General features: G+C 70.0%; 52 protein-coding genes (2 of these 52 only partly in view). 20 read left to right on the top strand and 32 right to left on the bottom strand.

All coding sequences use genetic code 11. From position 1 onward, the window contains the following. The 6 genes from tyrS to ABZ803_RS23690 all read right to left on the bottom strand — a co-directional run. Positions 1-1,241 carry the 5' portion of a tyrosine--tRNA ligase gene (tyrS, locus tag ABZ803_RS23715; protein WP_357041962.1) on the bottom strand. The gene continues 49 nt to the left of window position 1, outside the view, so the window shows 1,241 of its 1,290 coding nt (coding positions 1-1,241); the start codon lies at positions 1,239-1,241; its stop codon lies beyond the left edge, outside the window. Positions 1,242-1,404: 163 nt separating this feature from the next. Further along, positions 1,405-1,830 carry a DoxX family protein gene (locus ABZ803_RS23710; protein WP_357041959.1) on the bottom strand — a complete coding sequence of 142 codons (426 nt, stop codon included), beginning with the start codon at positions 1,828-1,830 and terminating at the stop codon, positions 1,405-1,407. Between the two features lie 106 nt (positions 1,831-1,936). Beyond that, positions 1,937-2,578 carry a DNA-3-methyladenine glycosylase gene (locus tag ABZ803_RS23705; RefSeq protein WP_357041956.1) on the bottom strand — a complete coding sequence of 214 codons (642 nt, stop codon included), beginning with the start codon at positions 2,576-2,578 and terminating at the stop codon, positions 1,937-1,939. A gap of 291 nt (positions 2,579-2,869) precedes the next feature. After that, complete coding sequence (locus ABZ803_RS23700; protein ID WP_357041953.1) at positions 2,870-4,015, bottom strand: low temperature requirement protein A; 1,146 nt, start codon at positions 4,013-4,015, stop codon at positions 2,870-2,872. Positions 4,016-4,039: 24 nt separating this feature from the next. After that, entirely contained in the window at positions 4,040-4,930 is an 891-nt protein-coding gene (locus tag ABZ803_RS23695) for an RNA polymerase sigma-70 factor (RefSeq protein WP_357041950.1), read from the bottom strand. A 2-nt stretch (positions 4,931-4,932) separates the two neighbouring features. Continuing rightward, positions 4,933-6,105: an FAD-dependent oxidoreductase gene (locus ABZ803_RS23690; RefSeq protein WP_357041947.1), complete on the bottom strand. Its 1,173-nt coding sequence runs from the start codon at positions 6,103-6,105 to the stop codon at positions 4,933-4,935. 244 nt (positions 6,106-6,349) lie between these two features. On the opposite strand from ABZ803_RS23690, the gene ABZ803_RS23685 reads away from it, so the two are divergent. The 4 genes from ABZ803_RS23685 to ABZ803_RS23670 all read left to right on the top strand — a co-directional run bounded on the left by ABZ803_RS23685 (position 6,350) and on the right by ABZ803_RS23670 (position 10,115). Continuing rightward, complete coding sequence (locus ABZ803_RS23685; protein ID WP_357041944.1) at positions 6,350-7,864, top strand: multicopper oxidase domain-containing protein; 1,515 nt, start codon at positions 6,350-6,352, stop codon at positions 7,862-7,864. Between the two features lie 87 nt (positions 7,865-7,951). Beyond that, the gene (locus ABZ803_RS23680) at positions 7,952-8,683 is read left to right on the top strand and encodes an ABC transporter ATP-binding protein (protein ID WP_357041941.1); all 732 of its coding nucleotides are present in this window, start codon (positions 7,952-7,954) and stop codon (positions 8,681-8,683) included. Beyond that, positions 8,680-9,474, top strand: coding sequence for an ABC transporter permease (locus ABZ803_RS23675; protein ID WP_357041938.1), 795 nt, complete (start codon positions 8,680-8,682; stop codon positions 9,472-9,474). Before ABZ803_RS23680 ends, ABZ803_RS23675 begins: the two co-directional genes overlap by 4 nt. After that, entirely contained in the window at positions 9,471-10,115 is a 645-nt protein-coding gene (locus ABZ803_RS23670; RefSeq protein ID WP_357041935.1) for a TetR family transcriptional regulator, read from the top strand. Before ABZ803_RS23675 ends, ABZ803_RS23670 begins: the two co-directional genes overlap by 4 nt. A gap of 31 nt (positions 10,116-10,146) precedes the next feature. Here ABZ803_RS23670 and ABZ803_RS23665 read toward each other — a convergent pair whose 3' ends face one another. The 6 genes from ABZ803_RS23665 to ABZ803_RS23640 form a co-directional block, all read right to left on the bottom strand. Beyond that, entirely contained in the window at positions 10,147-10,656 is a 510-nt protein-coding gene (locus ABZ803_RS23665; RefSeq protein ID WP_062970708.1) for a L,D-transpeptidase, read from the bottom strand. Positions 10,657-10,856: 200 nt separating this feature from the next. Beyond that, on the bottom strand, positions 10,857-11,087 hold the full coding sequence (locus ABZ803_RS23660; protein ID WP_357041931.1) for a Trm112 family protein: 231 nt from the start codon (positions 11,085-11,087) through the stop codon (positions 10,857-10,859). 9 nt (positions 11,088-11,096) lie between these two features. After that, positions 11,097-11,633, bottom strand: coding sequence for a GtrA family protein (locus tag ABZ803_RS23655; protein ID WP_357041928.1), 537 nt, complete (start codon positions 11,631-11,633; stop codon positions 11,097-11,099). Between the two features lie 38 nt (positions 11,634-11,671). After that, a complete protein-coding gene (locus ABZ803_RS23650; protein ID WP_357041925.1) occupies positions 11,672-13,924 on the bottom strand; it encodes a hypothetical protein in 2,253 nt (750 codons plus the stop codon). Positions 13,925-13,995: 71 nt separating this feature from the next. Next, the gene (locus ABZ803_RS23645; RefSeq protein WP_357041922.1) at positions 13,996-14,487 is read right to left on the bottom strand and encodes a GtrA family protein; all 492 of its coding nucleotides are present in this window, start codon (positions 14,485-14,487) and stop codon (positions 13,996-13,998) included. Then, positions 14,484-16,655, bottom strand: coding sequence for a hypothetical protein (locus ABZ803_RS23640; RefSeq protein ID WP_357042039.1), 2,172 nt, complete (start codon positions 16,653-16,655; stop codon positions 14,484-14,486). Before ABZ803_RS23640 ends, ABZ803_RS23645 begins: the two co-directional genes overlap by 4 nt. Positions 16,656-16,924: 269 nt before the next feature. Here ABZ803_RS23640 and ABZ803_RS23635 point away from each other — a divergent pair, with 269 nt between their 5' ends. Together ABZ803_RS23635 and rffA are read left to right on the top strand one after the other, a co-directional pair. Further along, positions 16,925-18,025: a glycosyltransferase gene (locus ABZ803_RS23635; protein WP_083863363.1), complete on the top strand. Its 1,101-nt coding sequence runs from the start codon at positions 16,925-16,927 to the stop codon at positions 18,023-18,025. Further along, on the top strand, positions 18,015-19,154 hold the full coding sequence (gene rffA, locus ABZ803_RS23630) for a dTDP-4-amino-4,6-dideoxygalactose transaminase (protein WP_357041919.1): 1,140 nt from the start codon (positions 18,015-18,017) through the stop codon (positions 19,152-19,154). The genes ABZ803_RS23635 and rffA overlap by 11 nt, the downstream gene beginning before the upstream one ends. Positions 19,155-19,184: 30 nt before the next feature. On the opposite strand, the gene ABZ803_RS23625 is transcribed toward rffA, so the two are convergent. After that, positions 19,185-19,784, bottom strand: a complete 600-nt coding sequence (locus ABZ803_RS23625; protein ID WP_357041917.1) for a methionine biosynthesis protein MetW — start codon at positions 19,782-19,784, stop codon at positions 19,185-19,187. Positions 19,785-19,840: 56 nt separating this feature from the next. Next, positions 19,841-22,792, bottom strand: a complete 2,952-nt coding sequence (locus ABZ803_RS23620; protein ID WP_357041914.1) for an acyl-CoA synthetase — start codon at positions 22,790-22,792, stop codon at positions 19,841-19,843. Positions 22,793-23,630: 838 nt separating this feature from the next. Here ABZ803_RS23620 and ABZ803_RS23615 point away from each other — a divergent pair. From ABZ803_RS23615 to ilvA, 6 genes are all read left to right on the top strand, one after another. Beyond that, positions 23,631-25,001, top strand: a complete 1,371-nt coding sequence (locus ABZ803_RS23615) for a family 2B encapsulin nanocompartment shell protein (RefSeq protein ID WP_357041911.1) — start codon at positions 23,631-23,633, stop codon at positions 24,999-25,001. 176 nt (positions 25,002-25,177) lie between these two features. Next, on the top strand, positions 25,178-26,548 hold the full coding sequence (locus ABZ803_RS23610) for a family 2 encapsulin nanocompartment cargo protein terpene cyclase (RefSeq protein ID WP_357041908.1): 1,371 nt from the start codon (positions 25,178-25,180) through the stop codon (positions 26,546-26,548). Positions 26,549-26,589: 41 nt separating this feature from the next. Next, positions 26,590-27,462 (top strand): geranyl diphosphate 2-C-methyltransferase, encoded by an 873-nt coding sequence (locus tag ABZ803_RS23605; RefSeq protein ID WP_357041905.1) that lies wholly within the window; start codon positions 26,590-26,592, stop codon positions 27,460-27,462. Continuing rightward, positions 27,459-28,034, top strand: a complete 576-nt coding sequence (gene idi / locus ABZ803_RS23600; RefSeq protein ID WP_357041902.1) for an isopentenyl-diphosphate Delta-isomerase — start codon at positions 27,459-27,461, stop codon at positions 28,032-28,034. The genes ABZ803_RS23605 and idi overlap by 4 nt, the downstream gene beginning before the upstream one ends. A 293-nt stretch (positions 28,035-28,327) precedes the next feature. Beyond that, the gene (locus tag ABZ803_RS23595; RefSeq protein WP_357041899.1) at positions 28,328-28,678 is read left to right on the top strand and encodes a hypothetical protein; all 351 of its coding nucleotides are present in this window, start codon (positions 28,328-28,330) and stop codon (positions 28,676-28,678) included. 187 nt (positions 28,679-28,865) lie between these two features. Continuing rightward, a complete protein-coding gene (ilvA, locus tag ABZ803_RS23590) occupies positions 28,866-30,086 on the top strand; it encodes a threonine ammonia-lyase (protein ID WP_357041896.1) in 1,221 nt (406 codons plus the stop codon). A gap of 280 nt (positions 30,087-30,366) precedes the next feature. On the opposite strand, the gene ABZ803_RS23585 is transcribed toward ilvA, so the two are convergent. Next, the gene (locus tag ABZ803_RS23585; RefSeq protein ID WP_040866129.1) at positions 30,367-30,690 is read right to left on the bottom strand and encodes a multidrug efflux SMR transporter; all 324 of its coding nucleotides are present in this window, start codon (positions 30,688-30,690) and stop codon (positions 30,367-30,369) included. A 123-nt stretch (positions 30,691-30,813) separates the two neighbouring features. Here ABZ803_RS23585 and ABZ803_RS23580 point away from each other — a divergent pair, with 123 nt between their 5' ends. Beyond that, the gene (locus ABZ803_RS23580) at positions 30,814-32,076 is read left to right on the top strand and encodes a hypothetical protein (protein WP_357041893.1); all 1,263 of its coding nucleotides are present in this window, start codon (positions 30,814-30,816) and stop codon (positions 32,074-32,076) included. Between the two features lie 132 nt (positions 32,077-32,208). Here the strand turns inward: ABZ803_RS23580 and argH are convergent, their stop codons facing one another. From argH to ABZ803_RS23535, 9 genes are all read right to left on the bottom strand, one after another. Continuing rightward, positions 32,209-33,624 carry an argininosuccinate lyase gene (gene argH / locus ABZ803_RS23575; RefSeq protein ID WP_357041890.1) on the bottom strand — a complete coding sequence of 472 codons (1,416 nt, stop codon included), beginning with the start codon at positions 33,622-33,624 and terminating at the stop codon, positions 32,209-32,211. A gap of 508 nt (positions 33,625-34,132) precedes the next feature. Further along, positions 34,133-35,335 carry an argininosuccinate synthase gene (locus ABZ803_RS23570; protein WP_040866126.1) on the bottom strand — a complete coding sequence of 401 codons (1,203 nt, stop codon included), beginning with the start codon at positions 35,333-35,335 and terminating at the stop codon, positions 34,133-34,135. A 338-nt stretch (positions 35,336-35,673) separates the two neighbouring features. Continuing rightward, complete coding sequence (locus tag ABZ803_RS23565; protein ID WP_040866125.1) at positions 35,674-36,174, bottom strand: arginine repressor; 501 nt, start codon at positions 36,172-36,174, stop codon at positions 35,674-35,676. Further along, on the bottom strand, positions 36,171-37,115 hold the full coding sequence (argF, locus tag ABZ803_RS23560; RefSeq protein WP_357041886.1) for an ornithine carbamoyltransferase: 945 nt from the start codon (positions 37,113-37,115) through the stop codon (positions 36,171-36,173). The genes ABZ803_RS23565 and argF overlap by 4 nt, the downstream gene beginning before the upstream one ends. Next, a complete protein-coding gene (locus tag ABZ803_RS23555; RefSeq protein WP_357041884.1) occupies positions 37,112-38,314 on the bottom strand; it encodes an acetylornithine transaminase in 1,203 nt (400 codons plus the stop codon). Before ABZ803_RS23555 ends, argF begins: the two co-directional genes overlap by 4 nt. After that, positions 38,311-39,246, bottom strand: coding sequence for an acetylglutamate kinase (gene argB / locus ABZ803_RS23550; RefSeq protein ID WP_357041881.1), 936 nt, complete (start codon positions 39,244-39,246; stop codon positions 38,311-38,313). Before argB ends, ABZ803_RS23555 begins: the two co-directional genes overlap by 4 nt. After that, complete coding sequence (gene argJ, locus ABZ803_RS23545) at positions 39,243-40,460, bottom strand: bifunctional glutamate N-acetyltransferase/amino-acid acetyltransferase ArgJ (RefSeq protein ID WP_357041878.1); 1,218 nt, start codon at positions 40,458-40,460, stop codon at positions 39,243-39,245. The genes argB and argJ overlap by 4 nt, the downstream gene beginning before the upstream one ends. Further along, positions 40,457-41,515, bottom strand: coding sequence for an N-acetyl-gamma-glutamyl-phosphate reductase (gene argC, locus ABZ803_RS23540; protein WP_357041875.1), 1,059 nt, complete (start codon positions 41,513-41,515; stop codon positions 40,457-40,459). The genes argJ and argC overlap by 4 nt, the downstream gene beginning before the upstream one ends. Before the next feature lie 136 nt (positions 41,516-41,651). Further along, the gene (locus ABZ803_RS23535; protein WP_357041872.1) at positions 41,652-42,359 is read right to left on the bottom strand and encodes a winged helix-turn-helix domain-containing protein; all 708 of its coding nucleotides are present in this window, start codon (positions 42,357-42,359) and stop codon (positions 41,652-41,654) included. 64 nt (positions 42,360-42,423) lie between these two features. Between ABZ803_RS23535 and ABZ803_RS23530 the strand changes: the two genes are divergently transcribed. The 4 genes from ABZ803_RS23530 (at position 42,424) to ABZ803_RS23515 (ending at position 45,533) form a co-directional block, all read left to right on the top strand. After that, positions 42,424-43,260, top strand: coding sequence for an isocitrate lyase/phosphoenolpyruvate mutase family protein (locus ABZ803_RS23530; protein ID WP_357041869.1), 837 nt, complete (start codon positions 42,424-42,426; stop codon positions 43,258-43,260). Positions 43,261-43,354: 94 nt separating this feature from the next. Continuing rightward, on the top strand, positions 43,355-43,939 hold the full coding sequence (locus ABZ803_RS23525; RefSeq protein ID WP_357041866.1) for a dihydrofolate reductase family protein: 585 nt from the start codon (positions 43,355-43,357) through the stop codon (positions 43,937-43,939). A 13-nt stretch (positions 43,940-43,952) separates the two neighbouring features. Next, positions 43,953-44,288, top strand: a complete 336-nt coding sequence (locus ABZ803_RS23520) for a YciI family protein (protein WP_357041863.1) — start codon at positions 43,953-43,955, stop codon at positions 44,286-44,288. A gap of 3 nt (positions 44,289-44,291) precedes the next feature. After that, on the top strand, positions 44,292-45,533 hold the full coding sequence (locus tag ABZ803_RS23515; RefSeq protein WP_357041860.1) for an RNA polymerase sigma factor: 1,242 nt from the start codon (positions 44,292-44,294) through the stop codon (positions 45,531-45,533). A 15-nt stretch (positions 45,534-45,548) separates the two neighbouring features. Here ABZ803_RS23515 and ABZ803_RS23510 read toward each other — a convergent pair whose 3' ends face one another. Beyond that, positions 45,549-46,289 carry an SDR family oxidoreductase gene (locus tag ABZ803_RS23510; RefSeq protein WP_357041857.1) on the bottom strand — a complete coding sequence of 247 codons (741 nt, stop codon included), beginning with the start codon at positions 46,287-46,289 and terminating at the stop codon, positions 45,549-45,551. A 111-nt stretch (positions 46,290-46,400) separates the two neighbouring features. Here ABZ803_RS23510 and ABZ803_RS23505 point away from each other — a divergent pair, with 111 nt between their 5' ends. Next, on the top strand, positions 46,401-47,309 hold the full coding sequence (locus ABZ803_RS23505; protein WP_357041855.1) for a LysR family transcriptional regulator: 909 nt from the start codon (positions 46,401-46,403) through the stop codon (positions 47,307-47,309). A 23-nt stretch (positions 47,310-47,332) separates the two neighbouring features. Here ABZ803_RS23505 and ABZ803_RS23500 read toward each other — a convergent pair whose 3' ends face one another. Beyond that, complete coding sequence (locus tag ABZ803_RS23500; RefSeq protein WP_357041852.1) at positions 47,333-47,824, bottom strand: pyridoxamine 5'-phosphate oxidase family protein; 492 nt, start codon at positions 47,822-47,824, stop codon at positions 47,333-47,335. A gap of 63 nt (positions 47,825-47,887) precedes the next feature. On the opposite strand from ABZ803_RS23500, the gene ABZ803_RS23495 reads away from it, so the two are divergent. After that, positions 47,888-48,898, top strand: a complete 1,011-nt coding sequence (locus tag ABZ803_RS23495; protein ID WP_357041849.1) for a WYL domain-containing protein — start codon at positions 47,888-47,890, stop codon at positions 48,896-48,898. Positions 48,899-48,908: 10 nt separating this feature from the next. Here the strand turns inward: ABZ803_RS23495 and ABZ803_RS23490 are convergent, their stop codons facing one another. Continuing rightward, entirely contained in the window at positions 48,909-50,168 is a 1,260-nt protein-coding gene (locus ABZ803_RS23490) for an epoxide hydrolase (RefSeq protein WP_357041846.1), read from the bottom strand. A gap of 62 nt (positions 50,169-50,230) precedes the next feature. Here ABZ803_RS23490 and ABZ803_RS23485 point away from each other — a divergent pair, with 62 nt between their 5' ends. Next, positions 50,231-51,208 (top strand): YafY family protein, encoded by a 978-nt coding sequence (locus tag ABZ803_RS23485; RefSeq protein WP_357041843.1) that lies wholly within the window; start codon positions 50,231-50,233, stop codon positions 51,206-51,208. On the opposite strand, the gene ABZ803_RS23480 is transcribed toward ABZ803_RS23485, so the two are convergent. From ABZ803_RS23480 to ABZ803_RS23460, 5 genes are all read right to left on the bottom strand, one after another. After that, the gene (locus tag ABZ803_RS23480; RefSeq protein WP_357041840.1) at positions 51,205-52,305 is read right to left on the bottom strand and encodes an FAD-dependent monooxygenase; all 1,101 of its coding nucleotides are present in this window, start codon (positions 52,303-52,305) and stop codon (positions 51,205-51,207) included. The genes ABZ803_RS23485 and ABZ803_RS23480 overlap by 4 nt on opposite strands. Before the next feature lie 271 nt (positions 52,306-52,576). Further along, positions 52,577-53,869 (bottom strand): amino acid deaminase, encoded by a 1,293-nt coding sequence (locus ABZ803_RS23475; protein ID WP_357041837.1) that lies wholly within the window; start codon positions 53,867-53,869, stop codon positions 52,577-52,579. Between the two features lie 33 nt (positions 53,870-53,902). Continuing rightward, positions 53,903-56,662 carry a phosphoenolpyruvate carboxylase gene (gene ppc / locus ABZ803_RS23470; protein WP_357042036.1) on the bottom strand — a complete coding sequence of 920 codons (2,760 nt, stop codon included), beginning with the start codon at positions 56,660-56,662 and terminating at the stop codon, positions 53,903-53,905. Between the two features lie 78 nt (positions 56,663-56,740). Next, a complete protein-coding gene (locus ABZ803_RS23465; RefSeq protein WP_357041834.1) occupies positions 56,741-57,160 on the bottom strand; it encodes a VOC family protein in 420 nt (139 codons plus the stop codon). A 114-nt stretch (positions 57,161-57,274) separates the two neighbouring features. After that, positions 57,275-57,307: the 3' portion of an ATP/GTP-binding protein gene (locus ABZ803_RS23460; protein ID WP_040866111.1), read on the bottom strand. The gene runs 537 nt beyond the window's last position; only the last 33 of its 570 coding nucleotides appear in the window; its start codon lies off the right edge, out of view; the stop codon is at positions 57,275-57,277.

Below are 57,307 nucleotides of genomic sequence, written 5' to 3'. Positions count from 1 at the left end.
AGGACGAGCCAGTGTCCGTGCAGGTAGTCGGCATCCGCCGGGGTCCACTCGATATCGGCGATCTTCACGTTGTTCACCGAGGCGCCGCCTTCGTTCACCGCGCGGCGCGCGGCGCCGCGGCTTTCGCAGAGGCCGGTGGCGACGAGCAGATCCACGATGGTGCTCGGCTCGCCCGCTTTGATCTGCGCGACCTCACCGTCCACCGCCGCTTCGCGCAGGGCCGCGCCGAGCGTCGCCTCGTCGAGTTCGCGGAGTTCACCGCGACCGAACAACGCTTGGCTGGCCAGCTGCACCGCACGGGTATGGGCCTCCCCGTGTACCAGGGTCGTCATCTCGGCGGCGAGCCTGCGCTGCGCTTCTCTGGCATGCGGTCGCTCTGCGGTGGCCCGCTCGAGTTCGTCGAGTTCCTCGCGGGACAGGAAGGTGAACCAGCGCAGGTACCGCACCACGTCGGCGTCGGCCGTGTTCACGAAGTACTGGTACCAGGCGTAGGGGCTGGTCATCTCGGGATCGAGCCACAGGCTGCCGCCGCCGGTGGACTTGCCGAACTTCTTGCCGTCCGCGGAGGTCACCAGCGGAACGGTCAGGGCGTGCACGGACGCGCCGTCCACCCGGCGGTTGAGTTCGACGCCCGCGATGATGTTGCCCCACTGGTCGGAGCCGCCTACCTGTAGCGTGCAGCCGTAGGCGCGGCGTAACTGCAAGTAGTCGTTGGCTTGCAGGAGCATGTAGCTGAACTCGGTGTAGGAGATGCCCTCGCCATCCAGCCGCCGCTTGATGGTGTCGCGCGCCAGCATGACGTTCACCGAGAAGTGCTTGCCGATGTCGCGCAGGAAGTCGACCGCGGACAGCCGCCCGGTCCACTCCATATTGTCGACGACAACCGCACCGGTCGGCGAGTCGTCCAGGTCGACGAAGCGCTCCAGCTGGGAGCGGATTCGCTCGGCCCAGCCCGCGACAGTGTCGGTGGAGTTCATGCTCCGCTCGCCGACGTCGCGCGGGTCACCGATCAGCCCCGTGGCGCCACCGGCCAGCACGATGGGGCGATGTCCGGCGCGCTGGAAACGCTTCAGGGCGAGCAACGGCACCAGATGTCCCGCGTGCAAGCTGGCTGCGGTGGGATCGAAGCCTGCATACAGGGTCAGCGGCCCGGCGGCCGCCGCCGCGCGCAGGGCATCCAGATCGGTGGACTGCGCGATCAGTCCGCGCCAGGTCAGTTCGTCGATGATGTCGCCGCTCACGTTGTCCTATCTTTCCGCACCGGATCCGGGGCTTCGTGCGCACCTCGGTGTCGCGGCGCGGCGCGGCGCGAGTCGAACGAATTTGCTGTGCACCGACCACCCTGCCGCGCGGCACGACGGCCGGTGGACCGAAGTCCACCGGCCGTGCGCGTGGCGCGAGCGCTCACCGCGCCAGGGCTTCGCGCACCGCGACGATGCTGTCGCGGCGCTGGTAGGCGATCCAGGCGAACACCGCGGCCAGTACCAGCGGGAACGGCGCCAAAGCTGGGGCGCCGAGGAGGAAGGCCTGGGTGGCGGCGGCCAGCACCATGGTGATCGACAGTCCGGACGCGGCCGGGCCGCTGAGCCGCGGCACCAGCAGACCGGCGCCGCCTGCGACCTCGACCAGGCCGGTGAGGTAGCGGAACCAGTCGCCGAAGCCGATCTCGTGGAAGATGCGCACGGCATCGGACTGACCGGCCAGTTTCGGCAGGCCCGAGGCGATGACCAGGAACAGGCCGAGCAGGATCTGCACCGTCCACAGGGTGCGATCGAGAACCTTGCCCGGCTGGGCGGCGGCGGGCGCGGTGCTGGTGGCGACGGCGGTCATGTTTCTGTCCTTCAGGTCGGTCGCGCCGGGGTTGGAGGCGCGTTCACCTGATAGGACGAGGAGCTTTGCGAGAAGTCATCGCCGCGGCGAAACTTCCGCGGAGCGCTCAGGCCGACTTCTCGGTGGGCAGTGGAGCACGCGGACTGCGCCGGTAGACCGACACCGCCCGCGAACCCGGAAGCCAGAAACGCCATGGCAGGTCCGCCGCGCTGCTGACCCCGACCCGCGGACCACTGGCGATCTCGGCGTCCGCGATCGGATCGTGCAACTCGAGCCGAATCGCTGACGCCGGATCGAACAGCGGAGTTCCGTAGTCGCTCAACGTGATTCCCAGCGCGCTGCCGAGGTTGCCCGGGCCGCGGGCCAAGCCGAGGTCGCTTCGAGCTCCGGGGCGCCGTTCGCGCACCTTCTCCAGCCCCTCGACGACCTCGCCGGAGCGGATCAGCGCGGCGCTGGCGACCCCATCCGGGCCGCTCGTCACGTTGATGCAGGTGTGCATGCCGTAGCTGAGGTAGACGTACAGCACACCGGCGGGACCGAACATCACGTCGTTGCGCTTGGTCCGGCCGCGCCCGGAATGCGATGCCGGATCCGGCCATGGCCCGGCCGGGTCTCCCCCGTAGGCCTCGACTTCGACTATCCGGACACCGACCGGGCCCGACCACAAGGTCGCCCCGAGCAGACGCCGGGCGGCAGCGGGTGGTTCGACCGCGAGTTCCTCGACAGGCTGGGCACACACAGCCGCCATTGTCCTCGACCGCGAAACGGGCGAGTGGCAAGGCTGTAGGTCAGGGCCGTTCCTCGCCTCAGCGCAGGCTGCGGCCTGGCCCCGCAGGCGCACCGGGTGGTCCGGCGCCGGCCGCGACGAGCGCGCTCCACAGCCGCTCGGCGACCGAACCGCCCTCGGCGCGGGCGATCGCGCGGGCAGAAGCAACGCCGAGTGCGCGGCACGCGTTCGCGCGCGCAGGCCGGGACACCCGGCTGAGAGCCGAAAACGCAAATCCGCCCGAAGAAGCCGGGCGGACGGCGACCGCGGCACTCAGAAGTACGTACTGTGCTCGCCGGACCGCAGCGTGAGCAGGTCGTCGGCGATGACCGCGGCGTAGCCCACGACGACGATCGCGACCAGTTGGGCCCACGACACCCAGAAGATGCCGATCGGCGTTGTCGCCGCCACCGCGAGCGCCGCGAGCAAACGAGCCCATGGGCGCGGCAGCCGCAGAGTCAGGCGGAAGAAGAACTGGCCGAGGAAGTACAGCGCGACGCCGCCGGAGAGCGCGGCGGCCACGGCGACGGAGGTCGCTTCGTCGCCGTGGGCAACGCTCATCTGAATGCCCGCCGCGGCCACGATGACGCCGATCAGCAGCGGGTACAGGGAGTAGCCGTAGGCCAGCAGGGCGGGCCGGGAACGTTCCCGGTCAGGCACCGCGGCCAGCGCGTGCTCGCCACGTTCGTCGTCGACGCCGAAATACGCCCACCACAGGACGTAGGCCAGGCACAGGCCGAGGCCTACGGTGGCGATCAGCTGCGGGGTGATCTTCTCTCCGGCCAGCCCGGCGCCGACGGCGACGATGGATTCGCCGATCGCGACGATCACGACCAGCCCGTGCCGCTCGCAGAAGTGGCGCGCTCGGATCACGAAGTCACGGGTGTCGACCAGATAGGGGCTGATCACCTGCACCGTGAACGCCACGGTCCAGCAGGCGTACTGCATCCAGCCGTGCACGAACCCGCCTGCCAGTACGAGCGCGGCGGCCAGGGCGTTGAGCGGCGCGATTCTGCGGATCGCGATCGCCGCCGATTCCCCGCCCGCCGAGGCGAACAGCGCGGTGTGAACGGCGGTGACCAGGACGTACCCGAAGCCGAACGCGATGCCGGTGCCGTGGAACGCATCCGGGATCGCCAGGGCGAGAACGAAGAACGCGAACATGCCAACCAGCAACCAGGTCCGCCTGCTGGAACTGTTCGGGGCCACCTCGTTGGTGAGCCAGACGTAGCCGGAATACATCCACCAGACCAGTCCGAACAGCAGCGCGACCTGAACGAGCGCCTGGAAGCCCGGATGATGCGTGTAGACGTGCGAGAGCTGGGTGATGGTGAGGACGAAGACGAGATCGAAGAACAGTTCGAGCGTCGAGGCCCGCAGCTGCCCGCCGTCGGCGGACAGGGCGCTCTGGTTGGTCACGGCTGGAGCCTAGAACGACCGCCGTCACGCCAGCGTGTCGGTGCCCATGGAGAGGCCCTTCAGCTTGTACGGGTTGACCTGGAACCGGAGGTTCTGGATCCGTCCGTCGGCGATGTCGTAGGTGAACACGGCCACCGGATTCCCGTCGATGAGCGCCAGCGCGCCGAGTTCACCGTTGATGTGCGCGGGTTCGAGCACGAATCCGGCGACGATCGGCTTGGCCAGCACGCCGAGTATCCAGCGCGCCACGTGGTCGGGTCCGTACAACGGCCTGCGCGCCGCGGTGACCACGCCGCCGCCGTCCGACCACGAGGTGACATCCGGGGCGAGCAGATCCATCAGCGCGTTGAGGTCGCCGCCCGAACACGCGGCCATGAACCGGGCGGTGACATGGTCGCGCTCGGCCTTGTCGGTGTCGAAACGCGGTCGGCGGGATTGCACGTGCCGCTTGGCGCGATGCGCGATCTGCCGGATCGCGGGCTCCGGCCGGTCCAGGGTCTCGGCGATCTCGGCGTGCGTGTAGCCGAAGACCTCGCGCAGCAGGAAGACCGCGCGTTCGACGGGACCGAGTGTTTCCAGGACCACCAGCATCGCCGTGGAGACGGTGTCGGCCAATTCGGTCTCCTCGGCGACGTTCGGTGAGGTGAGCAACGGCTCGGGAAGCCAGGGCCCGACATAGCTCTCGCGAGTGGCCCTGGCCGAGGTGAGCCGGTTGAGCGACAGGTTGGTGACCGCCCGCACCAGGTAGGACTTGGGCTGACGCACCGTGGAGCGGTCGGTCTCGTTCCACTTCAGCCAGGCGTCTTGAAGAACGTCCTCCGCGTCGGTGACGGTGCCCAGCATCCGGTACGCGGTGGCGAACAACAGACGCCGGTGCTCGAGAAAAGGATCCTGCTCGGATGTCGGGTCGGCCATGGCTAGATTCTCTTGGTTGCCCGGCCACCTTTGGACAGCGTGACCGACACCGTCATCCGCTTGCTCAGCGCGAAGACCGGCACCGGGCTGCCGCTGACGGCCTCCTTGTAGCGGACGGCGGCGCGTCCGGTCAGGTAGCCGCGGCGCGGACGGTCGTCGGCCTCGGTGAACTGGATGACCGCGTCCTTGCGCCCGAGGCTGACCGGCTGGTGGAAATAACCGAAGCGGAACGGCCGCACGCGCTTGCCGCGCAGCTGCCGCGCGATGACGTCCGCGGTGTAGGCGGCGGTCGGCATCCCGCTCTGGCAGGTGCCGTGGATCCGCCCCCACGCCTGGCGGACCGCGGCGGCGTCGCCGATGGCGTGAATCGTAGGGTGCGACACCGACTTCAGGGTCGGGTCGACCACGATCAACCCGTGCGGGTCGGTCTCTATCCCGGCCTGCGCGGCCAATGGGGAGACACGGACACCGGCCGTCCACAGCGTCAGGTCGGTGTGCACGAGTTCCCCACCGGCCAGTTCGACCGCGTCGGGCAGCACCTTCACCACGGCCCGGCCGGTCTGCCGGGTGACACCGAGCCGATCGAGTGCCCGATGCAGGTAGGCGCGGGCCTTCGTGCCCATCATGGCGCCGGGCTCCCCGCTGCTGATCAGGGTGACGCGCGCGCCGGGATGGCTTTCGGCGATCTCGGCCGCCGCCTCGATGCCGGTCAAGCCGCCGCCGCAGACCGCGACCGTGCCGCCGCGCGCCGCGACCTCGGCGAGGCGCAGGCCGAATCGGTGTGCGGTGGCGGGGTTGTCCAGGGTCCACGCATGGTCGGCGGCGCCGGGCACGATGCTCGTGTCGGCGGTGCTGCCCAGCGCGTAGATCAACTCGTCATAGGGAAGGCGAGAGGCGCCGTCGACGGTGACCTCTCGAGCCAGCGGGTCGATGGCCGTGGCCCAGCCCTGGACGAAGGCGACGCCGGTGCCTTCCAGCAGCGCGGGGATTTGGTGGTCGGCCAGCTCTTGGCCCGCGGCCACCTGGTGCATGCGCAGGCGCTCGGTGAATCGCGCCGAGGGGTTGACCAGCGTGATCCGGACGTCCAGCGCACGGGTGCGCCGGGCCAGCCGCACGGCGGCCAGCATGCCGGTGTAGCCGCCGCCGAGGATGACGATCCGATGTGCGGTGTTCATGACAGTGCTCCAATGGTCGGGTCACCGAGGCAGTGTTGGCGGATGGTGACGACCATGGGACAGCTGAGCGGTCCGGAACGTGACACCCGGCGGTGTGTTCCGGGTCACATTCGACGGGCGCGGCAGGCCGAGCGAATCCCGCGCGCACCCTGAGGCCGCGGCACGGGTATCAGGGGCGGGATCGGGGAGGAAATCGGGACGCTTCCGGATGTGTTGTGGCGCCGCGGATTTCTACCGTCGGTCCATGTCTTCGGATTCCCGGCCGCGCAGGCGGTTGCTCCTCGTTCTCGGCTGCCTCGCGGCATTGCCGGTCCTGGTCCTCGGTGGTGTCGCGTGGGTGTACGCCGGGGCGGCCGTATCCACCGTTGGCAAGACGGAATTCCGCAACGAACTGGTCGTACCCGCGCTGGCTCCGTCGCGGGTAGGCGCCGACGGCACGCGCACGTTCGAACTCGACATGCGTGCCGGGCAACGGGAGTTCCTTCCCGGCCGGGCCACGCCGACCTGGGGGTTCAACGGCGACTATCTCGGTCCGACACTGCGGGCGCGGCGCGGGGAGAAGGTGGCGGTGACCGTGCGCAACACCCTGCCGGAGGCCTCCACCGTGCATTGGCACGGCATGCACCTACCGGCCGCGATGGATGGCGGCCCGCACCAGACGGTGGCGCCCGGCGCCGCTTGGACGCCGCAGTGGACCGTCGATCAACCCGCGGCGACGCTGTGGTACCACCCGCATCCGCACGGCGCGACCGAAACCCACGTGCGCCGCGGGTTGGCGGGCATGTTCCTGCTCGACGACGACGTGTCCACCTCGCTGGCGCTCCCCTCCACCTACGGCGTGGACGATCTGCCGGTGATCGTGCAGGACGTGAAGTTCAACGGCGCCGCGCTCGACTCCTCGCACGGAATGTTCCGCGATGTCGGTTTCCTCGGCGACCGGACGATGGTCAACGGCACGCTCGCGCCCTACCGGAACATCGGCGACGAACTGGTCCGGCTGCGCCTGCTCAACGCCTCCACGGCGCGGATCTACACCTTCGAATTCTCCGACGGGCGACCGTTCGCGCTCGTCGCCACCGACGGCGGATTCACCGAACGACCGAGCACCCAGGATCGGCTGCGGCTGTCGCCGGGTGAGCGCGCCGAGATCGTGGTGCGGATGCGACCCGGCGAGCGCACCGTATTGCGCTCCGGCGAACTCGACGCCGGACTCGATTTCTGGACACAGCGTTTCGCCGGGGGTGACGACACCTTCGACATCCTGGAACTGCGCGCGGCCGAGACGCTGCGGCCGTCACCGGAGCTGCCCGCGACCCTGGCTCCTCCCAGCACACCGGACGGCGGCGATTCGGTCCGGGAACGGAATTTCGACCTGAACCTCGCCGGGATCAACGGCACCCCGATGGTCATGGACCGGATCGATTTCGCGGTGACGCGTGGCACCGCGGAGACGTGGGTGGTGCGCAACGGCGACGGCATGCCGCACAACTTCCACATCCACGATGTGCGATTCCGCGTGCTCGCGGTGGACGACGGCCCGCCACCGGCGGCGCTGACCGGCCCGAAGGACACCGTCTTCCTGCCACCGGGCAGCACCGTGCGATTGGCCATGCGCTTCGACGGCCCGGCCGATCCGGACGCGCCCTACATGTACCACTGCCACCTGCTCTGGCACGAAGACCTCGGAATGATGGGCCAGTTCGTGGTCGTGAACCCGGGCCAGGCACCGGGGACCCCGCCGGCGCATCACGGCCACTGACTCCCCGACCGACGCTCTTGCCTGTTCAGCGCGGGCGCGCTAAATTCATCACATAGTGAATTCAACACTCGATGAATTGAGGCGACCGTGTCGCAAGCCATCCCATCCCCCGCCGTCGAGGTACGGAACCTGCGGGTCCGTCGCGGCGGCCGCGAAGTACTGCACGACGTCTCGCTGACCATCCCGCGCGGCTCGATCACCGGGCTGCTCGGCCCGTCGGGATGCGGCAAGACCACGCTGATGCGCAGCATCGTCGGCACGCAGATCATCGAATCGGGCGACGTCAGCGCGCTCGGACGCCCGGCGGGCTCCGCGGCGCTGCGCCACCTGATCGGCTACGTCACCCAGGCGCCGAGCATCTACAACGACATCAGCGTCCGCGAGAACGTCGCGTACTTCGCCGCGCTCTACGGCCGCGACCGCGCCGACGTCGACGACGCGATCACGGCGGTCGGTCTGACCGATCACGCCCACCAGCGCGGCGACGAGCTCTCCGGCGGGCAGAAGACGCGCGCGTCCCTGGCGTGCGCGCTGGTCGCCCAGCCCGATCTGCTGGTTCTGGACGAACCGACCGTCGGCCTCGATCCCGTGCTGCGCGTCGAGCTGTGGAAGCAGTTCCACGAACTGGCCTCGAACGGGACGACGCTACTGGTGTCCAGCCACGTCATGGACGAGGCCGAGCACTGCGACCGGCTGTTGCTGATGCGCGAGGGGCAGTTGCTCGCCCAGCTCAGCCCCGACGAACTGCGCGCGCAGACCGGCGAGCAGAACCTGGAGACCGCTTTCCTCACCCTGATCACGATGGGACAGAACGCATGACCGCCACCATGGAAGCCGCGCCCCGGCGGACGCCGACGCTGCGCCCCTACGCCGCTACCACCGGCCGCATCCTGCGTCAGCTGCGCAACGACCACCGCACCGTCGCCATGATCCTGGTGGTCCCCGCGCTGCTGATGGCGCTGCTGTATTTCATCTACAAGGACACCCCGACCAACCCGCTGAATCCCGTCTCGCTGTTCGACCGGGTCGGCATCAGCATGCTCGGCATCCTGCCGTTCATCGTGATGTTCCTGATCACCGCGATCGCCATGCAGCGCGAACGCACCTCGGGCACGCTGGAGCGGCTGCTGTCGACGCCGCTGTCGAAACTCGACCTGCTCGCCGGTTACGGCACCGCGTTCTCGCTGGCCGCGGCCGCGCAGGCCGTCGTCGCCTGCCTGGTCTCCTTCGGGCTGCTCGGGCTCGACGCGGCGGGCAGTCCGAGCTGGGTGGTGCTGATCGCGGTGGTCGACGCGGTGTGCGGGGTGGCGCTGGGTCTGCTGGCAAGCGCGTTCGCGCGCACCGAATTCCAGGCCGTACAGTTCATGCCGGTCGTGGTCGCGCCGCAGATCTTCCTGTGCGGTCTGCTCGTTCCCCGCGGCCAGCTGCCCGATTGGCTGGAGGTGATCAGCAACGTGATGCCGTTGAGCTACGCGGTCGACGCGCTGCAGCAGGTTTCGACGCATCCGGAGGTCACCGGCCAGATGTGGCGTGATCTGGCTATTGTCGCCGGGTTCGCGATCGTCGCGCTGTGCCTGGGCGCTGCCACGCTACGACGGCGGACCACGTGACGGCAGGCAACGGCTCCGGCGGCGGCGAGCGGCCTCCCCGCACGGGCCGCCGACCGGGGCAATCGGGCGCCCGCGAGGCCATCCTCGCGGCCGCCCGCGCGCGTTTCGCCGACGCGGGCTTCGACAAGACCTCGGTGCGCGCGGTCGCCACCGACGCTGGGGTGGATCCGGCCCTCGTGCATCACTACTTCGGCACCAAGCAGCAACTTTTCGCCGCGGTGGTGGAATTCCCGGTGAATCCCGAGACGACACTGCGCATCATCGATGCCGCGCCGCTGGATCGCTTGGGCGAGACCATCATTCGCGCGGTGGTCGGGGTGTGGGACTCCCCCGCGGGGCCCGGCATCGTCGCCGTGGTGCGCAGCATCCTGTCCGGCAGCGACGACCCGTCCCTGGCCAGGAGATTCCTGTTGGAGGTGGTGTTGGAGCGCGTCCGCCTGCGCATCGCCACCCCGGAGGACGACGGCCGGGTCCGGATCGGCCTGGTCGCGTCGCAGATGCTCGGTGTGCTGGTGGGCCGCAAGATCGTCGGGGTGGAACCGCTGGCCTCGATGCCCGTGGACGACCTGGTCACCGCGGTGGGCCCGACGTTGCAGCGCTATCTCACCGGAGATATCGGCCGGGGACCTGCGTCCCGATGACCGCGGCGATCACCGGGGCACGCCGGAGCCGTCACTCCACGACTTCGACGACGTCACCGGGCCAGAGGTATTCGTAGAACGCCTTGGCTCCCTCGTGGGTCATCCGGACGCAGCCGTGCGACTTCTTCTCGATCGGGCCGACGTGGAAGGCGATGTCGCCGTTGAAGAAGGTCGCGTACGGCATCGGAGCGTTGTGCATGGTGCTCCAGTGGAATTCCTTCTTGAACGACACGTGGAAGACTCCGGGCGGCGTCTCGTACCCCGGCATCCCGTGCGAGATCGGCGTGGGGCCGTAGACCACCTTGCCCTCGTCCATCAGCCAGGCTTCGTCGGTGGACAGCCGCATGCACGCGCGGGCCGCTGTGGAGCACGGCGCGACGGGCGGCGGTGGCGGAATCAGCGCGGGCATACCGGGAATGTCCGGGCCACCCGGCCAGAGCGGCTCGGCCTGGGCGGGCACCGCCGTGGCGAATGCCGCCGCCGCGACTCCGCAGGCGATCGCGCATCGAGCCGTCCAGTTACGTAAACGCGAAGCGCTCATTACGTTCCCGACCTCTCTCCCATACGCCACCTGTGCCGCTCATCAGGTCGGCCGCAGCGCCCCTTCGCTGGAGCGCGTGGACCGTCGCGAAGTGCAAATGATCATGGCGGACCCGGCTCCAAACGGTCAATGGCCGCAAAACGACCGTGACGCATCCGTTGCCCGGCGGCGGGCGAGTCGTGAGAAGAGAGGTCGGCGGGTCAGGCGTCGGGCTGGGCGGTGAACGCCTCGTGCTCGGCGTCGGTGACGTCCCTTGCCTCGTCGACGAGCAGGACCGGGATGCCGTTCTCGATCGGGTAGGCCCGGCGCAGGCGCGGGTTGTAGAGCAGCGCGCTGCCGTCGGCGGCGCGGACCAGCCGCAGCGGGCCCTTGTCCTGCGGGCAGGCCAGCAGGCTCAGCAGTGTGGCGTCCAAAGTGGTGTGCTCAGGCATACGAGGAACCTACCTGCCTGCCGTGCCGGACCGGGAACCGTCCGCGTCGAGTGCGGGAGCGCGGCGGAACGAGATGTGGCGATGCCCGAAGAAGCTGGCGCCCGCCACCAGCGCCATCACGGCGACCGCCGACGGAATGCTCGGCAGGTGCAGCAGCGACACCCCCAGCTGGAGCAGAACCATGTTCAGCACCAGCCCGCCGGAGTTCACCGCGACGAACGCGGCGAAATCCCGCATCAGCCGCCCGCGCACCCGGAACACCAAGGTGCGGTGCAGGACGAAGGCGACGACCACGCTGATGCTGTAGGCCAGGGCGGGCGCGAGCGCGGCGGGCGCCCGGTTGCCGAGCACCGCCAGCCACATCACCGTCAGCGCCATGCCCAGACCCGTGTTCACCACGCCGACGACGGCGAAAGCGATCTCCTGGCGACGCACCAACCGCAGCAGCGGGCCGGGGTCGGCGGGGAGTTGCACGGCACGGGGAAGCGGGGCATCCGCCTCGGCGGACGGTGACGTGCTCGTCGCGGCATCGTCGAAGCGTCGCACCTCCGATGCCGCCCCGGCTCCGTCCCCCGCGCCCGCGCTCATCGGGTGGCGTCGGCCAAGTCGGTTTCCGGTGTCACAGCGGCATCGGGTGCGGACGGCTCGCCGCTCTCGCCGATCGGCCGGTCGAGCCGCCGCCTGCTACGCAGGTACACCCACTCCAGCAGACCGAGGCCGAGCAGCCCGAGCAGTGCCGCGGCGACGCCGATCCACCAGCCCGGCGGCTGCCAGGACAACTCCAGCTCACCGGAGGCGCCGGGCGGGAGATCGACGGCCACGAAGGTTTTCCCTACCAGCGTGGTGGGGATCTCCCGGCCGTCGAGCGTCGCCCGGTAACCGGGCCACCCGAGCCGGGCGAACACGATTCGCCCGCCGTCCGGGGAACTCACCCGCACCCGGCTGGTCGTATCCGATTCGCCGATCGATGTGGCCGTCACGCCTTGGGCGGCCGCCACCCGGCCGTCGCGGGTCGAGATCAGGCCGTCGGTGCGCTCCAGGACCGAGATGTACTTCTCGTGCCCCGGATAGTCGACCCATTTCCAGCCGGAGGGTGCGGGCTGGTCCCGCGCGTCCGGGTACAAGGCGCGGTGCAGCACCACCCGGTCGACCTTCATCAGGTCGACAATGGTCCGGCCGGTGGTCGGCTCTGTCGCGAACGCGCGGCGGTAGGCATCGGGGCAGACGCTGGTGTCCCAGCGCATGCACAACGTCTCGCCGAACCAGTAGTGCCCGTTGGGGGTGTATCCGCTGACGTAGGTGAGCTCGAGATCCTTCGCGTAGTTGCCGAAGACCAGTGATCCGTACGCCCCGGAGAGGTTCCGTTCCGACGGCGGGATGAGCATGCGGTCCGCGAGTTGCAGCGTGGTGCCGGGGAAATCCGGGAACGCGGCCTTCATCTCCGACCGCTTCTCCGGCAGATTCCACCCCATCGGAGTCGGTTGCGCGTCCCACACCTGCAGATACGCGATCGGGAACACCGAGACGACGATCAGCGCGCACGCGGCGGCCGCGCCACGGCTGCGGCCGAGCCATACCGCGACGGCGCCGAGCGCCGCCACACCGAGCGCCGCGATGACATGCCTGATCACCTCGTGGGGTGCGGCCGAGAAGGAGCGCACCCACAGCAGACCGATCAGCACCGCGGCCGCGATTGCGCGCCGCCGCCAGTCCTGAACGGTCGCGAAGCGGCCGAGCAGCACGCATACGAGCACCAGCAGGCCGAGCGCGACCATCGGCAGCACACGGACGGGCCAGCGCAACGGGCCGATGGCGCCGGGACCGGCCGTCCACATCAGCGCCATCACCGCGAACAGGGCGGGCGCGACGAATTCCCGCGCCGAGCCGAGCGCCCTGCGCCAATCGACGAAGGCCAGCGCCGGAACGAGGAACCACGCGATGTAGACCACCGGCATCGGCTGCACGTAGCCCCACCACGAATTGAACGCGGGCAACGTGCTGGGCAGGCTGGCGTTCAGCGATTCCGACCACGGCACCGTGAGGAACTGGTCGTTGTTGATCTGCGCGGTGCCACGCCAGGTCACCTTCGCCGACAGCATGCTCGGCAGGTAGGTCGCCGATCCGGCCACCGCGGCACACGCCGCGACCGTGAGCAGGCGCAGCGACGGGCGCCACGCCTTCTGATGGACGAGTTCGCCGATCGCGACGGCGCCCACCATCAGACCGGCCTCCACCGCCGGGAAAACGTATTGCACCGAAATGGCCAGATACAAGAAGACGAAGGTGGGAATCGGCCCGCTGCGCCCGCGGGCGTAGCGCACCCCGGAGGCCCACGCGTGCGCCATCCAAGCCGTGCCGGTGAACGCCGTCATCCAGCTGGCCTCGTCGAAGAACAGCAGCCACCCGCTGAACGGTATGGCGACGCCCGCGACCGCCGCCCACGGCGCCTTCGCTCCGTAGGCCAGGCAGATCCGGTAGACGCCGAGCGCGAGGATGATCGCGAAGATCAGTTTCACCACGGTGGCGTACACCGCGAGGTTGTCCACCGAAGGCGCGATCAGGTCGATCAGCAGCTGAGGCGGATTCAGCAGCCCGGCTTCTTCGATGGTGTAGTTGCCCGCCATCCAGTGCTCGGGCACGAGTGCCGGGAACCGTCCTTCGCGGAGGTATCGCCCCAGCATCACCCACAGCGGCGCGTACTGCGATTCGGTGTCGTCGGTATAGAAGTGCCGGACGTTGGCCAATAGAACCGCACCGTATCCCGCGATCACCCCGAGCGCCGTGATGACGCCCCAGGTGCGGACTTCTCGCGAAGAAATGGTGCTACGTTCGGCCACGAGTCCCAGACCCTACCCGCACCTGTCCGCCCACCGGGCAAGCCAGTGCCGGGATGCCGTCCGCGACCGCGCTATCCGGCCCCGCTCGCGGACCCGGCTTCGGGCCCGCGGCGGAACGAGATGTAGCGATGGCCGAAGAAACTGCCGACCGCGACCAAGCCCATCACCACGACCGCCGACGGAATCCGCGGCAGGTGCAGCACCGAGACGGCCAGCGACAACAGCACGGTATTCATCAGCAAGCCACCGGAATTCACCACGACGAAGCCCGCGAAGTCGCGCAACAGCCTGCCGCGGACCCGGAATACGAGGGTCCGGTGCAGGACGAAGGCGACGACGATGCCCACGGCGTAGGCCAGCACCACCGCGACGGCGGGCGGCCACGCGTCACCCAGCACCGCCAGCCAGGCGACGGTCAGCCCGATGCCGAGCAGGGTGTTGCACGCGCCGACCATGGCGAACGCGACCTCTTGGCGCCGGACCAGCCGCAGCAGAAGCCCCGCCGCAGGCCCGTCGCCCGTCGCGTCGGAATCCGCGGCGACCGGCCGCGCATTCGTCTTCACGAAACGACGTCCGCCAGCTCACGATCCGGCTCGGCGCCCTCGGCGTCGCCGGGTTCCTCCGGTTCGCCGCGGCGGCGCGACCGGACCTGGAACCATTGCAGGACGCCGATGCCGAGCACGCCCGCCACCGCGGCGGCGATGCCGATCTTCCACCCGGGCGGGCGCCAGGTCAGCACGAGTTCGGCGTCCTGGGTGCCCGCGGGAACGTCGACCGCGATGAACGATTTGGCGACCGTGGTGATCGGCAGCGACTTCCCGTTCAGCGTGACCCGATAGCCCGGCCAGCCCAGCCGGGCGAACACGATCCGGCCGCCTTGGGCCGAGGACACGCGCACGCGGCTGGTGGTGTCGGTCTCGGAGATCGATGTCGCGCGCACCTTCGCCGCATCGGTCACGCGGCCGTTGGTCGTCGAGATGGGGCCGCCCACGCGTTCCAGCACCGCGATGAAACGTTCGTGCCCGGGGTAGTCGACCCACTTCCAGCCCTCGGGCGCCGCCTGGTTCGGCGCGTCCGGGAACAGCGCTCGTTGCAGCACCACGCGGTCCAGGTTCATCAGGTCGACCAGCGGCCGCCCGGTGGTGGGCTCCGGTGCGAACATCCGCCGGTAGGCGTCCGGGCAGACGCTGCCGTCCCAGCGCATGCACAGCAGCTCACCGAAGTAGAAATGGCCGCTGGGGGTGTAGCCGTTGACGTAGTCCAGTTCGAGTCCGCGGGCGTAGTTGCCGAAGACGAGCGACCCGTAGGCGCCCTCGATGCTCTTGTCCTGCGGCTGCAACAGCCCGCGATCGCCCAGCTGGATGGTGTTGCCCGCGAAATCCGGGAACGCCTCTTTCGCCACCGAGCGCTGCACGGGCAGGTTCCACGACATCGGCGTGGGTTGCGCGGCTTCGACCTGGAAATAGGCGATCGGGAACATCGCGACGATGGTCAGCGCGCACGCCGCCGCGGTCCCCTTCGCGCGCCCGAGCCACACTGCCCCGGCCACCAGCGCGGCCAGCGCGAAGGCCGCGATCACGTGCCAGATCGCGTCGTGCGGGTCGGCGGAGAACGAACGCACCCACAGCAGACCGATCAGCACGCCCGCCGCGACGGCGCGGTTCTTCGGATCGCGCACCGTCCCGTAGCGGCCGAGCAGCACGCACACCAGCACGAGCAGGCCGATGGCCAGCATCGGGAGTACGCGCGCCGGCCAGCGCAGCGGTCCGATCGAACCGGGGCCTGCGGTCCACATCAGCATCATGATCGCGAAGATCGCGACGGCGCTCAGTTCCCGCCACGCCTCCCTGGCGCGGCGCCAGTCGACGAACGCCAGCGCGGGGATCAGGAACCAGGCGATGTAGGTGACCGGCAGCGGCTGCACGTATCCCCACCACGAGCTGAACGCGGGCAGCGAGCTGGGCAGGCTGGCGTTCAGCGACTCCGACCACGGCACCGTGAGGAACTGGTCGTTGTTGATCTGCGCGGTGCCGCGCCAGGTCACCTTCGCCGACAGCATGCTCGGCAGGAAGGTCAGCAGGCCCGCGAGCCCGGCACAGCCCGCCGCGACGGTCAGCCGGAGCACCGGCTGCCACTTGCGCTGGTAGACGAGTTCACCCACGGCCACCGCCAGCAGCATCAGCACCGCTTCGACCGCCGGGAAGATGTACTGCGTCGAGATGGTCAGATACAGGTAGACGAAAACCGGGATGGGGCCGCCCTGTCCTCGCGTGTACCGCACCGAGGCCGCCCAGGCGTGCACCATCCACGCGGTGCCGGTGAGCGCGGTCATCCAGCTGGCTTCGTCGAAGAACAGGAAGAAGCCCGAAAGCGGCAGCGCGATACCCGCCACCGCCGACCACGCGGGCCGCCCGCCGTAGACCAGGCAGATCCGGTAGACGCCGAGCGCGGCGATGATCGAGAAGATCAGCTTCACGACGGTGGCGTACAGCGCGACGTTGTCCACCGAGGGCGCGATCAGATCGATCAGCAGCTGCGGCGGGTTGAACAGGCCCGCGTCGTCCATGGTGTTGTTGCCCGACATCCACTGCTCGGGCACCATGACCGGGAACTCACCGGCGCGCAGCGCACGGCCGAGGCCCACCCACAGCGAGGTGTACTGGGATTCGGTGTCGTCGGTGAAGAAATGGCGGGCGTTGGCGAGCAGGACAGCGAGGTAACCCGCGACCACTCCGAGCGCGGTGATGACCCCCCACCGGTAGACCTCTCGCCGCGAATAGACATCCGGCCGCGAGCCGGGCACTGCACTGTCCGTCACGAGTTCCAAACCCTACAGGGCGGCTCTCCGCTTGGCATGAGTCGTGGACGCCACCAAGATGAGGGCATGATCAGCTGCTCCGGTAGCCGGATATCGCACCGTGCTAAAGTCCACACCGGTTCGGGCTCCGCAGTTCTGCGACGAGTACCGGCACGCACCGTCATCGAAAGTCGATCCAGCTGATGCCGATTCCCTCCGCCCGTGCACTCCGTTCCGGCGCCTCCGCGACGAACGGCGCCCCGGCACGGCCCGGCGTGGACCGGCCGCACCGGGTGTCGGTGGTCGTGCCGGTGTATCGGGGCGAGGACACGATCGCCGGTCTGGTCGCCGAGCTGCACGATCTCACCCGCCCCGCCGAGACCCCGGGCGGCACCACGTTCGCCGTCACCGAGATCATTCTGGTGCACGACCACGGCCCCGACCGCTCCGATGTGGTCCTGCAGGAACTGCAACGGACCTACCCCACGGTGCGCGCCGTCTGGCTCAGCCGCAATTTCGGTCAGGACGCCGCGACCATCGCCGGAATGTCCGTCGCGGCCGGTGACTGGATCGTCACCATGGACGAGGACGGCCAGCACGATCCCGGCTTCATCAGCACGTTCCTGGACACGGCCCTGGCGCAGCGAGCCGACCTGGTCTACTCCAAGCCGACCAACACCAGGCCGCACGGATTCCTGCGCAATCTGACCTCGCGCGGAGCCAAGCTGGTGCTCGCGACGCTGTTCGCCTTCCCGGACTCCACCCGGTTCGAAAGCTACCGGCTGATCCGCGGGGACATCGGCAGGCAGCTGGCCGAGGTCGCCTCCAACGGCGTCTACCTGGACGTCGCGCTGACCTGGGTGGTCGGCGCCGTCGCGCAGGCGCCGGTGACGTTGCGCGCCGAGGGCAGGGAGGAGTCCGGCTACAACTACCGCCGCCTGTTCTCCTTGTTCTGGAAGATGGTGCTGTGCAGCGGGACCCGCGGGCTGCGGCTGGTCAGCATGCTCGGCGTCACGCTGGCGCTGGCCGGTGGCGTGATGGCCGCGATCGTCGTGTTCGAAGCGCTGACCACCGACGGCTGGGCGCCCGAAGGCTGGGCATCCACCATCGTGGTATTGCTGCTGTGCTCCGGCGCCGTGCTGTTCTCCCTCGGGCTCATCGCCGAGTACTTGGGCGTCGCGTTGCACATCTTGGTGGGCAAACCGCTCTATCTCACCGTCGAGACGCCGACACCGCGTCCGGCCGACACTTCGGAACCGACCGCGACCGCAGCCAGCAGGGGGACCGACCGGGTTGAGCACTGACCGCGTCATCTTCAGCCGCCCGTACCGGGCGCGCCGGGAATTAGCGAACCTGGAGGCCGTGCTCGCCTCCGATCACAGCCATGGCGACGGACAGTTCACCGCGTCGGCCACCGCGAAGCTGAGGGCGATCACGGGCGCGCCGCACGCCCTGCTCACCACCTCCTGCACGTCCGCGCTGGAAATGGCGGGCCTGCTGCTGGAGCTGGGCCCCGACGACGAAGTGATCGTGCCCAGCTTCGCGTTCACCTCCACCGCCACCTCGATGGCGCTGCGTGGCGCGACCTGCGTTTTCGGCGACATCGATCCGGCCACCGGGAACCTGGACCCGCAGTCGGTGGCGGCCCTGATCACCGAGCGGACGAAGGCCGTGGTGGTGATCCACTACGGTGGCGTCGCCGCCGATATGGCCGGCCTGCTCGACCTGGCCGGCGCGCACGGCTTCGCCGTCGTGGAAGACAACGCGCACGGGCTCGGCGGCAGCTGGCGGGGCAGGAAACTGGGCACCATCGGCACCATGGGCACGCTCAGTTTCCACGACACCAAGAACGTGCACTGCGGCGAGGGCGGAGCGCTGCTGCTCACCGACGAGATCCTGATGGCGCGCGCCGAGATCATCCGGGAGAAGGGCACCGACCGGGCCAGGTTCCTGCGCGGGGCCGTGGACAAGTACTCCTGGCAGGACATCGGCTCCAGCTATTTGCCGAGCGAGTTGAACGCGGCCGTGCTCGACGCGCAATTGGACGAGTTCGACACCATTCAGGCCGGACGGCACCGGGTATGGGACGCCTACGCCGCCGCCCTGCCGGATTGGGCCCGCCGCAACGACGTGCGCCTGATGTCCGTGCCCGACGATCGCGAGCACACCGCCCACCTGTACTACTTGCGGACCCCGACCGAGCGCCGCCGCGACGACCTCATCGCGCATCTCGCCGCACACGGCATCTCCGCGCCGTTCCACTACATCCCGCTCGACTCCAGCCCGGCCGGCTTCAAGCTCGGACGCACGCCGCGCGCGTGTGTGCGCAGCGCCGAGTTCTCCGGAACGGTCGTGCGCCTGCCGCTGTGGCCGGATCTGACCGACGCGCAGGTAGCCCGTGTCGTGGACGCGGTCACCGCCTTCACCGTGTGAGCGCGCCGGCCCGGCGCGCGACATCCGGGCTCACGCGGTGAGGACGTAGAGCTTCTCCCTGCCGCCCGCGATCAGTGACTGCCGGGCGACCCGCGGCCGGTACGGCGTGAAGAACTCGTCCAGCGTCCGTTCGGTGAAGCGATGCGCCTGCTCGCCGTCGCCCGCGTCGGTGAACCGCCTGCCGATCGTGGCGAGGAACGGATTGGCGCTGCTGGCCAGGTTGCGCACCGGCTCGGCGACGATCACCCGCTCGGTGGCCGCCGCGAGCATCCGATCGAGCAGGGGACCCGGCTCGGGCAGGAAATGATAGAGGCTGGCCTGCATGACGACAAAATCCGCCGCGGGCAGCGGGTCACCGGAACGCAGGTTCCATACCCGCCCGCGCCCGCCCGCTTCGTTCACGCGTGCGACGAAGCGTTCGTTCAGATCGAGGCCGGTGTAGTCGACCGACTTGTGGCGCAGGTAGCGGGTGTAGAGCGTCGCGGGTCCGCAGCACAGATCGACCACGCTCGCACCGTCCGGGACGAGTTCCGCGATAGCGCGATACCGAGCCGCGTAGTGCCTGCCGTACAACCCGCGCATCAGGACCTCGTAGACGGTCCCGTTGCGGTAGATGAGGCTCGTTCTCACAGGCACAAACTATGCCATCGGTCGGCGAATCCGGTGTTTCGGCAACAGGAATCGCGTCAGCCGCCGAACAGGATGCTCGCTCGGTCCTCGGTGAGGATCTCGTAGGCGTCCGAGGCGCGGTTGTACCACCAGGTATCCGGTCCCGGCTCCGGCCGCTCGGCCGCCTGCACCGCACGGGCGGAGGGACGGAACGACGGGCTGCGCGGGATGTCGTCCACCACATAGACCAGATCGGGCCGCTGGTCCGGTTCCAACACCCGCAACGCCTCGGTGACGTCCTTCGGTTCCAGGCGGAAGCCCTCGCGCACGCTCACTGCGGCCACCGCGAGGCAGTGGTCGCCGACATTGAGCCCGTAGGCGACTTCCATGTCGACGGGGGTGATGTCGTTGAGCACGTCGACGATCGGCTGACCGAAGACCGGTCCGCGCCGAGTGTGGATCACCGTGTCCGTGCGGTCGACCAGCCAGTAGTCGCCGTCGCCGTCGCGGCGGAACAGATTCTCCGTCGGCATCCAGGAGTCGCCCGCCGTGAAGACCCCGCGCAGGCCGCCCGCGGAGATGTCGACGCCGTCGGACGCCCTGCCGATCAGCAGGCCCACCTCGTTGTCCGCGCAACGCCTGGCGAAGCCGGATCCGTCCACCAGGATGCGTTCGGTGAGCGGGTCGTAGGCGACCAGCTCCACCTTCGCGGTGCCGGGAACCGGCCTGCCCTTGCACCCGCGCTTCACTCCGGCCACATTGGCCAGCACCACGTCGCCCTCGATCGAGGCGTAGAACTCCAGCACGCGGGCCGGGTCGAACTGCTCGACGGTGCGCCGCCACAGCCCGGCGGGCATGCCGGAGCCGATGAACAACCGGATCGGATGGCGATGGCCGACCGGGAACACCTCGGCATCGAGGATGTCGCGCAGCATGGTCCAGGTGTAGGTGACCACGGTGACGCCGTAGCGGTGCACCTCCTCGGCGAAGCGCTGCGGGTCCAGCGACCGGGCCAGCGCGATCCGGCTTCCGCCCGCGACCGCCCCGCCGAGGCTGACCAGCAGTCCGGACGAATGATGCAGCGGCGCGAGGCAGTACACCGTGTCCTTGCGATCGAGGTCGGCCGTGGTCGCGGTGCCGAACGCCGACAGCGCCCAGCGGTGGTTGCTGATGTACTTCGTCTCCAACCGCTCGCCGGTGCCGGTGACGAGCACGAACGCCAGCTCCCGCGCCAGGCCGGGATCGGGCCGGTACCACGCGGGCACCCGCACCCGCGCCGGATCGATCTGCTCGAGGTCGATCAGCCGGTCGCTCGTGGGCAGCGCCAGCTCCCTGGTGTCGCCACCGCCGAGCACCAGCACCCTGGCGCCGGTCTCGGCGGCCCGCCGCAGGTTCTCCGGGTCGGCGATGAGGGTCTCCACGCCGGTCAGCTCGATCGCGCGGCTCAGTTCGCCGTTCGGGGCCAGCAGGACCGCCACCGCGCCGAGACGCGACAGGGCCGCGACGGAGGCCAGCGCGCTGGGCCGGGTCTCCATCACCACGCCGACCCGCATGGCGGGGCGCACGCCGACCGAGATGAGGCCGCGCACGACGTTGTCGATGCGTTGGTTGACCGCCTCGTTGGTGTGCACACGGTCGTCGAACAGGAACAGGTCCCGCTGCGGCGCGCGCCGCGCCTGCTCGGTGAGCAACCGGCCGAGCGATACCCGCGTGTGCGGCTGGATCATGCCGAGGCGGGTCAGCCGGGGCAGTGCCCGCGCCGCTTCACCTGCCAGTTCGATGGAACCCCGCACCGTGTTGTTAGCGATGCCCTCGAGGGCCTTGCCCACGCCGGTGCCCGCCTCCGCCAGCGACGCGGCGGTGTGCACCACCCGGGTCGCCGCCGACCGGGGGCGATTGCTCGCCACGTGCTCGGCCATCGGCACGATCTCGGGGGGCAGCGACTTGTCGCCGTTCATCCATCCGACCCATTGGCGCACCAGCGGCCAGGTGTGATTGGTGGCCGTGCTCCCGGCCACCAGGCCGAAGTGTCCCGCGACCAGCGTCGCCTCGTAGACCTCCGCGTTCGGCGCGGCCCGCACGATGCCGCGCACCGCGGCGGGCTGTCCGATGTCGTCGACTTCGCCGACGAACGCCAGGATCGGGCATTTCAGCTCGGCCAGCGAGATCGGATGATCGCGGATGACGAAACCGCCGAGCATCAGCCGGTTGTGCGCGACGAACTGCTTGAGCAGATCCGCCGCGGCCGGGCCCGCGTAACCGACCCAGCCGTCGCTGTTGAGGAAGCGGCGCTGGCGCTCCTTGGGCAGCAGCGCTTCACGGTCGTGCAATTGCCGGAGGAAATCGATTCTGGACTTGGCCGTCTTCACCGGGTCGAGCAGCTGGAAGCCGATCCGCACCATGGAATCGGTGATCGGCAGCCGGGTGACCACATGATCGGCCAGGAAGTCGGCGAGGTCGGAGACCATGCCGTAGGGCAGCCCGAACGGCATGCCCGCGACGATGTCGACCGGGCTGCCGAAGGTCACGATGCTGTCCACGCCCTTGCCGTACCGGTAGGCGGCGGTCTGGTAGGCGAACATGCCGCCCTGCGAGTAACCCATCAGGTGCACGCCGGAGCCGGTGGCCTCGTTGACGGTGTCGATGGCGCTGTTGACGGCCAGCACGTGATCGGCGAGGTCGCGCTGCCAGCCGCCCTCCTCGCTCGCGGGCGAGCCGAAGTCCACCACCCAGCAGTCGACTCCGCCGCGGTGCAGGATCCCGACCGCGCCGTCCTCGGCGTTCACATCCCAGATGTCGGCGTTGACCATCAGCGGTGGCACCAGCAGCGCCACCGGCCGCCCCGGGGTCGTGTCGTCGGGGAAGTAATGGCGCAGCCGGTACATGCGTCTGCGTTCCACGACCTCGAACGGCGAGGAAGCGACGTCATGGGTCAGCCCGCCGAAGCGGATGACCTCCAGGCCGTTCTGCGCGGTCGCCATCAACCGCTGCACCGAGCCCACCACAACATTCGCGTTCAACTTCACCATCGCTCCTGGCCTACCCTAGAACGTGACCCGCATCACACACCGCGAGGTGTTCAGACGAGCTTCCCATACCACCTGTCCATTATGTGTCCGCTGTGACACGTCGCATGCCAGGTTGCCACGGTCGGCTCCCCCTCGGCATTCCCCTCTCGACCCCGAGCACACCCCCGCGGACGCTCGAGCCGCCGGGAACCGAGCCGCCCGGCGCAACCCGTGCGCGCGCCGCCTCGGCCGACCCCGGCGTACCGAATAGGGGTCGGCGTCCGTTCGGGACGTGATCGCCTACCCGGCTCGACCGAGGAGCGACACTACACGCCCGGCTTCGGCCGAACGTCTCATCGCCTTCCGGCGGCCGGACGTGACGTCCTCGGCGACCACCCGGCGCGGCCCGATGGATCGCCCCGGCTCTCGGGCCGATCGGCACGAGCGTGGGACGAGCGCTCTGCGGGGAGGCCAGGAGGCCCACCGCAACGCAGCTAATTCCTCGCTACCAGAACGCAATTGCAGGGTCGCTCGGCAACGCCACCCGCCGTTACCGGAATCGACCGCGTGTCGTGACCATCCGTAGGCCACCGGGACGATCTTCGAAATTTTCCTGTGCACAGCCGCTTTCGGCGTCTACCATCGAACACGTCTGGAACGCCGTGGCGCGTAGGCAATTTCGTTCGATGAGCTCTCCGCGGGCATGCCCGCTGCTGTTTGATGTGAACACCCAGCGACTCTGAACTATCGACGACTTCTCGATTTCCCCTGCCCCAAAACCCGTCACCATGTCTCGGTGGCCGTCTCGAGGTGAGGACCACGCATGACCATAGAAATGCCAGTCCAAACGGAAAACAACGTGCGCAAGAGCCTGAGTACCAGCACGGCAGGCCTGCTCGCGCACACCACCAAATCCGAACCGCAGATGCAGGGCATCAGCTCGCGGTGGCTCACGCGCGCGCTGCCATGGACGCAGGTCAATGGCGGGGTGTACCGCGTGAACCGCCGTCTGACCCACACGGTGGGCAACGGCGAGGTGGAATTCGTCATCGACGGGTCCAACGCTCGGGTCATTCCCCTCGAATTGCAAGAGCTTCCGGCACTGCGCGGATTCGACGACGAAGACGTGTTGCGCGGCCTCGCAGACCGTTTCGAACAGCGCGATCTCGAACCGGGTACTGTAGTAGCGGAATTCGGAAACCCGATGGATCAGGTCCTGCTGATCGTGCACGGCAAATTGAGCAAGATCGGGTCGGGTGAGTACGGCGAGCAGACGAAGCTCGGAATCCTGGGTGGCGGCGACTTCTTCGGCGATACGATACTCACCGAGCCATCGGCGATCTGGCCGGTCACGATCAAGACGGTCACGCCGACGACCATGCTGGTTCTCCCCCGGCGATCGCTGACCGAGTTCATCGACAGCGCTCCGGCACTGCGTGAGCAACTCTCCCGCGTCGCCGCCGCGCCCACGCGTCCGCAGAACCACAAAGGCGAGGCGGACATCGAGGTCGCTTCGGGCCACTCCGGCGAGCCGCTGCTGGAAGGCACGTTCGTCGACTACGACGCCTCCCCCCGCCAGTACGAACTCAGCCTCGCGCAGAGCGTGCTGCGAGTGCACACCCGCGTCGCCGACCTGTTCAACGACCCGATGAACCAGGTCGAGCAGCAACTGCGCCTGACCATCGAAGCGCTCTACGAACGGCGCGAATACGACCTGGTCAACAACCCCGACTTCGGCCTGCTGCACAACTGCGACCTGAAACAGCGCATCTACGCCGAGTCCGGCGCGCCCACCCCGGACGACATGGACGAACTGCTCAGCATGCGGCGCAGCACGAAATTGTTCCTGGCCCATCCGAAGGCGATCGCCGCGTTCGGACGCGAATGCACCAAGCGGGGGCTCTACCCCGACCCGGTCGAGGTGGACGGGCACCGCGTCCCCGCATGGCGGGGCGTGCCGATCTTCCCCTGCGGCAAGATCCCGATCAGCGCCACCCAGACCACTTCGATCCTGGCCATGCGCACCGGCGAGAAGGACCAGGGCGTCATCGGCCTGCACCAGACCGGGATCCCGGACGAATACGAGCCGAGCCTCAACGTGCGCTTCAAGGGCATCGATGACCAGTCGATCATCTCCTACCTGGTCAGCTGCTATTACTCGGCCGCCGTCCTGGTACCGGATGCCCTCGGCGTGCTCGGCAACGTCCTGGTCGCCCGGCAGGCCGACTGACCGGGGGGATGGGCATGTCGGTGCTCTCCCGCGCCGCGGCGGCGCATGCCACCGATGAGGTGGCCGCCACCGTCGTCGCGCTACTCACCAACACACGGACGACCGCTCCGTCCGAGCTATTCTCGCCGAAAGTAATTGAGCCGAAGGGTATTTCGGCTTCGGATGGACCATCAAATGTGACGCCTCGCGGGCTGCTCGGCCCGTCCGGCCTGGGTGCCGCCGCGCTGCTGCTTCCGGGCAGCCCGGGCCGTGCCACGACGCCCGCCGCCACTCCGGCCGCTGCCCCGGCGGCCGCCACCGGCGGCGTGGGGGTAACGCCGGGACCTGTTCCGGTAGCGGGACGGACACGGTTGCCGACCGCGCCACGCATTCCGGCCGGCCCCACCGGGCTCAGCACCGCGTCGGCGTTCCTCGGACGACATGGCATCGCCGCAACGCCACGCACGGCCACGCATGCGGCGCCCGCCCCGCCAACCGGGTCGGACTCCGCTCGCGGTCGCGCACTCGTACCGCGGGCGCCGGGCGGCCCGGTCACCGCGACGGTGGACCGGGACCGCCCGGACCCGATTCCGCCGCTGTACTGCCCGCCGCCGCTGCGGGACGATCCGGCGCTCGCAGAGACGGTCAACACCGGGATCGTGGACTGGGCGGAGGATATCGGGCTGTACGAGGGCCGGCTGGATGAACTGCGCGACGCCGATTTCGGCCGGCTGATCATGCTCGCCCACCCGGACTGCGACGACGCCGATCGCCTGCTGGCGGCGGCGAAGTGCGCGGTCTCGGAATGGTCGGTGGACGACTACTACTGCGAGGAGGATGCCGACGACCGGGCTCCGGACGGCACCCCCTCCAGCGCCGAGGCGGAGTTGGGTCCGCGGCTCGAATTGGCCGCCGCGGCCATGGATCCGGTCCACCTTCCCGCGCGTTACGCCGCCGAACTCGAGGCGGCCCTCGAGGCCGACCCGATCCTGCGCGCGTTTCGCACGTCCTTCGACCATATGGCTCGCTACGCGCGCCCGGCGCAGCTGGCCCGGCTGCGCACCGAGATCGCGGGCTGGTTCATCGCGCTCGGTGCGGAAGCGGGCTGGCGCGCGGCCGGGCGGATGCCGCCGGTATGGGAGTACCTCACCAACCGGCAACCGCACAGTTTCCTGCCGTGCATGGCACCGACCGACGTGCTGGGCGGCTACGAGCTGCAGGCCGCGGAGTACACCGCCCCCGCGGTGCGCCGCGTCGTCACCACGGCGGCGCTGGCCAGTCAGATGGTCAACGACCTGTACTCGATGGCTCGCGAGGACCTGTCCAACGGCAGGGAGTTCAATCTGCCGACCGTCCTCGCCGCCGAGGAGCGCTGCTCGCGCCGCGAGGCCGTGCTGCGCACCGCCGAGGTGCACGACGAGCTGGTGCACCGGTTCGAACGGGAGGCGGCGCCGTTGGCCGCGGCGGGTTCGCCGGAACTACGCCGCTTCCTCACCGGCCTGTGGGCGTGGATGGGAGGAAACCGCGCCTGGCACGCCGACAGCAAACGCTATCGCGACCCGCAGTGAAAGCAATGAAGCAGTACCGCACCGAGAGAGGATGATCACGCATGACCATGCTCAACCCGGAGACCGGGACCGTTCTGCGTACCAGCTACCAGAAGTCTGTCGCCGCGTACTGGAACAACAACCCGAACGACGACCGGGTCAACACCAAACTCGGTGAGGTCGACGGGCTCTACCACCATCACTACGGCATCGGCGACCCGGACCTGTCGGTGCTGACCGGTCCGGAGGACACCCGCGAGGAACGTCTCGTCACCGAACTGCATCGACTGGAGACCGCACAGGCCGATTTCCTGCTCGACCATCTCGGCGACGTCCGGCCCGGCGACCGGCTGATGGACGGCGGCTCCGGCCGCGGCGGCACCAGCTTCATGGCCAATCAGCGCTTCGGCTGTCAGGTCGACGGCGTGACCATCTCCGAGTATCAGGTGGGCTTCGCCAACGACCAGGCCGTTCATCGCGGCGTCGCCGACAAGGTGAGGTTCCACTTCCGCAACATGCTGGACACCGGCTTCGAGTCCGGTTCCATGCGCGGCATCTGGACCAACGAGACCACCATGTACGTAGACCTGTTCGATCTGTTCCGCGAGTTCTCCCGGCTGCTGGAGCCGGGCGGGCGCTACGTGTGCATCACCGGCTGCTCCAACGACGTGACCGGTGGCCGATCGTCCTCGGTGAGCTGGATCGACGCGCACTACGGCTGCATGATCCATCCGCGCAGCGAGTACTTCCGCGCCATGGCCGAGAACAACCTGGTGCCCATCACCGTGACCGACCTCACCGCGGCGACCATCCCGTACTGGGACCTGCGCACGAAATCCGAGCTCGCCACGGGTGTCGAGAAGCCTTTCCTGACCGCCTATCGGGAGGGCAGCTTCCAGTACCTGCTCATAGCCGCCGATAAGGTGGGAAGGTGACCGACGCCCTCGCCCAGCCGCACACCGACCGCGAGGCCCTGCCCGTCGAGCTCGTCGACGACGTGGGCCGCGCGGTCGGCGCGTGCTCGGTCGCGGAGGCCCACCTGGCCCCGGGACGGCTGCACCGCGCGTTCTCCGTGTTGCTGTTCGACTCGGCGGGCCGCGTGCTGCTGCAGCAACGCGCGGCGGTGAAGACCAGGTTCCCGTCGCTGTGGGCCAACACCTGCTGCGGCCACCCCGCACCGGGTGAACCGGTCGCTACCGCGGCGGGCCTGCGGCTGGCGGAGGAAATGGGCCTGACCATCGCGCTCACCGAGGCGGGGATCTACCGCTACCACGCGGCAGACCTCCGCACCGGGCGCGTCGAGTCCGAATGGGACCACGTCCTGATCGGGCGGCTGGACATCGGCGCGCCTCGCCCGGACCCGGCCGAGGTCGCCGATTTCGCTTGGATCCACCCGGACGCTCTACGGGACGCGCTGGCCGACAATCCGGACACCTACACGCCGTGGCTGGCCGGTGTCCTCGACGTCGCGGAACACGCGCAGGTCAGAAGAATCTCAGCCCCCTGATCGTCGGCGTTCAGCACCCTTCTGGTCCGAGGCAGTCGAGCGCGTCATCGACTGCGGCCGCGCGGCTGTCTCGGCCCAGCTCGGGAGTTCGGGAGGGCACCGTTTCCCGGCTGTGCTGTAGGTCGGTCGCCCCCTGTCGCCCTGGCCCCCGGACTGGCCACATCCATAGATGCGCATATTTCTGTAACACCATGGACGGAAACTGAGAGAACTCAAAGGAACGGCACAGGCTGCGGCCAGGACCGTTCGGCATCGTTGATGTTGTAGGAGTTCTCGGTGAAGTGAGGTGCGTGATGGTGGAATTCGAAGTCACCGGAACGACGGTGACAGTGCACGTACTCGGTACCCATCAACTGCTGGCGCTGCGCGACCAGCTGACCTTCGACCTGTCCGACATCACCGCGCTCGGCGTGGCCGGGGTCGACCGCCGCCCGCCGTGGGTGCGCACGCCCGGCACCTTCTTCCCCGGCGTGATCGCGGCCGGGACATTCCGCGGCAAGGGCCGCAAGGAATTCTGGGACACGCGTTTCGACGGGCACGCCATCCGTATCGACTTGGCGGGCGCTGATGTCACACGACTCGTCGTCGACGTGGCCGACCCGGACACCGAATTGCGCAAGCTCGCCACCGCGGTGGCTGCCTGACCTGTTCGAGCGCCGCCTGCTCGCAGCGGGCCGGTGTGCGGCGGGGCGGACTCTCGCTCTGACTCACGCAGATCCGCCCCTGCCGTTTCCCGGCCCGTTCGGTGACACTCCCGCACATTCGGGCCGGGGCCTGCGGGCGCGTGAGCGATTGCCTCCGGTCCCGTCTGCCTGATGGCAGCATGACGGTATGGAGTCGGTCGACATGTCCCGGATCGAGGCGGCCGCGCGGCTGCTCGCCCCGGTGATCCGGCGCACACCGCTGCTGGCCTCGCGGGTGCTGTCCGAACGTACGGGTGCCGAGGTGTGGCTGAAGTGTGAGAACTTGCAGCGCACCGGTTCGTTCAAGCCGCGCGGCGCCTACAACCGGATCGCGAATCTACCGCAGGAGGCGCGGGAACGCGGCGTCGTGGCCGCGAGCGCGGGTAACCACGCGCAAGGGGTCGCGTGGTCGGCGGCGGCGCTCGGCCTCACGTCGACGGTGTTCATGCCGATCGGGGCGTCGCTGCCGAAACTGATGGCCACCAAGGCGTACGGGGCGCAGGTCCGCCAAGTCGGCGAGACCATCGACGAGTCACTGGACGCCGCTCTGGAGTTCGCCGACCGGTCCGGCGCGACGCTCATCCACCCGTTCGACCATCCCGATATCGTGGCCGGTCAGGCCACCGTCGGCACGGAGATCGCGGAGCAGTTGCCGGAGGTGGGCACGGTCCTCGTACCCACCGGCGGCGGTGGGCTCTTGGCCGGCGTCGCGGTGGCGCTGCGACATCTGGCGCCGGACGTGCGCGTCATCGGGGTGCAGGCGGCGGAAGCGGCCGCCTGGCCGGACTCGCTGGCGGCGGGGCGTCCGGTCCGGGTGGAGCGGATGGCGACGATGGCCGACGGCATCGCGGTCGGCCAGCCGGGCGTGGTGCCGTTCTCCCAAGTGGCGCAGCATGTTTCGGACATCGTGACGGTAGACGAGGAAGCCCTGTCGCAGGCGTTGCTGCTGTGTCTGGAACGCGCGAAGCTGATCGTCGAGCCCGCCGGCGCCGCGGCGGTCGCCGCCCTGATGAGTCGCACACCGGAGGAACTCGGCCTGCGTGGGCCGGTCTGCGCGATCCTGTCCGGCGGCAACATCGACCCGTTGCTGCTGACCAGGGTGATCGGGCACGGGCTGAGCGCGGCAGGCCGCTACCTCGCGGTGCGGGTGACGATTTCCGATCGCCCGGGTGCGCTGGGGGCGCTGCTCGCGGTGATCGGCAAGACCAGCGCCAGCGTGGTCGACGTGGCCCACTCGCGCACCGGGACCTGGCTGGCGGTGGACGAGGTCGAGGTAGCGCTCACCCTGGAAACGCGCGGTTCCGACCATCGCGACGACGTACTCACCGCCCTCGCGAACGCGGGATACGCGGTCCGCGTTTCGGATTGACCGCGGTACCGCCCGGAGGGGCGAACCGGCAGCAGAGCTGTTCAAGGCCACGTCCGACTCCACGGCCTGGCTCGCCCACCTCCGTCGAGTGGCACACCACCGAGGGGCCTACTCGCGAATTGCCGCAGCCATATGCCACGGGTGCGGCAACCCGCGAGCGGGTGAAGGTTCGGGCCGGAGCGTGGGAGTTCGCCAGGAGGCGTGGTGTTGATCGGCCTGCGACACGGTGCCTTCGCGTCGCCCGGACGGCTTCGGGTCGCGTGCGTGCGCCGCTAGGAAGTCAGTGCGCTCCCCCGAGTTCCAAGGCCAGTACGCCGAGTATCACCAGTGCGATGCCGCCGAGTTGCACGAGGGTGAGCCGCTCCTCCAGGAACAGCACGCCGATCAGGGCGATCGCGGCGACACCGACCGCCGACCAGATGCCGTAGGCCACGCCGATCGGCATGCCCCGCTTCAACGCCTGGGCCAGGAAGAAGAACGCGGCGCAATAGCCGACGACCACCACGATCGAGGGGACGAGCTTGGCGAAACCGTCGGATAGTTTCAGCGAAACGGTCGCGGTCACCTCGGAAGCGATGGCCAAGGCGAGCAGGAGCAAGGTCATTTTCGCAGCGTAGTCAGAGGTACCGGGCAGGCACAGCGGCACTCGGCCACCGGCACAGCCGCTCCCCAGCCCCGGGGATTCACGGCCCGGTCGCCGTGGACTGCGCGTCGATACGATCGGCCGATGCGTAGCTCGGGCGTTGCGGTAACCGGTTTTCCGTTCGATGAGGTGACGTGCAACGAATTGCCGTACGCCGAGCGCGACGAACGGTATCGGCGATTGCACGAGTGGCCCGAGCCGAGCTATGCGCATCGGTCCGGGCTGCGGATGATCTGGAAGTACGCCGACGTGCGCGAGGTGCTGGAGGCGGCCACGCCGGGCATCTCCAACGCGAATTCGCTGGACCCGCTCGTGGGTTACGCGCGGATCGCCGCGACACCGCGAGCCATCCCGCCGTTCGTCCGGCACCTGATCCCGCCGCCCGCGAAGGCGACCGCCAACCTGGCCGACGACCGGTTGCACAAGCGCGTGTGGAACACCATGGCCGGACCGTCGGGACATTTCACCATCTCCCCGGCCGATCGTCCCGCCCGGGCCGCGGCGATGGCCGAGGACTTCCACGAGGCTGTGCGCGATACGGGGTTCCGCACCGGTGCTCCGTTGGACGTGACCGCGTTATCGATCGGCTACGCGGCCCGGACCGTCGGTGCGGCGGTCGGGCTGCCCGCCGCGGACTGGCCGCGGGTGGCCGCCTGGAGCGGAGCGCAATCGGGACTGCTCGGCCGGGTGATGCGCGGACGCGAACTGGCCGACGCGGTGAGCGCGCTCGGCTGGTTGTTCACGGTGAGCGGAGCGGCGGTGCGGGAGGGCCGGGGCAGCGAAGCGACCGGGTTCGCCCGCAGGCTGCGCGACGCCGGGCTGTCCCATCGGATCGCGGTGTCCGCCATGGCGAATTCGCTCGCCGCGGGAGTGCACACGGTCAGCGGCAGCATCCAGCAAGGCGTCCAGCGGTTGCTCGGCGATCCGGACCGCGTGTGGTGGGACCTGCTCGCCGAGCCGGACGGCGGCACCCGGGTGGCGGCGAAGATCCTGCAACTGGATCCCGGGTTGGTGGCGTGGAAACGTCAGGCCAGGACGCCGGTCGTGCTGTCCAGCGGCACACGGCTGCCCGCGGGACCGGTGCTCGTGCTGTTCGCCGCGGCCAACCGTGACCCGGACGCCTTCCCCGACTGCCTGGCCCTGGACGGAACCGGCAAGTTGCCGTTGACCTTCGGCTTCGGCAGACACGTGTGCCCCGGCAAGAGCATGGCGACGTTGGCCGTCGAAGTATTTCTGCGGCAGCTGCGCGAGCTGGTTCCAGAGGCCGCCCTGCTGCCGGATTCCAGTAATACCCAGCGGCGCAGCGATCTGCTGTTCGGCGGCGCCGATATCACTGTCGCCGGATAGGTTCGCCGACAGCGATTCCCGACCGGGCGCGCCCGCGCCGGTCCGGCCAAGCCTGCGCCGGTCCGGCCAGACCCGGTCCACCCGGACTGGCACTGGTCCGAGACAACCCGGGTCGGTCCAGTAAGACCGGCGTCAGATCTGCAAGTCCCGCGCCTCGGCCACCGCCGCACGCACCTCGGCGAGTTGCGCCGCGACCTGAACACCGGCCGTGCCGCCCCGGGCGTTGCGGGACGCGATGGACCCCTGCACGGTGAGCACCTCGCGCACCTTCCCGGTCAGCGCCGGGTCGACGGCGGCGAACTCCTCGTCGGTGAGCTCGTCGAGGCCGACGCCGCGGGACTCGGCGGCGCGCACGCACGCGCCGGCCGCCTCGTGCGCGACCCGGAACGGAACACCTTGGCGCACAAGCCATTCGGCGATATCGGTGGCCAGGGTGAAACCCGCGGGTGCGAGTTCGGCCATGCGGGCGGTGTGGAAGGTGAGCGTCGAGACCAGGCCCGCGATGGCCGGCAGCAGCAGTTCCAGTTGCGCGACCGAGTCGAAGAGGGGTTCTTTGTCTTCCTGCAGATCGCGGTTGTAGGCCAGCGGCTGCGCCTTGAGGGTGGCCAGCAGACCGGTGAGGTTGCCGATCAACCGGCCCGCCTTGCCGCGGGTCAGCTCGGAGACGTCCGGATTCTTCTTCTGCGGCATGATCGATGAGCCGGTCGACCAGGCGTCGGCCAGCGTGACGTAGCCGAATTCCGGGGTGCTCCAGATGATCACCTCTTCGGCCATCCGGCTCAGGTCGACGCCGATCATGGCCAGCACGAACGCGGCCTCGGCGGCGAAGTCCCGCGCCGAGGTGGCGTCGATGGAGTTGGCGGCCGACGCGTCGAAATCCAGTTCCGCGGCGATCGCCTCCGGGTCGAGTCCGAGCGAGGAACCCGCGAGCGCGCCGGAACCGTAGGGCGACACCGCCGCCCGGCGGTCGAAGTCGCGCAGCCGGTCGAGGTCGCGCAGCAGCGGATGGGCGTGCGCGAGCAGATGGTGCGCCAGCAGCACCGGCTGCGCCGCCTGCAAGTGCGTCTTGCCCGGCATCACCGCGTCCGGGTGCGCGGCGGCCTGCTCGACCAGTGCGTCGATCACCGCGAGCACGCCCGCGGCCACCCGGCGCACCCCGTCGCGCAGCCACATCCGGAACAGCGTGGCCACCTGGTCGTTGCGGGAACGTCCCGCCCGCAGACGTCCGCCGAGCTCCGCGCCGACCCGCTCGATGAGGCCGCGTTCCAGCGCGCCGTGCACGTCCTCGTCCGACTCGACGGGGCCGAACGCACCGGAGGCCACGTCCGCCGCGAGGCGATCCAGCCCGTCCAGCATGCCGGACAGATCGGTGTCCGACAGCAGGCCCGCTTTGTGCAGTACCCGCGCGTGCGCTTTCGAGGCTCGGATGTCGTAGGGGGCCAGTGCCCAGTCGAAATGCGTCGACTTGCTCAGCGCGGCCATGGCCTCGGCCGGGCCGGAGGCGAATCGCCCGCCCCACAGCGCGCCTTGGTTCGTGCCGCCACTCATGCTCGTCCGCCTCTCCGAGTTTTCAGGCCGTACCAGTCGGGTGACTGGTGGGTTGCGTTGCATGTCCTACGTCAGATGTCGCTCGGGTTCTGGGCGTACCCGGTGAGTTACCCGTGTCCCCGCGAGATCAATTGTCGCGGTCGTGGTCGTGCGTCCACGGCGGGGGTCGCCCTGCCGGTCCGTCCACCGCGGAACACTCGACGGTGAACCCACTCCGGTAGGGAGTTTCTCCGATGTCACCTACCGAGAAGAGCGGCCCGGCGCGCGAAATCGGGGCGCTTGTGCCCCTGAGCGCGGCTGCTGACAGGGGTAGCACCTTCACACACACGCCGAAGACTGTCGCCGAGCCACGACCTCGCGCCCGGGCTGCACCGCGCTGATCGCGGAGACCGATGTCTCCGGGGTCGGCGCGTCGCTGGTATGAGCGGTATCGCGCATGGCCATCTCGAAGCAGCGGGCGCGGGCCGTCGGCGTGCCGGTGCGTATCGGGCACCGGCACGCCCAGTGCCTACTTCTGGTTCAGGTCGCGGCGGGCGGCGACCTTGGAGGACAGGCCGTGGATCTGGACGAAGCCCTTGGCCAGCGACTGGTCGAAGGTGTCGCCCTCGTCGTAGGTGGCCAGGTTGAAGTCGTAGAGCGACTGCTCCGAGCGGCGGCCGTTGACCACGGCGGAGCCGCCGTGCAGGACCATCCGGATGTCGCCGGACACGTGCTGCTGGGTGTCGCCGATGAAGGCGTCCAGCGCCCGCTTGAGCGGGGAGAACCACAGGCCGTCGTAGGCCAGCTCGCCCCAGCGCTGCTCGACCTGGCGCTTGTAGCGGCCCAGCTCGCGCTCGATGGTGACGTGCTCGAGCGCCTGGTGCGCGGTGATCAGCGCGAGGGCGCCGGGCGCCTCGTAGATCTCGCGGCTCTTGATGCCGACCAGGCGGTCCTCGACCATGTCCAGCCGGCCCACGCCCTGGCGGCCCGCACGCTTGTTCAGTTCGACGATCGCCTCCAGCACGCTCACCTGGCGGCCGTCGATGGCCACCGGCACGCCCTTGTCGAAGGTGACGATCAGTTCGTCCGGTGCCTCGAAGTTGACCGTGGGGTCGGAGGTGTAGTCGTAGACGTCCTTGGTCGGGGCGTTCCACAGGTCCTCGAGGAACCCGGTCTCGACCGCGCGGCCCCAGACGTTCTGGTCGATGGAGAACGGCGACTTCTTGGTGACGTTGATCGGCAGCGAGTTCTCCTCGGCGAAGGCGATGGCCTTCTCCCGGGTCCACGCGTAGTCGCGGACCGGGGCGATCACGTTGAGGTCGGGCGCGAGCGCGCCGATGCCGACCTCGAAACGGACCTGGTCGTTGCCCTTGCCGGTGCAGCCGTGCGCGACGGTGCTCGCGCCGTGGAACTTCGCGGCTTCGACCAGGTGCTTGACGATGAGCGGGCGGCTGATCGCCGACACCAGCGGGTACTGGCCCATGTACAGCGCGTTGGCCTGGATGGTGGGCAGGCAGTACTGCTCGGCGAACTCGTCGCGGGCGTCGATCACGATCGCCTCGACGGCGCCGCAATCCAGGGCGCGCTGGCGCACCACGTTCATGTCCTCGCCGCCCTGGCCGAGGTCGATGGCCACGGCCACCACTTCGGCGCCGGTCTCCTTGCCGATCCAGCTGATCGCGACGGAGGTGTCCAGCCCACCGGAGTAGGCGAGTACGACGCGCTCGGACATGTTCTGTGTGCTCCTCGATGGTTCGTGTGCGTGGTACGGACCGGCTTCCCGCCACAGCGGCCCGCACGTCCTGCAAATGATTATGCACGACGATGCAAGCCCATTCATAATCGGGTGGCGCGTCGCCCTGTGCTGGGACAACAGCTCCGTCTACACCCTCGCACAGCCGCCGTCCTCCGCGCTCGCGATGCCTACCCGTGGGCGAAAAGGAGCCGAAACCGCGCGCCCCCGCAAGCAGGTGAGCGCCCGGCTTCAGGCCGAGCGAACCGCGCATCGGACTGCTTATCGCCGCACGTCGCGGATCAGCCATGTAGGCGTGTCGCGCGGACGCGCCCGGCTCAGGCTAGTTGTTCGATCTTCGTGGCTACTTCGGCCCCGCTCAGCGGCTCGCGGGCGATGACAGCGATGGTGTCGTCGCCCGCGATGGTGCCGACGATGTACGGCAAGGCGGCGCGGTCGAGGGCGCTGGCCAAGTAGTGCGCCGCGCCGGGTGGGGTGCGCAAGACGGCGATGTTGCCGCTGGCGTCGGTGGAGACCAGCAGGTCGCCGAGCAGCTTGGACAACCGGTCGGTGCCGCCGGTGACGCCGCGGACGGGGCTGCCGTCCTCGGGCACCACGTAGACGCCCGCGCCGCCGTCGGCGGCGCGCAGCTTCACCGCGCCCAGTTCGTCCAGGTCCCGCGACAGCGTCGCCTGCGTGATCTCGATGCCCTCGGCCGCGAGCAGCGCCGCCAGCTCGGTCTGGCTGCGCACCGCGTGCGCCGACAGCAGTTCGATGATGCGCGACTGCCGCCCGGCACGGGTGCGCGCGATGGCCGGGCCGCTTCTGACCTCGGTCACGTCGCTCCCCCGGATCGTCGCTCGAGCAGCCAGACCAGCAGCGCTTTCTGCGCGTGCAGGCGGTTCTCCGCCTCGTCCCACACCACGCTGTGCGGCCCGTCGAGCACCTCGTCGGTGACCTCTTCGCCGCGGTGCGCGGGCAGGCAGTGCAGCACCACCGCGTCCGGCTTGGCGTGGGCGAGCAGATCGGCGTTGAGCTGGAACGGCCGGAACGGACCGACTCGGTCCAGGCCGTCGTTCTCCTGTCCCATGGAGGTCCAGGTATCGGTGACCAGCGCATCGGCGCCCCATGCGGCGGCGACCGGGTCGCCGGTCACCGTGACGGTGGCGCCGGTCTCGGCGGCCCGCTTGCGCGCGGCCTCCACCACCCACGGCTGCGGCTCGAACCCGGCGGGCGCGGCGATGGTCACGTTCAGCCCCGCCGTGACGCCGCCTAGCAGCAGCGAATGCGCCATGTTGTTGGCGCCGTCGCCGAAGTAGGCGAGTTCGCGTCCGGTCAGGTCGCCCTTGTGCTCGGCGAGCGTCTGCAGGTCCGCGAGCACCTGGCAGGGATGGAACTCGTCGGACAGCGCGTTGACCACCGGCACCGTCGCGGTGGCGGCCATCTCGTCCAGCCGGGACTGCTCGAAGGTGCGCCACACGATGGCGTCCACGTACCGGGACAGCACCCGGCCGGTGTCGCCGAGCGTCTCCTCCCGGCCCAGCTGGGTGTCACGGCCGTCGACGACCACGGCGTGCCCGCCGAGCTGGGCGATGCCCATCTCGAAGGAGAACCGGGTGCGGGTGGAGTTCTTCTCGAAGATCACCCCGACGCCGCGCGGGCCCTCGAGCGGGCGCCGCGCGAAGGGTGATTTCTTGAGTTCGGCGGCGAGGGCGAGGATCTCGGCCTGCTCGGCCGGGCTGACATCGTCGTCACGCAGGAAGTGCCTGATAGAAGTCATTGCGCCGCAGCCCCTTTCGCGTCCGCGAGCGCGGCGTCGAGGATTTCCGGCAGGTCGGCGACGAAGTTGTCCGCCTGGGTCTCGGTGAGCACCAGCGGCGGCGCCAGCCGGATCACATCGGGCTTGGCCGGGTTGACGAGGTAACCCGCCTCCCGCGCCCGCGCCTCGACGTGCGCGGAGACCTCGTCGGTGAGCACGATGCCCAGCAGCAGGCCCGCGCCGCGCACCTGGTCGATGAGCGGATGCTCGAGCAGCTCGATTCCGTCGCTGAGCCGCTTGCCGACCGACTCGACGTGCGAGAGCAGATCGGTCTCGTCGATCGTGCGCAGCACCGCGAGCGCCGCCGCCGCGCACACCGGATTGCCGCCGAAGGTGGTGCCGTGCATGCCGGGGGTGAGCAGGTCGGCCGCGCGGCCGTTGGCCAGCACCGCGCCGATGGGCAGTCCGCCGCCGAGGCCCTTGGCCAGCGTGATCACGTCGGGGACGATGCCGACGGCCTGGTGGGCGTAGAACTTCCCGGTCCGGCCGATGCCGGTCTGCACCTCGTCCAGCACCAGCAGCGCACCCTTGCGCGCGGTGATCTCCCGCGCCTTGGCGAGGTAGTCGAACGGCGGAACGACCACGCCGCTCTCCCCCATCATCGGCTCGAGGAAGACCGCCGCGGTGTCCTCGTCGACCGCGGCTTCCAGTGCCGCGGCGTCACCGTAGGGCACGTGCACGACGCCGGGCGGCATCGGTTCGAAGGGGGTGCGCTTGGACGGCTGGCCGGTGAGGGCGAGCGCGCCCATGGTGCGGCCGTGGAACGCCTCCTCGCAGGCGACGATCTTGGGCCGCCCGGTGAGCCGGGCGATCTTGAACGCCGCCTCGACGGCCTCGGTGCCGGAGTTGCAGAAGAACGCCCGGCCCTCGCCGTCGCCGAAGTGCGCGAGCAATCGCTCGGCCAGTTCGACGACCGGCTCGCTGGCGTACAGATTCGACACGTGCCCGAGCGTGCCGAGCTGCTGGGTGACCGCCTCCAGGATCGCCGGGTGGGCGTGGCCGAGGCTGTTGACCGCGATGCCGCCGAGGAAGTCGACGTAGCGCTTGCCGTCCGCGTCGTAGACCACGGCCCCCGCGCCGCGCACCAGCGCGATCTTCGGCGTGCCGTAGTTGTTCATCAGCGCGGCGGACCACCGCTTCTGCAGTTCAGCTGTGCTCATTGTTTCGTTCCGTTCGGTGCGCCGGACCCGTTCGGGATGAGCGGGGCGGGGGTCACCATCGTTCCGATTCCTTCTCCGGTGAACAGTTCCAGCAGCACGGCGTGCGGCACCCGGCCGTCGATGACATGCGCGGTCGGTACACCGGCCGACACCGCGCGCAGACAGGCTTCCATTTTGGGCACCATGCCCGCATCCAGACGCGGGAGCAACTCGGCCAGCGCGGTTGTATCGATGCTGGAGGTGAGCGACGACCGGTCCGGCCAGTTCGTGTACAGGCCCTCGACGTCGGTGAGCACCACCAGTTTCTCGGCGCCGATGCCCTCGGCGAGCGCCGCGGCGGCGGTGTCGGCATTGATGTTGTGCACCACGCCCTCGGCGTCCGGCGCGATGGTCGACACCACCGGGATGCGGCCCGCGCCGATCAGGTCCAGCACGGCGTCCGGGTTCACCTCGGTGACGTCGCCGACCAGGCCGATGTCGGTGGGCTCGCCGTCCACCTCGACGGTGCGGCGGGTCGCGGTGAACAGCCCGGCGTCCTCACCGGAGATGCCGACCGCGTACGGGCCGTGCGAGTTGATCAGGCCGACCAGTTCGCGACCGACCTGACCGAACAGCACCATCCGCACCACGTCCATCACCTCCGGAGTGGTCACCCGGAAGCCGCCGCGGAATTCGCCTTGCAGGCCGAGCTTCTTCAGCATCGCGCTGATCTGCGGGCCGCCGCCGTGCACCACCACCGGGTGCACGCCGACCGTGCGCAGGAACGCCATGTCGGCGGCGAAGGCCTGCTTGAGGTGATCGTCGATCATGGCGTTGCCGCCGTACTTCACGACGACGATCTTGTCCCGGAACTTCTGCAACCACGGCAGGGCGTCGGCCAGGGCGTGCGCCTTGTCCAGCGCGGAGAGCGAATGCAGCACCTGACTGGTCATGAGCTGTAGGCCGAGTTCTCTTCGACGTAACCGTGCGACAGGTCGGTGGTGCGGATGCTCGCGCTCGCCGATCCGACGTTCAGCTCGATCAGCACCTCGATGTCGGTGCCGGACAGGTCGACCGCGCGGGCGCCGGGCGCGCCGACGCCATCGATGCACACCGGCTTGCCGTTGAACGACACCGAGATCCGGTTCGGGTCGAGCGTGACCGGCGCCATGCCGACCGCGGCGAGCACCCGGCCCCAGTTCGGGTCCGACCCGAACAGCGCCGTCTTGACCAGGCTGTCGCGGGCGACGGTGCGCGCCGCGGCGACGGCCTCGTCCTCGGTGGCCGCGCCCGCGACGGTGACCAGCACCCGCTTGGTGACGCCCTCGGCGTCGGCCATCAGCTGGGCGGCCAGGTCGTCGCAGACCGCGAGCACGGCGGCGTCGAGTTCCTCCTGGGCGGGCGTGACTTCGCTGGCGCCGTTGGCCAGCAACAGCACGGTGTCGTTGGTGGAGCAGGAGCCGTCCACGTCGAGCCGGTCGAAGGTTCGCGCGGTGGCGTTGCGCAGCGCGCGGTCGAGCTGCTCGGCGGTCACCGCCGCATCGGTGGTGAGCACCACCAGCATGGTGGCCAGCGAAGGCGCGAGCATGCCCGCGCCCTTCGCCATACCGCCGACGTTCCACTTGTCGCGGTGGTGGAACGCCGCCTCCTTGGGCACGGTGTCGGTGGTCATGATGGCCCAGGCGGCATCCGAGCCGCCGGACAGTCCGCCGCCCATCTCGTGCACGATCTCGGTAACGGCGGGGAGCAGTTTGTCCATCGGGAGCCGGTCGCCGATCAGTCCGGTCGAGCAGACGGCGATCTCACCCGCGCCGGTCTCGGTGCCCCAATTACTCAGCGCGGCGGCGAGTTCCTCGGCGGTCTTGTGGGTGTCCTGGAATCCGCCCGGGCCGGTGCAGGCATTGGCGCCGCCCGAGTTCAGGATCACCGCGCGCAGCCGCTTGCCGGTCAGCACTTGCTGAGACCACAGCACCGGAGCGGCCTTCACCTTGTTGCGGGTGAATACGCCCGCGGCCGGATACTCCGGGCCTTCGTTGAACACCAGCGCCAGATCGGGCTTGCCGCTGACCTTGATGCCCGCGGCGATGCCCGCCGCGCGGAAGCCGAGCGGGGCGGTCACGCCCTGCGTCCGGACCAGCTTGCCGTCGGCGATGTCGACTGTCGTCACGGTGCCACTCCTACGGTGGAAAGTCCTTCGGTCTCCTCGAATCCGAGGGCCAGGTTCATCGATTGGACCGCGGCGCCCGCGGTGCCCTTGGTCAAGTTGTCGATCGCGCCGATCACCACGAGCAGGCCCGCGTCGGCGTCCACCGCGACCTGCAGTGTCACGGCGTTGGAGCCGAGCACCGAACCGGTCTGCGGCAGCGTGCCCTCCGGCAGCAGGTGCACGAAAGGCTCGTCGGCATAGGCTTTCTCGTAAACGGCGCGCGCCTGCGCGGCGTCCACGCGCGTGGGCGCGGTGCAGGTGGCGAGGATGCCGCGCGGCATCGGCGCGAGAACCGGCGTGAACGACACCGCGACGTCCGTGCCGCCCGCCGCCGTCAGGTTCTGCGCGATCTCCGGGGTGTGCCTGTGCGCGCCCGCGATCCCGTAGGCCCGCGCCGAACCCATCACCTCCGACCCCAGCAGGCCGATGTCCAGCTTGCGGCCCGCGCCGGAGGCTCCGCTCACCGCGACCACGTGCACGGCGGGCTCCACAATGCCCGCGGCGACGGCGGGAGCCAGCGCGAGGCTGGCGACGGTCGGATAGCAGCCGGGGACCGCGATCCGCGTCGCGCCGCGCAGTTTCTCCCGGCCGCGGGGCAGCTCGGGCAGACCGTAGGGCCAGCTGCCCGCGTGCGGGCTGCCGTAGTATTTCTCCCAGGCGTTCGGGTCGGTGAGGCGGAAGTCGGCGCCGCAGTCGATGACCACCGTGGACTCGGGGAGTTCGGCGGCGATGGCCGCCGACTGACCGTGCGGCAGGCCGAGGAAGACCACATCGTGGTCGGCCAGTTCGGCGGTCGTGGTCGGTGTGAGCACCCGGTCGGCCAGCGGCAGCAGATGCGGCTGCAACTCTCCCAGCGCGGTGCCCGCGTTCGAGCCCGCGGTCAGCGCCCCGATGACGAGGCGCCCGGTTCGGTAGGCCGGATGCCCCAGCAGCAGACGCAACACTTCGCCGCCCGCGTACCCGCTGGCACCGGCTACCGCGACCCGCACGACGGGTCCGACCGAGGAATCATCCATGTGATGATTATGCATGACTATGCAAGCTCATTCACAGCCTGGTCGCCGCGAGCGTGGACACGAGGACCTGATACCCACCCGGTCCGCGCGCAAACGGCATGGCGGCCCGAATCCCGCCCAGCCGGTTCGTCGCAGGTCAGCGCAGTGCGAGGGGGTCGATGTGCAACGCTTTCGCCAATCCGGCTTCGCCCAGCGCGGTGACGCGCACGGCTCGTCCGCTGCCGACGCTCTCGATCCACCGCAGCTCTTTCAGGCGGCGGCACAGCTGCGCGCCCGCCGAGCCGCCCAGATGGACTCGGCGTTCGGTCCAATCGAGACAGGGCCGCGCCACCGGGCGGCGGGTGGCGCGCAACGCGGCAGGGTCGATGCCCATCGGCCCGGTGAGCCACGCCGCGCCGGACCCGGTGAGGGCGAAACCACCGTCACCGCTGAGCAGGCCGCGCGCTGTCATGGCGTCGGTGACGGCCACGCCGAGGCGCCCGGCGAGATGGTCGTAGCAGGTGCGGCCCCTGGCCAGCCCGGCGGCGATGGTGGCGGTGCGCAGTCCGGTCACCGGTGCGGCGGGCGGGCCGAGATGGGCGACCATGGTCTCGAGCAACTCCGCGACCTGCGGGCCGGCCAGCCGCAGATAGCGGTGTCTGCCTTGCCGGTGCTCGACGACCAGCCCGCCGTCGCGCAGGCGGTCCAGATGCTCGGTGGCGGTGGACGGCGCGACGCCGGTGTGGCGCGCGAGTTCGCCCGCGGTCCAGGCCCGCCCGTCCACCAGCGCCAGGCAGATGTCGGCGCGGGTGCGGTCGGCGAGCAGTGCGGCCAAGCCCGCCAGTTCGGTTCCTCTGGTCGGCACCACACCATCATGGCGGGCCGTCGTTTCGGCGCCCACCGAAACGTTCCGTGGCTACGGTCGCGGCATGACTTCGTCTTCCGCGGCGGCGACCCCGCCGGCCATGTTCGAGATCTTCCGCGGCCTGCACCACCGCGACCGCCCCCTCGTCCTGCCGAACGCCTGGGACTTCGCCTCGGCCGCCCTGCTGGCCAACGAGGGATTCGCGGCGATCGGCACCACCAGCTTGGGCGTGGCCGCCGCGGCCGGGCGCACCGACGGCGCTGGCGTCACGAAGGCGGAGACGTTCGCCTCGGCCCGGCGCCTCGCGCGGCTGCCGATCCCGGTCACCGTCGACATCGAGGCCGGGTTCGACGAGCGGCCCGGCGCGGTCGCGGATTTCGCCGGACAGCTCGCGGCCTGCGGGATCGCGGGCGTCAACCTGGAAGACAGCCGCCTCGGATCGGCGCTCGCCGCGCCCGAGCACCAAGCGGCGCTGATCGCGGCGGTCAAGGAGCGCACACCGGAACTGTTCGTCAATGCTCGCGTCGACACCTACTGGCTGGGGCTCGATCACGGCTCCACCCACGATCGCGTACGCCGGTATGCCGCGGCCGGAGCCGACGGCGTCTTCGTGCCCGGCCTGACCGACCCGGCGCGTATCGAGCGGGTCGTGGCGGCCAGCGAAGTGCCTGTGAACGTCCTTTATTCGGCCGAGGGCCCGAGTCTCGCGACGCTGACCGAGCTGGGCGTGCGCCGGATCAGTACCGGGTCGCTGCTGTACCGGGCGGCGCTGTCGGCCGCGCTGGACGTCGCACGCGCCGTGCGGCACGACGCCTCCATTCCGCCGGGAATCGTCGGCTATGCCGAGATCCAACGTCTCTTGCCCGCGCCCGTCGAGGCTTCTCGCGGCTGTTCATCCTGAGCGAAGATTTTTTTCGGCGACGCTGTCGATCCGCCGGGGGCCCGTTCGTGTAGATGGTGCGACCGGCGCCGCGCCGGTCCCGGAAGGAGCGGAGATGAGCAAGATCATCGCGGTGGAGCACCTCACGCTGGACGGCGTCATGCAGGCGCCCGGGCGGACGGACGAGGACACCCGAGACGGATTCGCGCACGGCGGCTGGGCGCACCGGCACGACGACCCGGTGCAGGCCGAGGTCATGGGCAGGCACATGGCGGCGAACCGCGGCGCGCTGCTGCTCGGCAGGCGCACCTACGAGGACTTCGCGGGATACTGGCCGCGACAGGTCGGCAACCCGATGGCCGATGCGCTGGACAAGACCGAGAAGTTCGTCGCTTCCCGCACCGGAAGCGGGCCGCTGGCTTGGCAGAACTCGACATGGCTCGGCGGCGACGCGATGACGGCGGTCCCCGAGTTGCGGCGGCGGGAACCGGACCGGAATCTGGTGGTGCTCGGCAGTGGCGACCTGTTGCGCTCGCTGATGCGCCACGATCTGGTGGACGAGTACCTCCTGCTGATCCACCCCTTGGTACTCGGTTCGGGCCGCCGATTGTTCGACGGCGTGGCGCTGGGCGGCTTGCGGACGACCGACACGGTGACGACCGGAACCGGTGTCGTCATCGCCACCTACCGGCGCGGATGAGAAGGATGGCGCGATGAAGCACTACTTGCTCAGCATCTACCAGCCCGACGCGGGGGCGCCGGAGAACCTGGACGAGATCATGCGCGAACTCGGCGCGCTCAACGACGAGATGCGGGCGGCGGGTACCTGGGTGTTCGCCGCCGGTCTGCACGCGCCCGGCACCGCGACCGTGGTGCACGCTCGCGGCGAGGACGTGCTGATCACCGACGGCCCGTACGTCGAAGGCAAGGAGCACATCGGCGGTTTCACCGTCATCCGCGCCGCCGATCTCGACGAAGCGCTGGAATGGGGCCGCAAGCTCACCGCCGTCATCGGCCTGCCCGTCGAGGTCCGTCCGATCCAGGACTGACAGATGGACGAACCCGTGACCGGCTCGGTGATCGAAACGGTCTTCGCGCAGCATTACGGCCGTGCGGTCGCGAGCCTGATCCGCGTCTTCGGCGACATCGGCGTCGCCGAGGACGCGGTGCAGGACGCCTTCACCGCCGCCGTCCAGCGTTGGCCGGCCGACGGTCTCCCGCCGAGCCCGCCCGGCTGGATCATCACCACCGCGCGTAACCGGGCCATCGACCGCCTGCGCCGCGAGGCCTCCCGCGCGGACCGGCACGCGCAGGCCGCCCTCCTGCACGCCGAGGACGAGCCGGAGCAGGCGGTGAGCGCCGTGCGCGACGACCGGCTTCGGTTGATCTTCACCTGCTGCCACCCCGCTCTGGCGCCGGAGGCGCAGGTGGCGCTGACGCTGCGGCTGCTCGGGGGGTTGAGCACCGCCGAGATCGCCCGCGCGTTCCTGGTCTCCGAAACGACGATGGCGCAGCGCCTCGTTCGCGCCAAAGGCAAGATCCGCGACGCCCGCATCCCGCACCGGGTGCCCGCCGACGCGGACCTGCCCGCCCGGCTGCGCGCGGTACTCGGCGTCGTGTACCTGATCTTCACCGAGGGACACACGGCCTCATCCGGTACACAGCTGGTCAGGACCGATCTCTGCGCCGAGGCGATTCGCCTGGGCCGCTTGCTGGCAGAGCTGATGCCGGACGAGCCCGAGGTGACCGGCCTGCTCGCGCTGATGCTGCTGAGCGAGTCCCGCCGGTCCGCGCGCACCGGCCCCGACGGCTCCCTCATCCCCCTCGCGGAACAGGATCGCAGCCGATGGGACCGCGACCTCGTCGCCGAAGGGCACACCCTCGTCCGGCAATGCCTGCGCCGCAACCGGCCGGGGCCGTATCAGTTGCAGGCGGCGATCAACGCGGTGCACGCCGACGCGGCGAGCGCGACGGCCACCGACTGGACCCAGATCCTGCGCCTCTACGACCAGCTCACCGCGCTCACACCGAATCCGGTCGTCGCCCTCAACCGCGCGGTGGCGGTCGCCGAAGTGGACGGTCCCGCGACGGCATTGGAATTGGTGGACGCCCTCGCGCTCGAGCGATACCACCTGTTCCACGCCATCCGCGCGAGCCTGCTGGCCCGTCTCGGTCGAACCGCCGACGCGGTCGCCGCCTACGACGCCGCTCTCGACCGCACCGACAACGCGGCCGAACGAAATTTCCTGACGCGTCGGCGCGCCGAGCTCGGCAAAGGTGAACCGAACCGGTAGCGATGCGATCCGCGCTCAGGCCAGTCGGCCGCCGCCATCGACGTGCAGGGTCGTTCCGGTCAAGAAGGGATTGGTCAGCGCCAGCAGCGCCGCGGCGGAGATATCGGCGGGGCTGCCGACCCGGCGCGCCGGATTGACGGCCGCCACCTCATCGAAGAAGTGCTCTTTCCGCTCGCCCATGCCGTCCCAGACGCCCGAGTCGACAATGCCCGGCGACAGCGCGTTCACCCGGATCGGCGCCAGCTCGACCGCCAGCGCCTCGGCGAGGAAACTCACCGCGCCATTGGTCGTAGCCATCACCGTCCGTCCCGGCGCGGGCCGCCACGCGGCTACCCCGGAGAACAGCAGCAGCGCTCCGCCCGGCCTGATCCGGGCGCCGAAGTGCTTGCCGAGCAGGATCGGGCCGATCACCTTGGCGTCGAAGGCCCGCACGATCGCTGCCCGAGCCAGCTCGGCCACGGGCCCGTTCGCGTGGGACGCGGCCACTGACACCAGATAGTCCAGCTCACCGACTTCCTCGGCTGCCCGGACGACGGAGTCCTCGGTACCGAGGTCGATCCGGATCGCTTCGACCGCCGCACGGCGACCGCGGGCCGCGCCCATCACTTGCTCCCGTGCCGCGGCCACGGCGTGCTCGTCGCGGCCCGCGAGCACCACGGTCGCGCCCGCGGCGACCGCGTCGCGGGCGATCTGTCGAGCGATGCCCGATCCACCGCCGACGATGACGAGCTTCTTGCCGTCCAACGTGCCTGTCATAAGTGTTCCTCTCGGTAGGTGTGCTGTGCCCCACCGAGAGGAACGACCTGGGCGATCACCGTCATCCCGTCGCGGGATCGATAGTTTCAGGGCTTGCCATAGAATTATCGAATGCCTACGCTGCGTGCGCTGGAGTGCCTGATCGCCGTGCTCGACTCCGGGTCGGTGACCGAGGCCGCCGCTCGACTGCATCTGTCGCAACCCGCGCTGTCGCACCAGATCGCCTCGCTGGAGCGCGAACTCGGCACGCCGGTGCTCGAGCGGCTCCCGCGTGGGGTACGGGCGACGGCCGCGGGCCGTGCGATCGCCGCGGACGCACGCGCCGCGGTGGCTGCCGCCGAACGAGTGGTCGCGGGCGGCCGCGCCGTCGCCGCGGGCGCGACCGGGGAATTGCGCATCGCGTGCGCGGACAGCATGTCCGCGAGCCTGCTCGCTCCCGTGCTGCGCGTCTGGCATCGCCGTCGTCCAGAGGTACGCCTCACCTTGTCCGAGGTGTCCAGCGCCGACGCCATGGCCGAGATGGTGGCCATCGGCACGGCCGATCTCGCCCTCGGGCCGAGACCGTCGCGCTGGGAGGGCCACCTCGTCGTGATCGGGAACGAGGAGATCGTCGCGGCTTTGCCGGACGACGCCGGGAAGCCTCCGGCAGCGATGACATTGGCGGACATCGCCGAACGCCCGGTGGTGCACTACCACCCCGACAACGGCCTCAGCGCCTGGCTCGACGAAGTCGCCGCAGGACGAGGAGTGGTGCTGACCGCGGCGACCAGGACCCGTCAAGCCGGCACCGCCGCCCAGCTCGCCGCCGCCGGTCTCGGCACCGCCCTCGTGCCCACCAGCGCGCTGACCGCGACGTTCCCCGGCGCCGTCCGCAGCCTGCGGCCGCCACTGACGCGCGAGGTCGTCTGCCTCACCTCCACCCCGGGCGATCCCCTCGTCCGCCGATTCCTCACCGACTTGCACCGCCGCGGCGTCCCGGTCCCGAGCCCGATCGCCGCCCAACTGACGGCGCGGGAGTGAGATCGTCGCGCCGAGCCGCCTGCTCAGTGCTTGCGGACCACGCGCTCCCCTTCACCCGGCTTCCAAATGGTGATGTCGAGGTGGTCGCCGTCGACCTCCACCGTCGACGCCCCGGTGAGATCGGCGACGTAGAAGTGGTCGAACTCGCGCCCCCGGATGTCGAAACCGGTCGCGTCGAACAGGTGCTGGGCGAAGCGGACGTGCACGTCGCGGTCGGGCAGGTCGACGACGGCGCCGAAAAGTTTGGCGTCACCGTCGGACACATTCGTGTCCACGGTGGCGGTGTGCAGGCAGAAGCGTGGATCCCGAGCCAGATCGCGGAACTTGGTGGTGCCCGGCATTCCCGCGATCACCAGGAACTCCTCGAAGACGCGCGGTTCGACCGGGCTGATCCGCGGTGATCCGTCGGCCCGGATGGTGCCGAGCATGCAGAGATTGCCCGCCGCGCGGTGCCTGCGCGTGAATACCTCGGCGACGTGCGGTGCTTCTTCGGTGAATCGGCTCCAAGTGGTCATGACGAGGACGGTACGGCGAAACCCTGCCGTCTCGTGTCAAGGTTTGCGGCTAGTGTCGCCTGCATGCGGGCGAGTCGGCTGGTGCAACTGCTTCTGCTGTTGCAGACCCGAGGCCGGCTCACCGCGCCCGAACTGGCCAGGGAACTGGAAGTGTCGGTGCGCACCGTCTATCGCGATGTCGAGGCCCTTTCGGTGGCCGGTGTCCCGGTCTACAGCGAACCGGGCCGGGCAGGCGGCGTCCGGCTGGTGGACGGCTATCGCACCCGGCTCACGGGCCTGACCACCGACGAGGCCGACGCGGTGCTGCTGACCGGCTTGCCCGGCGCCGCCGCCGATCTCGGCCTCGGCACCGTGCTGGCCACCGCGCAGTTGAAAATGCTCGCGGCGCTGCCGCCGGAATTGCGCGGACGGGCGACGCGCATCGCCGAGCGGGTGCATGTCGACGCGCCGGGCTGGTTCCACCGGCCGGACGAGACGCCGACGCTCGCGACGATCGCCGACGCGCTCTGGCACGACCGCAGGCTGCGCGTGCGCTACGCGCGCAAGGACCAGGTGGTCGAACGCCTGCTCGACCCACTCGGCCTGGTGCTCAAGGCAGGCACCTGGTACCTCGTCGCTCGCAGCGGGCACACGCCCCGCTCGTATCGGGTGGGCCGGATCCGCTCCGCCGAGACGACCGGCGAATCCTTCGCCCGCCCGGCCGGATTCGATCTGCGGGCGCACTGGACCGACGCCGCCGACGATTTCGCGCGTTCGATGCTGCGCGTCCGGGCGCGCTGCCGGATCGCCGCCACCCACCTGCGGTTGCTGCGGCTGACGAACGATCCGGCGGCGGTCGCCGAAGCACTGGCCTCCGCCGGGCCGCCCGACGCCGAGGGGTGGGTGGAGGTGGTCGTGCCATCGGAGTCCTACGAGGTGCTCGCGCACGGCCTACTGCCGCTCGGCGAGTTCGTCGAAGTGCTGGACCCGCCGCAGCTGCGCGCACGGCTCGCGGCGACGGCCGCCGCCATGCACGCGCGCTACTCCGCGGACTCCGGCCACCCGGGCTCGGCTGCGCGGCAACCCGGCGGGTAGGCGCGCGTTTCTACCGTGCCCTGTCCGATGACGCCGATGACGGCAGAGCCGCGTCTGAGCGCAGCGTGCGGAAGAACTCGCGCACGTCCGCGATCAACAGATCCGGCGCCTCCATCGCCGCGAAATGCCCGCCACGATCGAACTCCGTCCACCGGACGATGTGGTGCGCCTGTTCGGCGAGCTTGCGAACGGACATGTCGCCGGGAAAGATCGCCGCAGCGGTCGGCACATCGGACTTCACCACCGGCGCGCCCCAGGCCGCGGATTCGCTGTAGAGCCGCAGCGAGGAGGCGAAGGTTCCGGTGAACCAGTACAGGCTGACGTTGGTCAGCAGCGCGTCCCGGCCCACCGCGTCGTCCGGCAGTTCGATCGCCGGGTTCGTGTACTGCCGGAACAGGTCGGCGATCCAGGACAGCAGCCCGGCCGGCGAGTCCTGCAGGCCGATCGCCAGCGTGTGCGGGCGGTTGGCCTGCACGGTCGCGTAGTCGTAGCGGGCGTAGCTCTCCGGGCCGGTCAGCGTCGCCAGCTTCGCCTGGTCCTCCGGGCTGTACTCGGCCTCCGGTGCATCCGGGGACCACTCGTCCGAAGCGGACGTCGCCGCCCCCCACGATTCGCCGTCGTCGCCGCTGCCCCAGGAGGGAATGGTGATCGGGCCGTTCACATGTAGGCCCACGACGTGTTCCCGAGCGATATGGCCCAACTGTGCGGCGATGAAGTATCCGGCGTCGCCGCCCTGCACGCCGTAGCGGTCGTAGCCCAGGCGCGCCATGAGTGCCGCGACCACCTCCGCGAACCGCTCGGTCGAGCCCGCGCCCGGATCCGGGGACACCTCGGAGAACGCGAACCCCGGCAGCGAGGGAACGACCAGGTGGAACGCGTCGGCGGGGTCGCCGCCGTGGGCACGGGGATCGCTCAGCGGCCCGAGCACGTCCAGGAACTCGACGAACGACGCGGGCCAGCCGTGACCGAGCACCAGTGGCAGGGCATCCGGCTCCGGCGAGCGCACGTGCAGGAAGTGCACGCGCTGCCCGTCGATGTCGGTGACGAACTGCGGCAGTTCGTTCAGCGTCGCCTCGACGGCACGCCAGTCGAATTCGGTCCGCCAGTACTCGGCCAGCGGCCGCAGGTAGGACACCCGCATGCCCTTGTCCCATCCCGCGCCGGGCAGGTCGCTCGGCCACGCCGTCTCGGCGAGGCGCCGGCGCAGGTGGTCGATCTTCTCCTGGGGGGTGTCGATGCGGAAGGGGCGAATGTCCGGTTCGGTTGTCATGTCGGCCACGGTAGGAAGCGCTTAGGACGCGATCGTTCCTATCTTTCCGGCATTCTGGCGTGATGCTGGAAACGTCGGCTCGCCTGCTCGCCCTGCTGACTCTGTTGCAGACCCGTCCCGACTGGACCGGCGCCGAACTGGCCGCACGGCTCGGAGTCACCGGTCGAACCGTGCGACGCGACATCGATCGGCTGCGCGAACTCGGTTATCCGGTGCATGCCACCCGGGGCGCCGCCGGATACCAGCTCGGCGCGGGCGCCGCATTGCCGCCGCTGCTGCTGGACGACGACGAAGCGGTCGCGGTGGCGGTCGGCCTGCGCAGCGCCGCCGGTGGCAGCGTGACCGGACTCGAGGAGGCGTCGCTGCGCGCACTGAGCAAGCTGGAGCAGGTATTGCCGCCCCGGTTGCGCCACCGGGTCCGCACGCTGCGCGGCGCCACCCTGCGCGTCGCGGCGCCGGTGCCCGAGGTCCATCCGGACACGCTCATGGCCATCGCCGAAGCGTGTCAGCGCCACGAACGGCTGCGGTTCGACTATCGCGCGCACAACGGAGCACTGGGCCTGCGCACCGTCGAGCCGCACACCCTCGTGCACTTCAGCAGGCACTGGTACCTGGTCGCCTGGGACGTGGAACGCACCGACTGGCGCACCTTCCGGGCGGATCGGATCACCCCGCGGATTCCGACCGGCCCACGCTACGCACCACGCGAGCCGCCGGAAGGTGATGTCGCGGCGTATCTTTCGATGCGGCTGTCGACCCGTGCCTGGCCGCATCAGGCGACGGTGCTCCTGCACCGCTCGGCCGATGACGCCGCCGACCGCGTGTGGCCGGGCACCGGCGTCCTGGAAGCCGTCGACGAGCACAGCTGCCGCCTGCACGTCGGCAGCGAGTCGCCGGAGCAGCTGGTGTGGATGATCACCTCGGTCGATCTCGACTTCACCCTGCTCGACGGCCCACCGGAACTCGTCGAGGCGCTGCGCGCCCATGCCGCCCGCTGCGTGCGCGCCGTGCGCGACTTCGGCGGCGAGCGCACCGGCTAGCCGCGCCAATCCAGGACGGCGGCGAGCGATCCGAGTTGCACCGAGTCGGGGATCGCCCGCACCAAGGCGTCGCGGATCGCGACGACGGGCGCCGACGACAGTTGCGCCACCGCGCCGATCCGGCGCGAGCGTGCGGCGATCATCCGGGTGCGCGGCCTGCGTTCCCGGTCGTAATCGGCGAGGTCACCGCCGCTGTCGGCCACCCTGGCCAGCACCACGGCGTCCTCCAGCGCCTGGCAGGCGCCTTGCCCGAGGGTGGGCATCATGGCGTGCGCCGCGTCTCCCACGAGCGCGATCCGGCCTGCGACGTAGCTCTTCGGCGTCGGCAGGTCGTAGAGGTCGTGCTTCAGCACCTCGGCGTCCCCGGCCGCGGCCAGCAGGGCGGGGATCGGGTCGTGCCATCCGCCGAACCGGGCGCGCAACTCCTCCACCCCGCCGCTTGCCTTCCCTGCGGGCATGTTCGCGGTGGCGAAGCAGTAGACACGGCCGTCCGCGAGCGGAACGTACCCGAAACGCTCACCGCGCCCCCAGCTTTCACCCATGTCCGTGACCGGCTCGCGCGGCGTGACGACCACCCGCCACGCGGTGTAGCCGCCGTAGCGGGGGCGGATCTCACCGCAGATGGTGCGACGCACGACGCTGCGAATGCCGTCCGCGCCGACGACGATGTCCGCGCTGGAGGTTCCGGCCGAGTGCACCACCGTGCCGTCGGCTCGGGCCTCGGCCACGGTGACGCCGGTGCGCAGCGCCGCCGCCGGTATCGCGGAGCGCAGGATGTGCACCAGGTCGGCGCGGTGCAGCATGACCGGGCTGCCGTACCGAGCCCGGATCGCCTCGGCATCCGTCCTGGTCAGCCACCGTCCGGCGCGATCACGGATGCCCGCCGCCCCCTGCTCGACGGCCCGTGCCCGCACCTCGTCGCCCAAGCCGAGGGCGTCGAGGGCGCGAATCGCGTTGGGCCACAGCGACAGCCCAGCGCCCACTTCGGTGATCTCGGCGGCCCGCTCGAGCACTTCGACGCGGTGACCCCGCCGCGAGAAGGCCACCGCGGTCGCCAGGCCACCGATACCACCGCCCACGATGAGCGCCTCGGCCATCGCTTCCCCTTTCTCCGCACCGCTCGACGAGCAGCTATCGCAAACGCTACTACAGATGTAGTGACAAGTAGCGGGAGCGTAATCGGTATCACTGCCCTGCCCTGGCGAGATGAATACGGGCGGCTCCGGTGCCGGACTTCGCCCTGCCCGGCGAACCGTTCGGAGCGTGCGCCGCTCGCACCGGATGATCGAGGAACGCGGAGGCCGAGCCGTCGCGAGCGCCCGGCATCGCTGTGGCCGAAGCTTCTCGTATACCGGGCAACCGCGTCGTCTAGAAGAACGTGTGCAGCAGATCGACCACCCGGGGCGTCTGGGCGTCGGCGTCGTCGATCACCGGGATCAGGCGCCATTTGTCGAAGGCGGTGCACGGGTGCGACAGCCCGAGCCGCACGACCGACCCGATGGGCAACTCCGCGGCGCCGACCGGAAGCCGGAGGAAGGCGTGCTGGTCGTTGAGCGCGGAGACCGTCGCGCCCGCGTCCAGCGCACCGCCCGCGACGCGTTGTGGAATCGGCAGCCCCTCGTCGAAAGGCAGATCGCGTTTGCCCGCGTCCAGCAGGGCGAGCCCCGGCTCAGGGCGCGAGAGGGTGCGTGCCCAGCCGTGCATCGCCGAGCGCAGCGGCCGCGCGCATCCGGGAGCCGCCAGCGGCGACATGCTCGCGTAGAAGCCGTCATCGTGGATGACGTAGGCGCCCGAGCGCAGGACGACCGTCGTCGCGACACCCTGCGCGCCCTGCTCGTCGGACAGCGGGGCGAGGTATTCGAGCGCCAGCTCCGGATAGGCGCTGCCACCGGCGGTGACGAGGGCCGGACCGCGGTATCGCCCCGCCGCGCGGAGTTCCGAGTGCAGGCGGGCGAGTTCGCCGAGGTAGTCGCGCACCGCGCGAACGCCGCTCGCGGTGCGGTCGTGGGCGAGCGCGCCCTCGTAACCACCGACGCCGGCGAGCGTCAGCCGGGACGCCGCGCCGATCGCCCGCGCCACGGTATGCGCCTGTTCCACCGTGCGCGCACCGGTTCGGCCGTGCGGGCCGCCGAGTTCCACCAGCACCCGGATCCGCGCCGGCTCCGGGGCGGTGCGCAGGTGCGCGTCCATCAGCGCGACCGTCTCGACGCTGTCGGCCCAGCAGACGAACTCGAAGGACGGGTCGCGCGCCGATTCCGCCGCGACCCAGCGCAATCCGACCGGATCGACCAGCGCGTTGGCCAGCAGCACCCGGGCGACGCCGAACGATCGGGCCACCTGGGTCTGCCAGATGGTGGCCAGTGTGATGCCCCACGAGCCCGCGGCCAACTGGTCGGCCCACACCTGTGGCGCCATCGTGGTCTTGCCGTGCGGCGCCAGTTGCACACCGGCCGCGCGCACCCAGTCGGCCATGACCGCGATGTTCGTCCGCAAGGCCGCGCGGTCGACGGTGAGCACCGGAGTCTCCAGCGAGGCGAGCGGCACAGCGCCGGTGCGGAATTCCCGGACGGTCAGCCCCCAGGATTCCGGTGGCATACCCTTGTGCTCGGGACCGATCCGGCGGTCCGCGAGCGCCGCGACGGCGGCTTCATCGATCGACACGACATTCCTTCCCGGCCCTGGGCCCTCGGCGGCTCAGCCCGAGTTGCGCAGCGCGGTGGCCAGGCCGTTCATGGTCAGCAGGATGCCGCGTTTCACCAGTTCGGAATCGTCCCCGGCGCGCAGGCGGCGCAGCAGCTCCACCTGCATCTGGTTGAGCGGTTCCAGGTAGGGGAAGCGGTTGTGGATGGACTCGGCCAGCGACGGGTTGTCGGCCAGCAGGTGATCGTTGCCGGTGATCGCGGCGTGCATGCGAACGGTGCGGGCGTGCTCGTCGCGGATCATGCCGAAGATCTGCTCGCGCAACGCCACGTCGTCCACGAGTTCGGCGTAGCGCGCGGCGATGTCGAGATCGCTCTTGGCCATCACCTGGGCCAGGTTGGACAGCACCGTGCGGAAGAACGGCCAGCGCCGGTACAGGTCCGCCAAGGTGGCCAGGCGTTGCGGGTCGCCGCCGATCCACTCCTCCAGGGCGGCGCCGGTGCCGTACCAGCCCGGCAGCATCACCCGCGCCTGACTCCAGGACATCACCCACGGGATGGCCCGCAGGTCCGCGACCGAATTCGTCGGCTTGCGCGAGGCGGGCCTGCTGCCGATGTTCAGGTCCCCCACCTCGGCGACCGGCGTGGACTGCCGGAAATATTCGACGAATCCAGGGGTTTCGTGCACCAGCCGCGCGTAGGCGGCGCGGGCGCGGGCCGCGAGGTCGTCCATGATTCCGTAGGACGGCTCGGCGTCGGCGCCGAGTCCCTCCACGTCCAGCAGGGTCGATTCCAGGGTGCCCGCGATCAGCGACTCCAGATTGCGGTGCGCGCTACCGGGTTCGGCGTATTTCGCGGCGATCACCTCGCCCTGTTCGGTGAGCCGCAGCGAGCCGCGCACCGCCCCGGCGGGCTGGGCGAGGATCGCGTCGTAGCTGCGGCCGCCGCCGCGGCCTACCGTGCCGCCGCGGCCGTGGAACAGCCGCAACCGGATCCCGGTCTTGCGGGCGACCTCGATCAGATCCAGCTCGGCCCGGTACAGCGCCCAGTTCGCCGCGAGGTATCCGCCGTCCTTGTTGGAGTCGGAATAGCCGAGCATCACCTCTTGGCGCATGCCTTGCGCGGCCACCAGATCGCGATAGACCCCCACCTCCAGCGCCGCGGACAGTGTCGCCGCCCCCGCGCCCAGGTCCTCGATGGTCTCGAACAGCGGGACGATGCCCACCGGGCAGTTCGGCGGCCCGTCCGGCTCCCCCGGGTCGAGCAGCCCGCCTTCCTTGAGCAGCAGGGCGGCCTCGAGCAGATCGCTGACCGAGGTGCACATGCTGATGATGTAGTTCGGCACCGCGGCCGCGCCGAGCGTGTCCACCACATCCCGCGCGGCGCGCACGATGCCGAGTTCCTTGGCGGCCGACTCGCTCAGCCGTGCGTGCGGGCCGAGCAGCGGGCGGCGGGTGCGCAGCTCGGCGGCCAGCAGTTCCACCCGCCGCTCCTCCGGCAGGCTCGCGTAGTCGGAGTGGACCCCCGCCCAGGTCAGCAGTTCGGCGACGACCTGCTCGTGCACTTCGGAGTTCTGCCGCAGGTCCAGACTCTGTAGGTGGAAGCCGAAGGTCTCGATGGCGTGGCGCAACGCGGCGAGGCGATCGTCGGCGAGCAAGCCGTCGCCGCTGCCCCGCAGCGAGGCGTCTATCGCGTCCAGGTCGTCCAGCACCGTCTGCGGAGTCGGATAGGGCCGCGCACCGGCATCCAGGCCGTTCGGTGGAACCTCGCCGAGCGCCGCCCGCGCGGTGGCGGTCAGCCGGGCCCGGACGTGATGCAGCGCCCGGCGATACGGCTCGTCGGCGTGCGCGGCCGGATCGGGATATCCCGTCTCGGCCAGCGCGGCGACCTCGGGCGTCACGGTGACCAGCCGGGCCGACAGCGACAGCGTCTTCTCCAGTTCCACCAGCTCGCGCAGGTAGCGCTCGAACGCGACGCCCGCGGCGCGGAAAGCGGCCTGACGCACCACATCCGCGGTGACGTACGGGTTCCCGTCGCGGTCGCCGCCGATCCACGAGCCGGGACGCAGCATCGGACGCGGCAGCAACTCGACGCCCGGCCAGCGCGAGCGAAGCGCGGCGCGCACTTCGGCGTTGATCGCCGGGATCACGTCGAACAGGGTGAGGTCGTAGTAGCGCAGACCCACCGAGATCTCGTCCTGGATGCGCAAGCGGGCCAGGCGGATCAGCGCGGTGCGCCACAGGCTCAGCACCTGGCGGCGGATCCGCAGTTCGAGGTCGGCCCGCTCACGCTCGTTCTCGGCGTAGCGCAAGCGCAGGCGCATCAACTCGGTGATCCGGGCCTGCGCGTCGAACACGGTGCGGCGGCGCGTTTCGGTCGGGTGCGCGGTGATCACCGGCGACACCAGCGCGTCGGCCAGCAGCTCCGCGACCCGGGACCCGTCGAGCGCCGCCGCGTCCAGTTTGCGGTAGGTGGCCGCCAGCGACGAGTCCTGTGGCGGTTCACCCGCCGCCTCGTGCGCGGCGCGGCGGCGGTCGCGTTGGATGTCCTCGGCCAGATTGGCCAGCAGCACGAAGTAGCTGAACGCGCGGATGAGCGGCAGGGCGACCGCGATGTCCACACCGTCGAGCATCTCCGCGACGGCGCTGCGCTCGACCTCCTCGCGGCGTACCCGGAACGCCTCGATGCGCACCCGCTCGATGAGGTCGAAGACCTCCGGCCCTTCGTGGTCGCGAATGGTGTCGCCCAGTACGCCGCCGAGGAAACGGATGTCGTCGCGCAGCGGCCGGATGGCGTCCTGTTCGATCTCGCTCATCGATTCGCCCATGATCAGACAGTATTGCCCTCCGGGCCGGGCGGGTATGCGACGCGGCCCACACCGGCCGCCCGCGGCTCAGCCGAGGAGTTCGGAGAAGCGCAGGTAGTTGCCCCACGGGTCGCGGAAGCCGCAGTCGCGTACCCCGTACGGCTGCGCGATCGGCTCTTGCGTCACCTCGACGCCCGCGTCGCGCAGCCGGGCGAAGGTGGCGTCAACGGCGTCGGTGGTGAAGATCAACGTGCCCTGCGCGCCGCTGGCGAGCCGGGCCCGCGCCGCCGCGCCGGCCGCCTCGTCGGGCACCATCTCGGGGGTCTCCAGAATGAACTCGATGCCCGGTTGCTTCGCCGGGCCGACGGTCACCCAGCGCCCACCGGCGAACGGCATGTCGGCCCGTACCTCGAGGCCGATCACGTCGCGGTAGAACTCCAGGGCCTTGTCCTGGTCACCGACCAGTACGGCGATGTGGGTGAGGGCGAGGTCCGCGCCGTTGCTCATGCTGCTGCTCCTTGTATTTCGTCAGGGTCGGGCAACAGTACAGACGACGCACGCGCGGCGAATTCATCGGCGGGCGCCGGCGCGCTGTCGCAGCCGGGCCCCTCGACCCCTACCTCAGCCCGCGTCTCGGGCGGTGAGGTGATCCGC

Source organism: Nocardia sp. NPDC047648 (assembly GCF_040642815.1).
Taxonomy (GTDB): domain Bacteria; phylum Actinomycetota; class Actinomycetes; order Mycobacteriales; family Mycobacteriaceae; genus Nocardia; species Nocardia gamkensis.
Note: the sequence above shows the minus strand (reverse complement) of the source record. Positions and strands in the feature narration are given on the sequence as shown.

Excerpts from the sequence above, each read along its gene's own strand:
- ABZ803_RS23710 (WP_357041959.1), bottom strand. The coding sequence starts at position 1,830 with ATGACCGCCGTCGCCACCAGCACCGCGCCCGCCGCCGCCCAGCCGGGC.
- ABZ803_RS23705 (WP_357041956.1), bottom strand. The coding sequence starts at position 2,578 with ATGGCGGCTGTGTGTGCCCAGCCTGTCGAGGAACTCGCGGTCGAACCA.
- ABZ803_RS23695 (WP_357041950.1), bottom strand. The coding sequence starts at position 4,930 with ATGGCCGACCCGACATCCGAGCAGGATCCTTTTCTCGAGCACCGGCGT.
- ABZ803_RS23690 (WP_357041947.1), bottom strand. The coding sequence starts at position 6,105 with ATGAACACCGCACATCGGATCGTCATCCTCGGCGGCGGCTACACCGGC.
- ABZ803_RS23685 (WP_357041944.1), top strand. The coding sequence starts at position 6,350 with ATGTCTTCGGATTCCCGGCCGCGCAGGCGGTTGCTCCTCGTTCTCGGC.
- ABZ803_RS23675 (WP_357041938.1), top strand. The coding sequence starts at position 8,680 with ATGACCGCCACCATGGAAGCCGCGCCCCGGCGGACGCCGACGCTGCGC.
- ABZ803_RS23665 (WP_062970708.1), bottom strand. The coding sequence starts at position 10,656 with ATGAGCGCTTCGCGTTTACGTAACTGGACGGCTCGATGCGCGATCGCC.
- ABZ803_RS23660 (WP_357041931.1), bottom strand. The coding sequence starts at position 11,087 with ATGCCTGAGCACACCACTTTGGACGCCACACTGCTGAGCCTGCTGGCC.
- ABZ803_RS23635 (WP_083863363.1), top strand. The coding sequence starts at position 16,925 with ATGCCGATTCCCTCCGCCCGTGCACTCCGTTCCGGCGCCTCCGCGACG.
- ABZ803_RS23620 (WP_357041914.1), bottom strand. The coding sequence starts at position 22,792 with ATGGTGAAGTTGAACGCGAATGTTGTGGTGGGCTCGGTGCAGCGGTTG.
- ABZ803_RS23605 (WP_357041905.1), top strand. The coding sequence starts at position 26,590 with ATGACCATGCTCAACCCGGAGACCGGGACCGTTCTGCGTACCAGCTAC.
- ABZ803_RS23595 (WP_357041899.1), top strand. The coding sequence starts at position 28,328 with ATGGTGGAATTCGAAGTCACCGGAACGACGGTGACAGTGCACGTACTC.
- ilvA (WP_357041896.1), top strand. The coding sequence starts at position 28,866 with ATGGAGTCGGTCGACATGTCCCGGATCGAGGCGGCCGCGCGGCTGCTC.
- ABZ803_RS23585 (WP_040866129.1), bottom strand. The coding sequence starts at position 30,690 with ATGACCTTGCTCCTGCTCGCCTTGGCCATCGCTTCCGAGGTGACCGCG.
- ABZ803_RS23580 (WP_357041893.1), top strand. The coding sequence starts at position 30,814 with ATGCGTAGCTCGGGCGTTGCGGTAACCGGTTTTCCGTTCGATGAGGTG.
- argH (WP_357041890.1), bottom strand. The coding sequence starts at position 33,624 with ATGAGTGGCGGCACGAACCAAGGCGCGCTGTGGGGCGGGCGATTCGCC.
- ABZ803_RS23570 (WP_040866126.1), bottom strand. The coding sequence starts at position 35,335 with ATGTCCGAGCGCGTCGTACTCGCCTACTCCGGTGGGCTGGACACCTCC.
- argF (WP_357041886.1), bottom strand. The coding sequence starts at position 37,115 with ATGACTTCTATCAGGCACTTCCTGCGTGACGACGATGTCAGCCCGGCC.
- ABZ803_RS23555 (WP_357041884.1), bottom strand. The coding sequence starts at position 38,314 with ATGAGCACAGCTGAACTGCAGAAGCGGTGGTCCGCCGCGCTGATGAAC.
- argB (WP_357041881.1), bottom strand. The coding sequence starts at position 39,246 with ATGACCAGTCAGGTGCTGCATTCGCTCTCCGCGCTGGACAAGGCGCAC.
- argC (WP_357041875.1), bottom strand. The coding sequence starts at position 41,515 with ATGGATGATTCCTCGGTCGGACCCGTCGTGCGGGTCGCGGTAGCCGGT.
- ABZ803_RS23530 (WP_357041869.1), top strand. The coding sequence starts at position 42,424 with ATGACTTCGTCTTCCGCGGCGGCGACCCCGCCGGCCATGTTCGAGATC.
- ABZ803_RS23525 (WP_357041866.1), top strand. The coding sequence starts at position 43,355 with ATGAGCAAGATCATCGCGGTGGAGCACCTCACGCTGGACGGCGTCATG.
- ABZ803_RS23520 (WP_357041863.1), top strand. The coding sequence starts at position 43,953 with ATGAAGCACTACTTGCTCAGCATCTACCAGCCCGACGCGGGGGCGCCG.
- ABZ803_RS23515 (WP_357041860.1), top strand. The coding sequence starts at position 44,292 with ATGGACGAACCCGTGACCGGCTCGGTGATCGAAACGGTCTTCGCGCAG.
- ABZ803_RS23510 (WP_357041857.1), bottom strand. The coding sequence starts at position 46,289 with ATGACAGGCACGTTGGACGGCAAGAAGCTCGTCATCGTCGGCGGTGGA.
- ABZ803_RS23505 (WP_357041855.1), top strand. The coding sequence starts at position 46,401 with ATGCCTACGCTGCGTGCGCTGGAGTGCCTGATCGCCGTGCTCGACTCC.
- ABZ803_RS23500 (WP_357041852.1), bottom strand. The coding sequence starts at position 47,824 with ATGACCACTTGGAGCCGATTCACCGAAGAAGCACCGCACGTCGCCGAG.
- ABZ803_RS23495 (WP_357041849.1), top strand. The coding sequence starts at position 47,888 with ATGCGGGCGAGTCGGCTGGTGCAACTGCTTCTGCTGTTGCAGACCCGA.
- ABZ803_RS23490 (WP_357041846.1), bottom strand. The coding sequence starts at position 50,168 with ATGACAACCGAACCGGACATTCGCCCCTTCCGCATCGACACCCCCCAG.
- ABZ803_RS23485 (WP_357041843.1), top strand. The coding sequence starts at position 50,231 with ATGCTGGAAACGTCGGCTCGCCTGCTCGCCCTGCTGACTCTGTTGCAG.
- ABZ803_RS23480 (WP_357041840.1), bottom strand. The coding sequence starts at position 52,305 with ATGGCCGAGGCGCTCATCGTGGGCGGTGGTATCGGTGGCCTGGCGACC.
- ppc (WP_357042036.1), bottom strand. The coding sequence starts at position 56,662 with ATGAGCGAGATCGAACAGGACGCCATCCGGCCGCTGCGCGACGACATC.
- ABZ803_RS23465 (WP_357041834.1), bottom strand. The coding sequence starts at position 57,160 with ATGAGCAACGGCGCGGACCTCGCCCTCACCCACATCGCCGTACTGGTC.